This is a genomic window from Fictibacillus aquaticus (genome assembly GCF_002245695.1).
In the GTDB taxonomy this organism is placed as follows: Bacteria; Bacillota; Bacilli; order Bacillales; family Fictibacillaceae; genus Fictibacillus; species Fictibacillus aquaticus.
Genome location: NZ_NOII01000003.1, coordinates 576,717 through 634,387 on the forward strand (window position 1 = coordinate 576,717; position 57,671 = coordinate 634,387).

The 57,671-nt window shown below is 41.8% G+C and carries 59 protein-coding genes (1 of these 59 only partly in view); 33 read left to right on the top strand and 26 right to left on the bottom strand.

Features of this window, described 5'->3' with window-relative positions:
- Positions 1-59: 59 nt before the first annotated feature.
- Entirely contained in the window at positions 60-512 is a 453-nt protein-coding gene (locus CGZ90_RS13265; RefSeq protein WP_240515433.1) for a hypothetical protein, read from the bottom strand.
- A 177-nt stretch (positions 513-689) separates the two neighbouring features.
- Here CGZ90_RS13265 and CGZ90_RS13270 point away from each other — a divergent pair, with 177 nt between their 5' ends.
- From CGZ90_RS13270 to CGZ90_RS13300, 7 genes are all read left to right on the top strand, one after another.
- Positions 690-1,265, top strand: a complete 576-nt coding sequence (locus CGZ90_RS13270; RefSeq protein WP_094252978.1) for a hypothetical protein — start codon at positions 690-692, stop codon at positions 1,263-1,265.
- 298 nt (positions 1,266-1,563) lie between these two features.
- A complete protein-coding gene (locus CGZ90_RS13275) occupies positions 1,564-6,468 on the top strand; it encodes an Ig-like domain-containing protein (RefSeq protein ID WP_094252979.1) in 4,905 nt (1,634 codons plus the stop codon).
- Between the two features lie 534 nt (positions 6,469-7,002).
- Positions 7,003-7,773, top strand: a complete 771-nt coding sequence (locus tag CGZ90_RS13280; RefSeq protein WP_094252980.1) for a hypothetical protein — start codon at positions 7,003-7,005, stop codon at positions 7,771-7,773.
- 282 nt (positions 7,774-8,055) lie between these two features.
- Positions 8,056-8,580 carry a hypothetical protein gene (locus tag CGZ90_RS13285; protein WP_133063590.1) on the top strand — a complete coding sequence of 175 codons (525 nt, stop codon included), beginning with the start codon at positions 8,056-8,058 and terminating at the stop codon, positions 8,578-8,580.
- A gap of 119 nt (positions 8,581-8,699) precedes the next feature.
- A complete protein-coding gene (locus CGZ90_RS13290) occupies positions 8,700-9,263 on the top strand; it encodes a hypothetical protein (protein WP_094252982.1) in 564 nt (187 codons plus the stop codon).
- Between the two features lie 37 nt (positions 9,264-9,300).
- Positions 9,301-9,525: a hypothetical protein gene (locus tag CGZ90_RS13295; protein ID WP_094252983.1), complete on the top strand. Its 225-nt coding sequence runs from the start codon at positions 9,301-9,303 to the stop codon at positions 9,523-9,525.
- A 30-nt stretch (positions 9,526-9,555) separates the two neighbouring features.
- A complete protein-coding gene (locus CGZ90_RS13300) occupies positions 9,556-10,440 on the top strand; it encodes an ADP-ribosylglycohydrolase family protein (protein WP_094252984.1) in 885 nt (294 codons plus the stop codon).
- 69 nt (positions 10,441-10,509) lie between these two features.
- Here CGZ90_RS13300 and CGZ90_RS13305 read toward each other — a convergent pair whose 3' ends face one another.
- Complete coding sequence (locus CGZ90_RS13305; protein ID WP_094252985.1) at positions 10,510-11,235, bottom strand: Fic family protein; 726 nt, start codon at positions 11,233-11,235, stop codon at positions 10,510-10,512.
- A gap of 339 nt (positions 11,236-11,574) precedes the next feature.
- Complete coding sequence (locus CGZ90_RS13310) at positions 11,575-11,913, bottom strand: hypothetical protein (protein WP_094252986.1); 339 nt, start codon at positions 11,911-11,913, stop codon at positions 11,575-11,577.
- Between the two features lie 157 nt (positions 11,914-12,070).
- Here CGZ90_RS13310 and CGZ90_RS13315 point away from each other — a divergent pair, with 157 nt between their 5' ends.
- On the top strand, positions 12,071-12,895 hold the full coding sequence (locus CGZ90_RS13315; RefSeq protein WP_240515434.1) for a cupin domain-containing protein: 825 nt from the start codon (positions 12,071-12,073) through the stop codon (positions 12,893-12,895).
- A gap of 74 nt (positions 12,896-12,969) precedes the next feature.
- Here CGZ90_RS13315 and CGZ90_RS13320 read toward each other — a convergent pair whose 3' ends face one another.
- On the bottom strand, positions 12,970-14,109 hold the full coding sequence (locus CGZ90_RS13320; protein WP_094252987.1) for a S8 family peptidase: 1,140 nt from the start codon (positions 14,107-14,109) through the stop codon (positions 12,970-12,972).
- Between the two features lie 389 nt (positions 14,110-14,498).
- Between CGZ90_RS13320 and CGZ90_RS20770 the strand changes: the two genes are divergently transcribed.
- Positions 14,499-14,669: a hypothetical protein gene (locus CGZ90_RS20770; RefSeq protein ID WP_165766850.1), complete on the top strand. Its 171-nt coding sequence runs from the start codon at positions 14,499-14,501 to the stop codon at positions 14,667-14,669.
- Positions 14,670-14,782: 113 nt separating this feature from the next.
- Here CGZ90_RS20770 and CGZ90_RS13325 read toward each other — a convergent pair whose 3' ends face one another.
- On the bottom strand, positions 14,783-15,559 hold the full coding sequence (locus tag CGZ90_RS13325) for a hypothetical protein (RefSeq protein ID WP_094252988.1): 777 nt from the start codon (positions 15,557-15,559) through the stop codon (positions 14,783-14,785).
- Between the two features lie 136 nt (positions 15,560-15,695).
- On the opposite strand from CGZ90_RS13325, the gene CGZ90_RS13330 reads away from it, so the two are divergent.
- From CGZ90_RS13330 to CGZ90_RS13385, 12 genes are all read left to right on the top strand, one after another.
- Entirely contained in the window at positions 15,696-17,999 is a 2,304-nt protein-coding gene (locus CGZ90_RS13330) for an Ig-like domain-containing protein (protein WP_094252989.1), read from the top strand.
- 310 nt (positions 18,000-18,309) lie between these two features.
- On the top strand, positions 18,310-18,591 hold the full coding sequence (locus CGZ90_RS13335) for a hypothetical protein (protein ID WP_094252990.1): 282 nt from the start codon (positions 18,310-18,312) through the stop codon (positions 18,589-18,591).
- An 82-nt stretch (positions 18,592-18,673) separates the two neighbouring features.
- Positions 18,674-19,144 carry a DinB family protein gene (locus CGZ90_RS13340; RefSeq protein WP_094252991.1) on the top strand — a complete coding sequence of 157 codons (471 nt, stop codon included), beginning with the start codon at positions 18,674-18,676 and terminating at the stop codon, positions 19,142-19,144.
- Positions 19,145-19,837: 693 nt separating this feature from the next.
- On the top strand, positions 19,838-21,415 hold the full coding sequence (locus CGZ90_RS13345; protein ID WP_165766851.1) for a spore germination protein: 1,578 nt from the start codon (positions 19,838-19,840) through the stop codon (positions 21,413-21,415).
- A gap of 15 nt (positions 21,416-21,430) precedes the next feature.
- On the top strand, positions 21,431-22,630 hold the full coding sequence (locus tag CGZ90_RS13350; protein WP_094252993.1) for a Ger(x)C family spore germination protein: 1,200 nt from the start codon (positions 21,431-21,433) through the stop codon (positions 22,628-22,630).
- A gap of 4 nt (positions 22,631-22,634) precedes the next feature.
- Entirely contained in the window at positions 22,635-22,853 is a 219-nt protein-coding gene (locus tag CGZ90_RS13355; RefSeq protein ID WP_094252994.1) for a hypothetical protein, read from the top strand.
- Between the two features lie 19 nt (positions 22,854-22,872).
- Positions 22,873-23,997, top strand: a complete 1,125-nt coding sequence (locus tag CGZ90_RS13360; protein WP_165766852.1) for a GerAB/ArcD/ProY family transporter — start codon at positions 22,873-22,875, stop codon at positions 23,995-23,997.
- 153 nt (positions 23,998-24,150) lie between these two features.
- Positions 24,151-25,371 (top strand): ROK family transcriptional regulator, encoded by a 1,221-nt coding sequence (locus CGZ90_RS13365; protein ID WP_094252996.1) that lies wholly within the window; start codon positions 24,151-24,153, stop codon positions 25,369-25,371.
- A 12-nt stretch (positions 25,372-25,383) separates the two neighbouring features.
- A complete protein-coding gene (locus tag CGZ90_RS13370) occupies positions 25,384-26,268 on the top strand; it encodes a carbohydrate ABC transporter permease (protein ID WP_094252997.1) in 885 nt (294 codons plus the stop codon).
- Entirely contained in the window at positions 26,258-27,136 is an 879-nt protein-coding gene (locus CGZ90_RS13375; protein ID WP_094252998.1) for a carbohydrate ABC transporter permease, read from the top strand. Before CGZ90_RS13370 ends, CGZ90_RS13375 begins: the two co-directional genes overlap by 11 nt.
- An 18-nt stretch (positions 27,137-27,154) precedes the next feature.
- The gene (locus CGZ90_RS13380) at positions 27,155-28,420 is read left to right on the top strand and encodes an ABC transporter substrate-binding protein (protein ID WP_094252999.1); all 1,266 of its coding nucleotides are present in this window, start codon (positions 27,155-27,157) and stop codon (positions 28,418-28,420) included.
- A gap of 60 nt (positions 28,421-28,480) precedes the next feature.
- Entirely contained in the window at positions 28,481-31,969 is a 3,489-nt protein-coding gene (locus CGZ90_RS13385; RefSeq protein ID WP_094253000.1) for a TIM-barrel domain-containing protein, read from the top strand.
- Between the two features lie 80 nt (positions 31,970-32,049).
- Here the strand turns inward: CGZ90_RS13385 and CGZ90_RS13390 are convergent, their stop codons facing one another.
- The 10 genes from CGZ90_RS13390 to CGZ90_RS13430 form a co-directional block, all read right to left on the bottom strand.
- Positions 32,050-32,850, bottom strand: coding sequence for a YhfC family intramembrane metalloprotease (locus CGZ90_RS13390; protein ID WP_094253001.1), 801 nt, complete (start codon positions 32,848-32,850; stop codon positions 32,050-32,052).
- A gap of 12 nt (positions 32,851-32,862) precedes the next feature.
- Complete coding sequence (locus CGZ90_RS13395; protein ID WP_094253002.1) at positions 32,863-33,249, bottom strand: thiol-disulfide oxidoreductase DCC family protein; 387 nt, start codon at positions 33,247-33,249, stop codon at positions 32,863-32,865.
- Positions 33,250-33,261: 12 nt separating this feature from the next.
- A complete protein-coding gene (locus CGZ90_RS13400; RefSeq protein ID WP_094253003.1) occupies positions 33,262-33,546 on the bottom strand; it encodes a DUF3784 domain-containing protein in 285 nt (94 codons plus the stop codon).
- A gap of 22 nt (positions 33,547-33,568) precedes the next feature.
- Positions 33,569-34,174 carry a hypothetical protein gene (locus tag CGZ90_RS13405; RefSeq protein ID WP_094253004.1) on the bottom strand — a complete coding sequence of 202 codons (606 nt, stop codon included), beginning with the start codon at positions 34,172-34,174 and terminating at the stop codon, positions 33,569-33,571.
- Entirely contained in the window at positions 34,175-34,519 is a 345-nt protein-coding gene (locus CGZ90_RS13410; RefSeq protein ID WP_094253005.1) for a PadR family transcriptional regulator, read from the bottom strand.
- 407 nt (positions 34,520-34,926) lie between these two features.
- Positions 34,927-35,499 carry a sporulation delaying protein family toxin gene (locus CGZ90_RS13415; RefSeq protein ID WP_165766853.1) on the bottom strand — a complete coding sequence of 191 codons (573 nt, stop codon included), beginning with the start codon at positions 35,497-35,499 and terminating at the stop codon, positions 34,927-34,929.
- Positions 35,496-36,416, bottom strand: a complete 921-nt coding sequence (locus CGZ90_RS13420; protein ID WP_094253007.1) for a sporulation-delaying protein SdpB family protein — start codon at positions 36,414-36,416, stop codon at positions 35,496-35,498. Before CGZ90_RS13420 ends, CGZ90_RS13415 begins: the two co-directional genes overlap by 4 nt.
- Positions 36,401-36,940, bottom strand: a complete 540-nt coding sequence (locus tag CGZ90_RS13425) for an SdpA family antimicrobial peptide system protein (RefSeq protein WP_094253008.1) — start codon at positions 36,938-36,940, stop codon at positions 36,401-36,403. Before CGZ90_RS13425 ends, CGZ90_RS13420 begins: the two co-directional genes overlap by 16 nt.
- A gap of 179 nt (positions 36,941-37,119) precedes the next feature.
- A complete protein-coding gene (locus CGZ90_RS21225) occupies positions 37,120-37,245 on the bottom strand; it encodes a hypothetical protein (RefSeq protein ID WP_276206767.1) in 126 nt (41 codons plus the stop codon).
- A gap of 15 nt (positions 37,246-37,260) precedes the next feature.
- Positions 37,261-38,496: a helix-turn-helix domain-containing protein gene (locus CGZ90_RS13430; protein ID WP_165766854.1), complete on the bottom strand. Its 1,236-nt coding sequence runs from the start codon at positions 38,494-38,496 to the stop codon at positions 37,261-37,263.
- A gap of 609 nt (positions 38,497-39,105) precedes the next feature.
- Here CGZ90_RS13430 and CGZ90_RS13435 point away from each other — a divergent pair.
- Positions 39,106-39,864 carry a hypothetical protein gene (locus CGZ90_RS13435; protein WP_094253010.1) on the top strand — a complete coding sequence of 253 codons (759 nt, stop codon included), beginning with the start codon at positions 39,106-39,108 and terminating at the stop codon, positions 39,862-39,864.
- 51 nt (positions 39,865-39,915) lie between these two features.
- On the opposite strand, the gene CGZ90_RS13440 is transcribed toward CGZ90_RS13435, so the two are convergent.
- On the bottom strand, positions 39,916-40,761 hold the full coding sequence (locus CGZ90_RS13440) for a hypothetical protein (protein ID WP_094253011.1): 846 nt from the start codon (positions 40,759-40,761) through the stop codon (positions 39,916-39,918).
- Between the two features lie 169 nt (positions 40,762-40,930).
- Positions 40,931-41,347 (bottom strand): HIT family protein, encoded by a 417-nt coding sequence (locus tag CGZ90_RS13445; RefSeq protein ID WP_094253012.1) that lies wholly within the window; start codon positions 41,345-41,347, stop codon positions 40,931-40,933.
- A 283-nt stretch (positions 41,348-41,630) separates the two neighbouring features.
- Here CGZ90_RS13445 and CGZ90_RS13450 point away from each other — a divergent pair, with 283 nt between their 5' ends.
- Positions 41,631-42,047: a DUF3139 domain-containing protein gene (locus CGZ90_RS13450; RefSeq protein ID WP_165766855.1), complete on the top strand. Its 417-nt coding sequence runs from the start codon at positions 41,631-41,633 to the stop codon at positions 42,045-42,047.
- A gap of 95 nt (positions 42,048-42,142) precedes the next feature.
- Here the strand turns inward: CGZ90_RS13450 and CGZ90_RS13455 are convergent, their stop codons facing one another.
- Complete coding sequence (locus CGZ90_RS13455) at positions 42,143-42,862, bottom strand: alpha/beta fold hydrolase (RefSeq protein ID WP_094253014.1); 720 nt, start codon at positions 42,860-42,862, stop codon at positions 42,143-42,145.
- 214 nt (positions 42,863-43,076) lie between these two features.
- Between CGZ90_RS13455 and CGZ90_RS13460 the strand changes: the two genes are divergently transcribed.
- Complete coding sequence (locus tag CGZ90_RS13460) at positions 43,077-44,255, top strand: glycoside hydrolase family protein (RefSeq protein ID WP_133063591.1); 1,179 nt, start codon at positions 43,077-43,079, stop codon at positions 44,253-44,255.
- Positions 44,256-44,479: 224 nt separating this feature from the next.
- On the opposite strand, the gene CGZ90_RS13465 is transcribed toward CGZ90_RS13460, so the two are convergent.
- Complete coding sequence (locus tag CGZ90_RS13465; protein ID WP_094253016.1) at positions 44,480-44,947, bottom strand: hypothetical protein; 468 nt, start codon at positions 44,945-44,947, stop codon at positions 44,480-44,482.
- Positions 44,948-45,038: 91 nt separating this feature from the next.
- On the opposite strand from CGZ90_RS13465, the gene CGZ90_RS13470 reads away from it, so the two are divergent.
- From CGZ90_RS13470 to CGZ90_RS13480, 3 genes are read left to right on the top strand one after another with little or no spacing between them, the layout of a single operon-like run.
- Complete coding sequence (locus CGZ90_RS13470; RefSeq protein ID WP_094253017.1) at positions 45,039-45,473, top strand: S-Ena type endospore appendage; 435 nt, start codon at positions 45,039-45,041, stop codon at positions 45,471-45,473.
- Between the two features lie 20 nt (positions 45,474-45,493).
- A complete protein-coding gene (locus tag CGZ90_RS13475; protein ID WP_094253018.1) occupies positions 45,494-45,811 on the top strand; it encodes an S-Ena type endospore appendage in 318 nt (105 codons plus the stop codon).
- A 47-nt stretch (positions 45,812-45,858) separates the two neighbouring features.
- Positions 45,859-46,452, top strand: a complete 594-nt coding sequence (locus CGZ90_RS13480) for a hypothetical protein (protein ID WP_094253019.1) — start codon at positions 45,859-45,861, stop codon at positions 46,450-46,452.
- A 47-nt stretch (positions 46,453-46,499) separates the two neighbouring features.
- Here the strand turns inward: CGZ90_RS13480 and CGZ90_RS13485 are convergent, their stop codons facing one another.
- Positions 46,500-47,051, bottom strand: coding sequence for a hypothetical protein (locus CGZ90_RS13485; RefSeq protein ID WP_094253020.1), 552 nt, complete (start codon positions 47,049-47,051; stop codon positions 46,500-46,502).
- 12 nt (positions 47,052-47,063) lie between these two features.
- Positions 47,064-47,597 carry a hypothetical protein gene (locus CGZ90_RS13490; protein WP_094253021.1) on the bottom strand — a complete coding sequence of 178 codons (534 nt, stop codon included), beginning with the start codon at positions 47,595-47,597 and terminating at the stop codon, positions 47,064-47,066.
- A 295-nt stretch (positions 47,598-47,892) separates the two neighbouring features.
- Between CGZ90_RS13490 and CGZ90_RS13495 the strand changes: the two genes are divergently transcribed.
- The 3 genes from CGZ90_RS13495 to CGZ90_RS13505 are packed head-to-tail and all read left to right on the top strand — an operon-like array spanning position 47,893 to position 49,129.
- The gene (locus CGZ90_RS13495; protein ID WP_094253022.1) at positions 47,893-48,387 is read left to right on the top strand and encodes a sigma-70 family RNA polymerase sigma factor; all 495 of its coding nucleotides are present in this window, start codon (positions 47,893-47,895) and stop codon (positions 48,385-48,387) included.
- Between the two features lie 55 nt (positions 48,388-48,442).
- Complete coding sequence (locus CGZ90_RS13500) at positions 48,443-48,943, top strand: GNAT family N-acetyltransferase (protein WP_094253023.1); 501 nt, start codon at positions 48,443-48,445, stop codon at positions 48,941-48,943.
- Positions 48,944-48,964: 21 nt separating this feature from the next.
- Positions 48,965-49,129 (top strand): hypothetical protein, encoded by a 165-nt coding sequence (locus tag CGZ90_RS13505; protein WP_240515435.1) that lies wholly within the window; start codon positions 48,965-48,967, stop codon positions 49,127-49,129.
- Between the two features lie 43 nt (positions 49,130-49,172).
- On the opposite strand, the gene CGZ90_RS20775 is transcribed toward CGZ90_RS13505, so the two are convergent.
- The 3 genes from CGZ90_RS20775 to CGZ90_RS13515 all read right to left on the bottom strand — a co-directional run bounded on the left by CGZ90_RS20775 (position 49,173) and on the right by CGZ90_RS13515 (position 51,302).
- A complete protein-coding gene (locus tag CGZ90_RS20775; protein WP_165766856.1) occupies positions 49,173-49,313 on the bottom strand; it encodes a hypothetical protein in 141 nt (46 codons plus the stop codon).
- Positions 49,314-49,373: 60 nt separating this feature from the next.
- A complete protein-coding gene (locus CGZ90_RS13510; RefSeq protein ID WP_094253025.1) occupies positions 49,374-49,751 on the bottom strand; it encodes a DUF5412 family protein in 378 nt (125 codons plus the stop codon).
- 183 nt (positions 49,752-49,934) lie between these two features.
- Positions 49,935-51,302 carry a short-chain fatty acid transporter gene (locus CGZ90_RS13515; protein ID WP_205727399.1) on the bottom strand — a complete coding sequence of 456 codons (1,368 nt, stop codon included), beginning with the start codon at positions 51,300-51,302 and terminating at the stop codon, positions 49,935-49,937.
- A 312-nt stretch (positions 51,303-51,614) separates the two neighbouring features.
- Between CGZ90_RS13515 and CGZ90_RS13520 the strand changes: the two genes are divergently transcribed.
- Together CGZ90_RS13520 and CGZ90_RS13525 are read left to right on the top strand one after the other, a co-directional pair.
- Positions 51,615-52,256, top strand: coding sequence for a hypothetical protein (locus CGZ90_RS13520; protein WP_094253026.1), 642 nt, complete (start codon positions 51,615-51,617; stop codon positions 52,254-52,256).
- Positions 52,257-52,651: 395 nt separating this feature from the next.
- Positions 52,652-53,356 (top strand): nuclease-related domain-containing protein, encoded by a 705-nt coding sequence (locus CGZ90_RS13525; protein WP_094253027.1) that lies wholly within the window; start codon positions 52,652-52,654, stop codon positions 53,354-53,356.
- Between the two features lie 71 nt (positions 53,357-53,427).
- Here the strand turns inward: CGZ90_RS13525 and CGZ90_RS13530 are convergent, their stop codons facing one another.
- Positions 53,428-55,071 carry an ABC transporter substrate-binding protein gene (locus CGZ90_RS13530; RefSeq protein ID WP_094253028.1) on the bottom strand — a complete coding sequence of 548 codons (1,644 nt, stop codon included), beginning with the start codon at positions 55,069-55,071 and terminating at the stop codon, positions 53,428-53,430.
- Positions 55,072-55,171: 100 nt separating this feature from the next.
- On the opposite strand from CGZ90_RS13530, the gene CGZ90_RS13535 reads away from it, so the two are divergent.
- Positions 55,172-56,428: an MDR family MFS transporter gene (locus CGZ90_RS13535; RefSeq protein ID WP_094253029.1), complete on the top strand. Its 1,257-nt coding sequence runs from the start codon at positions 55,172-55,174 to the stop codon at positions 56,426-56,428.
- 593 nt (positions 56,429-57,021) lie between these two features.
- On the opposite strand, the gene CGZ90_RS13545 is transcribed toward CGZ90_RS13535, so the two are convergent.
- On the bottom strand, positions 57,022-57,671 hold the 3' portion of the coding sequence (locus CGZ90_RS13545) for a nucleotidyltransferase domain-containing protein (protein WP_094253031.1). It continues 46 nt past the right edge of the window; 650 of the gene's 696 nt are visible here — the last part of the coding sequence; its start codon lies off the right edge, out of view; its stop codon occupies positions 57,022-57,024.

Here is a 57,671-nt window from a genome sequence, read left to right on the forward strand (position 1 = left end):
GGTGGGTTTCACAATATAAAAACACTGTGAAATTATAGTTGTATTGACGAAGATGGAATCTACATACTGATTAATCGAAGTCTATAAGCTTCGTCGATGAAGGGTTTTATCTGTGCTAACTCCTCTACCCACTCGAGTCTGATATAGACTTCACCTTGAGTGAGCTTGGTGTTATCAGTAGATTGGTAGTTATGTTTAAGAAGTTCATCAATTTCTTTTTGCATTTGAATGGCTCGTTCAGTATGGAATTTATTTCCAAGATGGAGAACAAAGCATACTTTTCTGGCCACTGTGATTGTAGCGAATTTATAATTTCCTATTTTACTTATGTAGCCGATACAATCCGTCCTTTGTCCATTCTTATACCGCTCATGATAATCTTCAACTTCATTTTGATAAGGACTTTCAAAATAAAGATAATCATTTATTTCTCGCGCTAGTTCTCTTGCTTTTGAGGTTTTAAACAGCTGGTAAAAGAACTCGTTGGATTTTTTAGCATTCTTTGTTATCAAGAAGAATCCCCCTCTTTTTTATAGTGATTATACCAATTATTTACTTTGATTGTACCCTATAGAATTTTTCCGAACGGTTGTTTCCTCGCTTGGGAAGATTGGGAGTATAAGTACTTCATGAATAAAGTGTTATGGGACATTCTCCTTCTTGAATAGCTTTTAATGGGAGGGATGCTCATGAAAGAAACATTTGATTTGGACGTTGTTGAAGCAAGTGGGAAAGGATCAGAGGAATTAGTTAAGAAAACTAGTGAGCTTGCTAATGATATTAAGTCTCGAATTCAGAACGCTGATACGAAGGCAGTTTTGGTGGGCAGACTTGTAATGTTTGACACTCGTGGAAAAGTTAATACTCATTCTAGGATTAAGGTAATTAATCCAAAAAAACTTAATGATTATGTTCAAAGTATTCGACAGCCCATAATTCGAAAAAGGATACGTGGATTAGCTAAAGAGAAGTCTCTTAAGCAATCTGAAGTTAAAAAAATAACAAAACAGTATATAAAATTAAGAAGCCAAGCTAGCAAAGATGTAAATGAAATTAAGTTGGTTGAAGAAATAACTGAAAATGTGCATCAAGAAACTTTACTTGCAGATATGCTTTATAAATACGATAAACATCTTAAGCAATTATTCGATACTTTAAAAACAATGCAATGTTATGAAGAGATTTTTACAACCGAAAACCTCCGACATATTAGTAAGAATAACCGTTTGTTAGCTCGAGAATTAGAAAAATGGATTAATGATTGATGGCTGTAGAATCTCCCTTATTAGGGGGATTTTTTGATTTCAGCTAACCTGTGCTGGATGAAATGTAAAAATAGCATTTGGTTGTTTTTAACTGGATGATTTCTATTTTTGATAAATTTTTAATTTGCAAGTGATCTCTTGGACAATAAAAGCTGATGTACTCTTAATAAAATCCCTTTACATAAAATTAATTTTTTTACAATTTTTACTGTTTTTTTAGAAGAGATATATTAAACTTATTAAGGTTTCTTAGAATAAACAGACAGAAAAAGTTTGTGCATAGGGGAGTCATAATTATATGAAGTGGTTAAGGCTAATAGTTTTATTTTGTTTAGTATTGTCTCAATTACCGATTGCAACTGTGTTTGCGGGAGTTGATATCACTAATCCAGTGTTTGACAGTATAAGTCTAGACAAGAGAGAAGTTAAAGTTGGAGATACAATTAATTTCACAATAAAAGCAACCGATAGTGAATCCGGGTTGAAAGATAGTGGTTTTTTGTATTATAAAACTCCATTAACTGAAAAAAATCATTACATCAATATCAACTACAATACTGCAACGGGTAACTATGAAGGCTCATTAACCATGACAGAAGCTATGGAATCTGGGGAATGGAAAGTATCTTGGATTACAATTTATGATAATACTGAAAATCATACAACTGTTTATGGACCTTTGGAAAATAGTAACTTTACATTGTCAGAAACTACAACAGATACGAATAGACCTGTATTTAATGGAATTAATATAGATAAGACAGATGTACGTGTTGGAGATACTATTAATTTCATTATAAAAGCAACAGATATTGAATCTGGGCTAAAAAGTAGTGGCTACTTGTATTATAAAACACCTCTAACAGGCAAAAATCATTACATTAATATTAATTATAATGCTGGAACTGGTAACTATGAAGGTTCATTAACCATGACAGAAGCCATGGAATCTGGGGAATGGAAAGTATCTTGGATTACAATATACGATAATCTTGATAATATCACTACCATTTATGGACCAATTGATGGAGGGAATTTTAATTTAACAGGAACAAGTGCGGATATTAATAAACCTACTATTGAAAGTATAAGTCTCGACAAACAACATTTAAAAGTAGGTGATACCGTTCATTTTTCCATAAAAGCAATGGATAATGAATCTGGACTGAAAAGCTCAGGTTACTTATATTATGAGACTCCTTTAACAGGAAAGAAGCAATATATCAATATTAGCTATAATGCTACAACCGGAGCTTATGAAGGTTCTTTAAAAATGACAGAAACAATGGAACCAGGTATATGGGAAGTAGCTTGGATTACTATATATGATCATACAGAAAATAACACCACAGTTTATGGTCCTTTTGAAGGAACTAGCTTCACTCTAGAAGATTACACTAAAGATTTTATCAGCCCTTCTTTCAATGGAATGCATGTTGACAAAAAACTCTATGAAACTAACGCTTATGCAAAACTAACCGTTAATGCTATGGATAACACGATGGTTAAGAGTGTTCAAGTGAATTATTTGAAACCTATTACAGGTGAAACAGAGTCTATTATTTTATTAAAAGATGCAGATGAAACATTCACAGCAAATTATTACATACCCACTGATGCAGAATACGGAGAATGGAAGGTCTCTTCAGTAGAAGTAATAGATCTTAACAATAATACAACAACGATAACAAGCGGCTTAGAAACGGGAGATTTTACTGTCCTAAAACCTATTGCATCTCTAGGACACAAGTTTGTTATGAGTAACGAAACCTGGTCCTACCAAACGATTAACGGAGATGTATATATTGGACCTGAGGCTATATTAACAATTGATCAAAATGTAACAATTAATGGAAATGTTTATGTTCTAGGTGCGTTAAGAAGTTACGGAGGACTAACGGTAAATGGCGCCCTGAATGCTAGAAGTATTTCAATGGGCTACAAATTTTATTATTACAATGGTGATGCTACCTTCAGTGGCTCTAATTACGTAAATACAATGAGTGCCACATATTATCCATTAACTGAAGTACCAATGGAATTGTATGAAACGCCATTAATTAAAGAAGATGGAAGAATTGACATTTTGGGAGCAACGATACCAGTTGTTGATGTTTATCTGGATAATCAGAAGCTGAACGTAAAAAGTGATGGAACGTTTAGATTCACGGATTATTATATTGGTGATCGTAAGGAAATTACCTTTATGTTTGTTGATGTATTTGGAAAAACAACATATAAAAGCTACAAAGTCTATTCCAATGACAAGCCGGTTGTTTCGATTGATAAATCAGATGGCATTTATTTAGGAAACCAATACATTGAACTCTCGCTTTCTAAAGACGGAACCATTTACTATACGCTTGACGGAAGCGAACCTACAGCAAGCAGCACCGTCTATAGCAGCCCTATCACGTTAAATGATTCAACGGTTTTAAAATATATGGCTGAAGACGAAATTGGCAATAAGTCCGAAATCTATTCTAAGAATTTTGATTTGTTCTTTGTTAATGAAGTGACAAATGCGAGCAATACAGTTACGGGTAAAGGGCAGCCAGGATTAACTGTTAATTTTACCGTTAATGAACAGACGTACTCAGCAGTCATTAATGATTCAGGAACATTTAGGGTTGAGATTCCTAATCTTGAAGAAGTTAAGGATATCTCTGTTTCTGCTAGTGATGAACTAGGTAATGTAAGCAGCCCTTACGAAATTGGAGTCAAAGATGTTATAGCTCCAAAGGTTAGTGGAATTGAGCAAGCTGGAATTTATAACAACGACAAAATCATAACGTTCAATGAAGGAATTGCTACATTAAATAGTGCAGCAATAAATAGCGGTGATTCTGTTAAATACGATGGTAATTATATTCTTGTGGTAACAGACGATTCAGGAAATGAGACGACAGTTAATTTCACAATTGATAAAACAGCACCTGTTGTAAGTGGTGTTAAAAATGATGATGTTTATAACCAAGATGTAACTATCAACTTTAATGAAGGCAGTGCAAAAATAAATGGCGAAACGTTCACTAATGGAACAGTTGTTAAAGATGAAGGAGACTATTCTCTAGAAGTTACTGATCTCGCCGGCAACATTACCAATGTGAGCTTTACAATTGATAAAACTGCACCAGTTATTACTGGGGTGGAAAATAATAAATCCTATAATCAGGATGTATCTGTTCAATTTAACGAAGGTATAGCAACTCTAAATGGTATACCTTTTACTGAATCAATGATAACAGCAGAGGGAGATTATACGTTAAATGTAACCGATGCTGGAGGAAATAAAACAGAGGTAAGATTCGAGATTGATAAAACAGCTCCAAAGGTAAGTGGCGTTGAACATGGCGGTTTGTACAATAAAGATGTATCTATCTCTGTAAATGAAGGAACAGCTCATTTAAATGGAGCAACGTTTACTTCTGGAACAAAGGTTGATGAGGAAGGTACTTACACGCTGATAGTTACGGATAAAGCTGGAAACCAAACTACAGTAGAATTTACTATCGATAAAACTTCACCAATTGTGAGTGGTGTCAAAAACAATGAATCTTATAATAAAGAGGTTGTGATAACGTTTGAAGAAGGTACTGCTACACTTGATAGTGAAGTGTTCCTTTCTGAATCATCTGTGGAAGCCGAGGGCATTCATACTCTGGTAGTGATTGATGCAGCAGGTAACCAGACATCAGTAAGTTTTACTATCGATAAGACTGCACCTCAAGTAAGTGGTGTAGAAAATGAAGCTATGTACAATAAGGCTATTAGTCTTTCATTTAATGAAGGCACTGCTAAGCTGAATGGTGAAGTTGTTCTGTCTGGAACGGTCGTTCAAGCTGATGGATCTTATACCCTAGAGGTTATTGATGAGGCCGGAAATAAAACGGTTCTGACATTTATCATTGACCAAACGTCGCCTGTTGTGAGTGGAGTAATCGATAATGGAGTTTACAATCACAACGTTAAGATTACCTTTAACGAAGGTACTGCACTTTTAAATGGATTGCCGTATTTAAGCGGAACAGAGATTGATAGTGAAGGTGCTTATAAATTTGAAGTAACCGATCAAATTGGAAACAAATACGCTGCAGATTTTGTCATCGATAAAACACCTCCAGTTGTTAACGGAGTAGAAGATAATGCAGTTTATAACCAAGCAGTCGTTCTTACCTTTAATGAAGGAACTGCAACTTTAAATGCAGAGCCTTTTAAGAGCGAAACAAAGGTTGAAGCTGAAGGAACATATACACTAATTGTCATTGATCCTGCAGGGAATCAAGTATCGAATAGCTTCACGATTGATAAGACCGCACCAAACGTAATGGGTGCAGCGGATAATGGATTATATAATAAAGATGTCACGATTACTTTTAATGAAGGCACTGCAGAATTAAATGGAGCATTAATCTCAAGTGGGACTATAGTGAAAGGAGAAGGAACACACAAGTTAGTAGTGAGCGATAAGGCCGGGAACAAAACGGCGATACAATTCACTATAGATAAAACAGCTCCAGCAATAAGTGGAGTAGTTAATGGTAGTACTTATAATAAAGATGTGATGGCTGCATTTAGTGAAGGAACAGCTGTACTTAATGGGCGTACCTATAAAAGTGGTACTATCGTTAATGTGGCAGGTGTGTATACACTAGTTGTAACGGATGCATCAGGGAATAAAGCAACAGTAAAGTTTACGATTGATAAGAAAGCTCCAAATGTACCGGTGATTAACACGGTGTCAGATCAATCTACTGCTGTAAGCGGGAAAGCGGAAGCTAATTCAACAGTAAAGCTTTATATCTTCGGCAGATACCAAAAAAGTGTAACGGCAGATCGCTATGGTAATTATAAATTTGCAATTACAAAGCAAAAAGCAGGAACTTCTATTAAAGTAACTGCGACAGATAAAGCAGGTAACATCAGCAGTCCAAAAGAGGTAAAAGTTTTAGATAAAACACCGCCTGCTATCCCTACAGTCAATAAAGTCACCTATAAAACTACTACTATCACAGGCAAGGCCGAAAAAAGTGCCACCATCTATGTGTATAGAGGGACGACTTATTTAGGGAAAGCTATTGCGGATTCTAAGGGCGCTTTTAAGGTGAAAATTAAAGCGCAAAAGAAAGGCACATCGTTATCGGTTTATGCTAAAGATGCAGCTGGGAATAAGAGCGGGAAGCGGGCTGTGAAGGTTTATTAAATTCATCTTAAGAAAAGTGAAAAACCCTCAAGCTTAAACGGCTTGTGGGTTTTTTCGATTAGTATAGTGAGCATTTTAAGTATATCTGCTACAGCAATTTACCTAAGGGGAGCACGTGTTCAGTTTTATTTCAATGTGAGTAATGGTAGTGATAATGTCATCAATGACTTTGCGTTTACAACTAGAACGTATGGTACGGAAATATTCATTTACGATAAAGTCTCAACGACTATAGACTATGCCCAGGAACCAAATTATGAGGTATAGTCGATTGGATGTGATGAATAATGAATCTATAGTAACCCTAATCTAAGGTGTAGTTTTCTTAAATCGGGATTTCTTTTTTTGCTTTTAACAGTACTTTTTGTTCCGTTTTTTAAACAACTGTTTAAAAAAAGAACCTAAGAAATGATAATATAAAGTTATGTAAAATATCACCATAATTCAGATCCGATGAATTGTCTCTCAATCCAACTAGTAGATTGATTAAAAGGCAACTTTAGAGATAATAGAGCAGGAAAGCAAGGGGTTAACATGAAAGAAATATTCGGTGGCAGAAAGCTAATTGCTACGTTTTTTTCTAGTCTTATTTTTTCAATGTATGGAGGGTTTGCTTCTGCTTGGAACAACGGACATCCTGGATATAGTTTCTTAGCATTTACGTTTATGATTATCATGTATGCGGGAGCGATTATCTTTGTTTATGGCAATCTTGCTTCATTAGTTGTAGAGGTGTTACTGATATTTTGGGAAAAGAAAAACAAGTTACGAGTCGCAGTATATATTCTGCTGCACGGGGTTTTCGGCGCATTACCGGCCTTATATGTTAAAAATGCAGGGTTTATTTTACTCGGAGTACCCGTGGCTATTCTATACGCGGTCATCGATTTATGGGTAAAGGACCGGTTTGATAAAGGAAAAAGAATTGTTCTGTTGCCGGCGATCGTATTTGGTTCTTTTGCTTTGATCACGCTGACTCTTGGTCTTTTTGGAAATGCAATTAACAATGCAATAGACCCTTTTACAGCAGAAGACGCGATTGAATATGTAATTTATGAACCTGACAACACTTTGGGGAGTTTCCCGAAAGAGGATAAAGTTGTAACAGAAAATGTATCCGGATATGTTATCACAAGAGAAACCTCTATTAAAAAAACGGGAGATTATTCATATATCATCACTTTAAAAGAGAACTGGACAAAAGGTGAACTGAGCGGCTCATGGACAGCAAAGTATGATGTAGAAAGAGGCTCTTCATGGGTAATACATAGAGATCTACACGAGCCGTTGTTCTCGAAAGAATAGTTAACATAATCGGGGTACGGTACCTTTTCCTGAGGTAACGTACTGATTGGATGATTTATCCAAAATCCTCGGCTGGAAAGAGGGAATCCTTCCAGTAGGGATTTTTATGTACTTACTCATAATTTTGTGTCAGCAAACGATGCCAGTTTTTAATGCGAAAAAAAATTTATAATTTTTGTTTCCTAACTCGCTCGCCATTCGTCTAATAAGTAAATAGAACGCTGCGGCATATCCGGAATGCTGACGGCGATTATTCACAAAAAAGGCGGAGGCAATTTTAAAATGAAAAAAGGTTTTTTGTTTTTCCTAAGTATGGTCATGGCATTTTCAATCTGGGGAGCGTTTGGCGCAAGTGCGGCAAATGCAGCGGCGAAAACGAAAGAGCAGGTTTATCTGGAAAGGGCGCGCGATTTGCAGAGGAGTACGTTTGCCGGCATAAAAACAAAAGCACAGGCTTATGCGTTGATGGAAAAAGGATTTACTACTGAATTCACTCGTAAGTTCGTCAATTATTATTATAAAAGTAAAGGGTTTAACGCAAAAGGGGAGCTGATTTACTCTGTTCCGCCAAGTGATGACATGAGTTACGCTCAAACCGGGTTCTGCTGGAACAAAAAATGCCTAAAAGGAAAGACAAAATACCCTTCTGTCAAATATACAACTAGAGGTGGCAATCTGTTCGTAACCATATCGCAGTATCAGTACAACGAGCTATCTGGCAATCACGTCTACACGGTTAAGATGACCAAGACAAAGGATTCCAAAGAACCGTTAAGAGTTCACTCTATCCAGCGAAAATACGATTGAAATAGGAAAGGAAGTGCGTAGCCCGCGCTTTCTTTTTTATATGTACAGGTCATCTTATCATTGGAATTTATGGTAATATTTAGTTATTGCTCATAAAAGTAAAGGCAGGTTAACGCAAAATGAAAAAGAATTTGTTGTTCTTTTTACCCTTTGTTTTCCTTATAAGTCTTGGAATCTATTATTCTTCTTATCCTTTATTAAAAGAGGAAAGTAAGGAAGAAATCATCCGGTCCATAGAAGAATTTCATAATAACGATGAGGAGCCAGAAGTTACAATCCATCATATTATTAACGATCTTTCCTTCGGCAGTTCAAATAGGATAATTTTATATGAGACGAATAACGAAACAACGGGATATGCCTATTTGGATCGGAACTTATTTGGCCGTTATAAAATCAATTATGTGACTTTAGGCACTTCGGAATTTAGCTATGAACATCTAGAAACGAGTGAAGGACCGTTTTTTCTTTTTTACGGAGAAAACAAAAACAACGTAGAGGCAGTAAACTTACCGATTAGTTACAACATTGAGGATGAAAATACTACTTATAAACTGGAAAAGATGATAACTCTATCAAAAGGAAAGTATTTTTCCTCAGTTAGTACTTTGCCAGAAAAAGTGAAGGATTCTTTCATGGATTCTAATGATTTTCATAACTCAAATTTGGCATTTTTTGAATAGATGCAGAACAGATGCAAACAAGTGCTAGGAGGTTTATATGAGTAGAAAAAAATTGGGGATCACTTTGCTTATAGCAGGTTTATTAATGATTGTATTCAGTCCTGATTTGGCCCTGGAGTGGACATCTTATATTGATTATAGAAGTGATGAAAGATATTTGCTTGATTATGTTATAAGATCCTTTATTTTCATTTCGATTGGATTTACAGGTTTAATCGTAGGTTCTTTTTTACTTATTTTTAAGGGGAACAATAGGAATTGACAAGTAACAAGGGGAGCGAGGTGGACGGCGATGCTAAATAAAATACAAGGTTCCTTGCTTGGCTTTGCGATTGGAGATGCATGGGGAGGCGTTACCGAGTTCATGACGCCGAGTGAAATTAGGGAGAAGTATGGGAGCGTGGATGATTATACATTCGGCGGAGGGGTGTGGAATTTAGCACCTGGAGAGACGACCGATGATACCGCCATGACCATCGCTGTGGCGAAAGGGATTCTGGCTTGCCCTGAAGATCCGCTTGAAGAGATCGGCAAGGAATTCTTGTTATGGAGAGATTCAAGACCAAAGGATATTGGGAATATCATTCAAACCGCGTTCGATTGTTATGAAGGCGATTGGTTCGATGCTGCCCTCAAAACACATGAATATTTGAATGGAAGAAGTGCAGGCAACGGAACTCTTATGCGATGTCTGCCGATCGCGCTATACTATTCTGATCCCGATAAAATGACAGAGATTACGATACAGCAATCCAAAATGACACACTATGACGATACGGCGTCAGAGGCTTGCGTCATCTATAACCAAATTGCGCGCAGGCTGCTTGAAGGGGAAGAGCTAAAAGAATCCATTGCAGCTGAGGTACAGGGCACAAGATATGAAGGCATATTTGAAGAAGAGCCAGACTGCCCGGCAGATGGCTATGTCGTTCATACGCTGAAATGGGTCCTGCATTACCTGTGGCGGTATGATTCCTACAAAAAAATGATGACAGCTGCCGCAAACAAAGGCGGAGACAGTGACACGATTGCCGCAATTGCAGGCGGGCTAAAGGGAATTCATGTTGGATTAGAAGGACTAGGTGTGGACACTTCGAGATTACTGGGTGAAAAAGAGCTAATGACATTAGGAGAGAGAATTTATCGTAGTAGATTAGAAGTTAAGCATGCTAAGTAGTAAGGGTTCTCTCGTCGAATGTTTAATAATTACAAAAAAGCCTTCTCTTTATAAAGAGAAAGCTTTTTGTTATAAAACGCTGAGATATAGATCGAGTGAGGCTTCAGTTTCTAAAGCGATTAGGTGGATGAAGTCATCATAGTTTTTGGTTGTGTGGGCTTTGTCTAGTGCTTCGTAGTAAGCAAGGCGATTTTGTATTTTAATGATAATTGGAGGGAAGCCTGCCTTCAGTAATTCAAGATTCATTAAGAGGCGGGAGGTTCGTCCGTTTCCGTCTATGAAAGGATGGATACCTACGAAAATGGCATGTAGTTTAGCGGCCCGTTCTATTGGATGCAGTTTTTGTGCGTCGCAGTTAAACCAATTCATCATCTCTTCCATTTCTTCTTGAATTCGAAAATGAGGCGGTGGTGTATGCTGAGCGCCTGCAATGAGGACTTGTTGATCTCGGTAAACACCTGCATAGTCATCATGAATTCCTTTGAGCACCAGGCGATTAAGGTTTTTTATCTGCCATTCAGAAAATGGTTCGTTCTTCTGTACAATGTCTTCTACATAAAGAATAGCGTCACGATGATTAATGACTTCTAAATGTTCCCTCATCGTTTTGCCACCAACAGTAATCCCCTCAAGAACAACCTTTGTTTCATTCATTGTGAGCGTATTGCCCTCGATTGCATTAGAATGATAGGTCCATTCCAATAACATCTTTTCCCTCAAACTATTCAAAGTGTGCTTAGGTAGTGGTCTTTTTAAATCGAGCTGCATCTTCTTTTCGTCAATAGAAGTAAACATGATGACATCCGCCTCCTTTCATTTTCAAATGGACAGTTGATAAATGTCTAAGAATCTCGGCTACCGTATCTCGAAATCAAATGAATCTATTTACCTTACAAAATCCTTTTGTTTTAAGGTTAATGGTTATATTTAATTATATATAATTACACTATTTATGTACACGAGGAAGCGGAGGCGGATGGTTCCTGGGCTTCATTTTAATAGGGTATGACAATGGTAACAGCGAGTTTGACGATTAAAGTGAATTAAATTTACAGAAACTAAAACCCCGATTCAAAATGTTGAATCAGGGTTTCATTTTCTTTGGCTAATTTTAAACAACTGTTTAAAAATCCATTATTTCTTCATCCCATTCCCCAAAACCTCATTCGTGTTTTTATCAATAAATACTGTAATCTCTTCATCATGGGTTTTAAACGAGACGATGACTAATTCCTTACCTTGTACATTCACATATTTGTCTGTTTTATTGTTCTTTATTTCTGTATCTCCAGTAGGTGTATAGCTCGTGACCTGTGCCAGCTTCCAATTCTTTATCGTTTTTTGAGAACGGGGATGTACATAATCGTATGCTATTTTTATTTCCTTAGAGTAAATGATCGAGTCGCCAAACCAGATGTAAGAGAGTATCAAAACGGGTATTAACAGTGTGATGATTAATTGTATTTTCCTCATATTAGCCCCCTTGGTTATCGGCGTAGTGTTTGTTTTCATAATTTTACCATTTATAGGCATTTTCACGCTACGCAAATATATCAGCAGTCTTTTTTTAGGCACTTTCTCAAGTCCTGGGCATATGATGATGGCAATAAGTCTTAAGGGAGTGGGTACTGTGCATGATACAGCGAATACACAGCCACAGGGTTTGGAATTCATTCTTGCTGGAATTCAAAGAGAACGTTCGCTATTGGAATGCTATAACCGTTTAGCACATGCGGCACCAGATCAGAATCACAGGAACGCTATTTTTTATGCTTTAGAGTCGAAAAAAAATCATTTGAGGTATTTTACAGAACTGTACACCACATTAACAGGAAAACAGCCTGAGTATGAAAGACGTCATGTGGAGTTTCAAAGTTACGAAGAGGGACTGCAAAAAGCGTATCAGATAGAGGAAGAGGGCTGCCAGTTCTATCAAAGCAACTATTATCGCTGTTATCATCCTTATGTTCAGCAAGCGTTATTACAAGCGGCTTACCAAAAAAGAGCAAGTGCTGAGCGTCTTGGATGGTTAAAAAAGCGTATTCCTATTGAATTGAGAGATTATGGCGGCAAACCGTTTGTTGTTAACATTGACGAAGCTTCAAAACAAAATAAAACGTACCGAACGGCTTTATGGACAGGAGACAAATTGCAAGTGACGCTTATGAGCATAGGGGTAGGGGAAGACATCGGTTTAGAAGTTCATCCTACGACCGATCAATTTTTGCGTATAGAAGAAGGTCAAGGACTTGTACAGATGGGTGACAGTCCCAATAACTTAGATTATCAAGTCCAAGCTTATGATGACTTCGCAATTATGATACCCGCTGGAAAATGGCACAACCTGACCAATACCGGAAGAAAACCAATTAAACTGTATGCGATATACGCCCCGCCTGAGCACCCGTTTGGTACTGTTCATGAAACGAAGGCTATTGCGATAGCAGCGGAATGAATAGGGAAGCACGGAAAATCACAAAAAATCCGAGTAAAGACTTTAAACAAAGTCCATACTCGGATACTTTTTTATTATCTAGTCGCAGCGTACACATCGATGACTCCGTTTCCATAATAGAACGAATCACCAAGTGGTACAGCTGTATCATTTAGCTTCTGACGTACTTGGACGTTGGAGAGTCCTGGGTTGCCTGCCATGATGAGGGCGGCAGCTCCTGCAACATGAGGTGAAGCCATTGAGGTTCCATTATAGCTGCTGTATCCGTTTCCTGGAACCGTACTAAGAATGCTCACACCTGGGGCCATAACCTCGAGCTCAGTACCTACGCTAGAGAATGAAGCGCGGTTGTTGCTGGAATCGACAGCGCCGACTGCCATTACTGATGTATATTTAGCAGGATATCCGATCGTATTCTGCTTACCTTTCGTTCCGGAATTACCAGCAGCCGCAACGACTAGCACACCTGAGTTATAGGCGTTGTCACATGCTGCTTTAAGCGCTGTTGAGCCAGAGCTTCCGCCTAAGCTCATGTTGATGACATCCATATTGTTGGCAACAGCCCATTCAATTCCTTGAATGATGCCGCTGTAAGTTCCGCTTCCAGAACTGTCGAGAACTTTTACGGCATAAATGTCAGCTGAATAAGCTACACCAAGTACACCTGTTGTATTATTTAATGCCGCAACAGTACCAGCCACGTGCGTACCATGACTGTTGCCGTCTGTCAGCGCATTCGGCTCACCCGCAACAAAGCTCGCACCGCCGCGGACGTTCAAATCCTCATGCGAAGCGTCAATTCCTGTATCCAAAACAGCAACCTTTACACCAGATCCAGTATTTCCAGTTGCATGCACTTGATTCGCTTTAATATGAGGAATTCCCCATGGCGTTGATTGACCGATCGCATATGCCATCTGATCTTCTTCCACATAGGCCACGTTCGGGTTCTTCTTTAGTGCTTCAGCCGCAGCTTCAGGCATTGAAACAAGCATCGTATTCATGAATTTATACTGATGCTTAACCTGCCCACCTAAATTTTTCACATTGTTTATTTGAGCTGTTTGTATATCTGATTTAAAACCAACGAGGAAGTTTTTCGGACCTTTGTCTGCTGGAGCAGCCGATGCGGAGAAATGCAGATGACCCGCAAATAAGGATAGAACAAATAATAAGCTGAGTACAGCACTAAATGATCGTAAGACAGCTTTCATTTCTTTTCCCCCAATCATGATTTTATAACAATCAAACCATGTGCTCTTGGTGGTCAGGTCCCGGGCCCGTATGTATATTTCAGAAAAGTTTGACTATTACTCGGTAATCGTAACATAAACAATTTAATTACCATATCGGGAAAATAATGGTTGTAAATAGAGTGTAAAGAGCTAAAGAACGGCTTCTTTTTCCCAATAAACAAACCACCACCAATAGTGTTATAATAAAAGTTTTTAACTTTCATTGAGAAACTATTTAGGTGCTTAAATTCTGCATTAGTCGACAAAACTAGAGCGGTTTTTTATTGAAATGTCTTAAAAGATAGATAGAGAGTAACGATAAATAGGATAGAGAAAGAAAATGGAGTAAGCAGTAAGGAGAGGGAACAGTGAAAGAGAAGATAGAACAAGCACTAGATCAAGCAAAAGCGTCCATCGAGTTGGAAAACATAGAGATCACGCCGGAACATACTGAACTTGTGAGAGCTCGATTAATGGATGAAATATCGGAGGAGGAGTTCCAGCGGAGGGTTTTGGAGTTGGTCTTAGACAAGAAATAGGAAAACATCCTGCTGCTAGTACAGGATGCTTTCGCGATTAATCTCTGTTTTGAAATAATTCAGCATCAATCAAGGCATTGGCGGATGTGGATAGGTTCACTTACCATCACAAATTATTGTTTAGTAAGCTTAATGGTGGTCTTGTCTATCGTAAGTGTGATCGTATTATTACTGTTTTTTACAGCAGTAAAAGGTTGCTGCTCCCATTCCTTGTTAGACGTACCGGTAATATCGCCTTTGATGCTGTCCGCTGTGTATCCACTCACACCGACGGCAACATCCTCACCACTGTCCAGGTTCTTAATTCCCATAAACCCGCCTTCCATGATGTAGAAGGTTATGTTTGTTTTGCCAGTATCGGATTTCCATTGATTCTGGGCGAATGTTTTGTTCACGAACTCAACGTACTTGTTGTAGTCCAATACTTTTTCTTCTTTTTCAGCGATCATTCCTTCGTATGTTTTTTCCGTGCGGGTCAGTTCACTGAAGTCTGATATTTCGCCGTATTTATCATGAATTTGAACGTTTATCCCGTTTTCCGTTAAAAAACTAAACGTTGCTTTCTTACCGATTAGGATGGCACCCTCCTGATCTGCAGCTGATTGGTAGTCTGTCACTTCAGCGGTTACGACGTCGGCGTTTTTCTTGCTTCCCGTCCTTTTAAATGTAAAGATGTAGTCCTTTTTCTTATTATGTAATGTAAAGGTGTTGCCGTTCTCACGAATTGTAAAAAATCCTCCGCTATCGTTGGTCAAAATGCCGTCACTATTTAGCCAGCTGCCGGAGAGAGCATAGTTTTTCTGCTCGCGGTTTTTCGCTTTTTCCTCGCCACAGCCAGCAAATCCCCCTAGAATAAGCAGACCTATCCACAATAACATTAGTTGCCTCATATATATCCCCCTTACATCTTAACTATTACACAAAAGGTTAATTTTGGATATAATGATTGTGGCAGTAATAGATTGATAGATTTCGCCGTGTTTGAAAGACTAACAGAATAATACATACAGAAAGAGAGCGTTGATTTTGTTTAAAAACCTTAAATTGCTTATCAGCACAATTATTGCAGGATCCCTGCTATGGAGTCCTTTTGAAGCTTCGGCGGCAGAGTTGCTGAAGCCGATGTCAGGACCGGCTAAAACAGATATTATTCAGAAGTGGGAGACTACGGACAAGAACCGTTATACTTCGGCAAATCCTTTTACAGTTAAGCCGTCTATTAAAAGCCCTTATTTAGCAGGGGCGCTATCTCCTGAATACATCACACAAGGGGAAAATACGGCAAACTTTTACCGTTATTTATCAGGTTTGCCTATGAATCTGAAAAGTTTAAATGAGTTAAACGATCTGTCTCAGCATGGATCGGTGCTGTTGGCAAAGCACGGTTATTTAAGCCATTTTCCATCGAAGCCGTCTGATATGTCGTCTGATTTTTATTACAAAGGCTATCATTCTGCATCGACCAGTAACATTGCCATGCTGAGCTATGACATGAGCCGTAATATGCTGTCACGTACGGTGGATATGTACATGGAGGATTCAAGTCCTTCTAACATGGAAACGGTCGGCCACCGGATGTGGATCCTTTCTCCTTATGTTTCTTCCATTGGATTCGGATTAGCGGCAGATGATTATTATGCTTACTCTGCCATGAACGTATTTGCTCAAGCTGCTGACACGCCGTATTTTCCGTTCTCGTACGTTGCGTACCCTGGCAATGGTGTGTACCCTAAGGAATATTTTAAGACTAACTACCCTTGGTCGATTGGAATAGATTCCAAGATTACGCCTCAGGACAATGTCAAGGTAACGTTGACTCGTAAATCAGACGGCAAGAAGTGGACATTCTCCAATGCTGGTTCGGACGGCTTCTTCTCAGTCTCATTAGAAGGCTATGGCAATGTGAATGGAATCATATTCAAACCAGATAATCTGGATTACATACAGGATGGGGAAGTGTTCAGCGTTCAGGTGACAGGTTTAAAGGATTCTTTCGGCAAAGAATGGTCCATCGCCCATGAGACGGAATTCTTTGACCTGTTAAAAGATAAAACATACGGCAAAGTGATTGAAGAAGGAAGTAAGAGCCCGATCGCTGATGCGGATGTAAGTTTTTTTCGCATCATAAACGGTGAGAGAGTGTTTTATAAAACAATCAAAACCAATGAAGACGGTGAGTTCGAATACACGGGCTTTCCGGTTGGAGAGTATGAGGTTGTTTTCGAGAAAAGCGGGTACAGCCGATCAACGCTTGGCGGTTTTTATATCGAAAACGATGAGAACCGCTACAGCGATTATTTAGGTGAATTTGAACTTTCGCCTGAGTATGATTATGAGCCACCAGCTGCTCCAACTGTCAACGAAGTGAGCGATCAGTCTGTGGCTGTGACGGGTAATGCTGAACCGGCGTCTGTTGTTACTGTTGAAACAGGGACACTCGTAGTTGGAAAAGCAACAGCTGATGAAGATGGCAAGTTTTCCATCGCGATTCCTAAACAAAAAGCAGGTTCACGACTTAAGGTGTATGCGACCGACGCCACAGGAAACATAAGTCCTGCTGTCTACTTAACGGTAAGTGATGCAACAGCTCCGCCGGCTCCATCCGTGAATGCTGTCGATGACAACGATACTGTGGTAACGGGTAGAGCGGAAGCAGGAGCAGCAATCAGCGTGAAGTCAGGGGATCGAGTCATCGGAACTGCAACAGCTGTTGGGGGCGTGTTTTCTGTTAAAGTGAGCAAACAGAAAGCGGGAACGAAGCTTACTTTAGTTGCGGAAGATCAGGCTGGCAACGTCAGTAAATCTGCGAGCGTGACAGTTGTGGATAAAACTGCGCCAGGTGTACCTGTTGTAAATGCGGTCGATGATAATGATTTGAAAGTGACTGGCAAAACTGAATCCGGTGCAACGGTTGTAGTGAAATACGGTACGCGTGTCATCGGTCAGACGGTTGCCGCGAGTACAGGTTCTTTTACCATTAAGGTAGCTAAGCAAAAAGCCGGGACGAAGCTGAGCGTTACGGCTGCGGATAAAGCGAAGAACATTAGTGGGGCGAAAACGGTCATTGTATTGGATAAGACTCCTCCAAAAGCTCCAACTGTTAACCGAGTAGACAGTAATGATACTCGCGTAACCGGAAAAGCTGAAGCAGGAGCGTCGATTGTAATCAAATCGGGGTCGAAGGTTATCGGCAGAGGAACTGCGAATTCAAAGGGCTCTTTCACTATCAAGATCAGCAAGCAAAAAGCAGGTGTTAAGCTTGGTGTGACGGCTGCTGATAAAGCGAAGAATACGAGTGCTGCTGCTGTTGTTAAGGTTGTGAAAGCGTAGTAAAAAATGATTAATAGACTCCATCGGCCAACTTATCGAGCTGGGGAGTCTGTTTTATTGTAGAGCTGGATTTCACGGAGGTTAGCTTTTGTTAAAGGGAAGTCATGTCAGTAGTTTACTATAAAAGTGTGAATAGAAAAGGAAGATACTATTAAGATGTGACTAGTTTTATAACAACAAACTATTCGATTTCACTAGGAACTTAGAACCTGAAATTGTTGAGAATATCCCCATTTTTCGTTAAATATACCCGTTTCAAACACTCGCAGCAGCGGAAAACAATAACATCATGACTCAGGCGGGTGATAACGTGATAATTCGTACTGGCAAGGTGTATGACAACAGCAATGGGTATTTCTTTTATCCGGCAGTGTGGAGAGACGAGTTTGGTATCAAAGTGGGTGATACTGTGGGGATTGATAGCTTACAAGGCGAAGTGGTCATCGATAAGCGTGAGAGAAAATATAAACGGAAGATTTTAGATAGAGGGAAGGTAAACATTCCATTAGAACTTAGAGTCCAATTACAGGATGTTTGCTATGAAATACTTATAGAACAAGATAAAGAGAGAGTTATTTTGACGCCGAAATAAATACCCAGGGATACACCAGTCTGTGCTCTAAGTAGAACGTCTATTCGTGTATAATGAAGACAAATTCTTAAAGGGGGCACTTATGAACGCAATCGATTTGATCATCCTAAATTTTAAAGAGGTTAGAAGAAGGAGCATAAAGGTTTGGACTTCAATTCCAGCAGAAAAACTTCATTGGAAGCCAGATAATGAAGCGATGACTTGTTTAGAGATGGTTAGACATGTATTAGAAAGTGAACATTACTATCACTTGGCCATCCAAAACAGAGGAAGCCTCTCTGCGTTTGACTCTCCATTTGAAAGCCCTCCTTACACTACCGTGGAAGCAGAGTTAGATTTTGCAGACAAATATAGAGTAAAGTTTTTAGATACAGTAAGATCGTTTTCGGAAGATGATTTGAATTCTATCAAAATTAATCGTTCAGAATCAGGATACATAAGAGATCTAGGAGATATGCTGCTGCGAATCGCTTATCATGAATCGGTACATACTGGGCAGCTATTAGACTATTTAAGGACAGCAGACATTCCTAGAGTTAAAATTTGGGATTGATGTGCTAGTGCTTTGTGTGTTTCATTGGGTCTCTATTTTTGTGGCGTGGGTGAGGGGGCGAGCGGCGGGGGTTTTGCTTTGTGTGGCGCGAGTAGAAGCTGAAGTGGCGCAGGAAGAAGGAATCGGCGCAAGATAAGTGGATTGTGGCGCAGGAGCAAGTTCGCGCCGCTTAAGAGTAAGGGTAAGTGGCGAGGGCAGTAAGTGAAGCGGCGCAGGAGAACTAAAAATAGTCCTCTTTAGGCAAGTTAAAAGCCCCTTGGATAGTCACCGGCGCAAGATGTTGTTAAACCCGCGTGAGTTTAGACTCAACCAGCGTGAGATAGCCCGAAAAACCTCCTAAACGGCGCAAGAAGGAAGGCAGACTGCGGTCTGCCTTCTTTTTTTATGAGAGGGAACTAACTAGTCGGTAGCCGGGGTACGGTACGCAGAAGGGAGTGCGCAATCTAGCTTGTCTAGCCTCGCCAGACCCGCAAATCAAGATTTAGACCCGTAAATTTTAATTCCGACCCGAGAATTCCCCACTTCGACCCGCAAATTCCAGATTAGACCCGCAAATGCTCTCACAGCGATTTCCCACCCTCTGAACCTGCCCGCACTCCGGCATCTCCACCCCATTAAACGTTTAAATCCCAACTAATTTAGAAATAATGGCTAATATATTTGTTTTGAGCCTTGATGCGGGGAGTTTTGTTGATGTTTAGAAAACGGCCGAATAAAAAGTTGAATAACGATCAAGCTCAGCTTACCCAAGAGAACAGTACAGCGCAGGCGGAACTGGCACAGCAAGGGGAAGCGTTCACTCCTGAACTTCTGGAGAATCTCCGCCGGATAAAGGAGATACTTGGGGGAAGCTCTGATCTAGTGATGACTGACTTTATCCTTGGGGGGCACGAGGCGGCTTTGCTGTATATGGACGGGATGGTCGATAAGGTGGCGATCAACCACTTTTTTGAGCACATTAACCGTACGCCTGAAATGATGAAGTATTCTAATTTCCTTTCACAAGAAGAGGAAGGGACGGCTGACTTTTTTAAGCTGCTTTCTACACCTGTTAATCGGTTAGATGAAATCCGTTTTTTTCGGGAAGCGATAAGAGCGATTCTTGCCGGCAATGCTGTTTTGCTTGTTAACTCTGTTACACATGGTCTTGTGATCGATTCGAAAGGACATAAAGGCCGGGCTGTGACCGAGTCGTCTACCGAAAATGTGGTGCGCGGGCCAAAAGAGGCGTTCAACGAAAACGGGCTGATAAATACAACTCTTATCAGAAGAAAAATTAAAGACCCGAGGCTGCGAGTTGAGAGAAAAGTGATCGGTAATGTCACGCAAACCTCTGTTGCGGTCATTCACATACACGGGATCGCGAACGACAAACTTGTAAAAGAGGTACACGCGCGGCTCGATAAAATTGATATCGATGGTATTCTTGAGAGCAATTATATAGAAGAATTTATTCAAGATGAGGTGTACACGCCGTTTCCAACGGTATTTAACACGGAACGGCCGGATGTCGTTGCGGCTGCATTATTAGAGGGGCGGATCGCGATTGTCATCGACGGAACGCCGTTCGTTTTGCTCGTGCCGGCGCTGTTCACGCACTTTTTCCAGGCAGCAGAGGACTATTATCAGCGGTGGGATATCGCGACATTGCTAAGGCTGCTGAGGATATCAGCTTTTTTTATCTCGATGCTCGGCCCTGCGGTCTATATCGCCGTCATCAACTTTCATCAGGAAATGCTGCCGACACCGCTGCTTATCAGTCTGGCGGCACAGCGGGAGGGGGTTCCTTTTCCGGCTATTGTTGAGGCGCTGATCATGGAGGTCACACTCGAAATTCTGCGTGAAGCAGGATTGCGTCTGCCAAAAGCCATCGGTCAGACCGTTTCGATCGTCGGAGCACTCGTTATCGGCCAGGCGGCGGTTGAGGCGGGGATTATCTCGGCGGCGATGGTTATTGTCGTGGCGATTACGGCGATCTCCAACTTTATTTTGCCGGCATATAACATGGGCATCTCGATTCGAATTATTCGCTTCGTGTTCATGTTCCTGGCCGGGACGTTCGGCCTTTACGGCATTGCGGCAGGATTGTTCGCTCTGGCGCTTCATCTGTGCAGCATTCGTTCGTTCGGAATTCCGTATATGGATCCATTGGCACCTTTTGTTCCGGATGACATGAAGGATACGTTTTGGCGAAAACCGATATTCCGCCTCATCACACGTCCGCGGCTGATCAGCCAGAAGAATAATCAAAGGCAATCCAAATCCAAGTAGAAAGGAGCAGGCAAGATGAAACGAATCGTGTTACTTCCACTATGTGCGCTCGTCCTTTTTCTTGCCGGCTGCTGGAACAACCGTGAACTTGAAACACTTGGGATTGCGGTGGCGATGGGGATTGATAAGATTGATCATGAATATGTTGTGACAGTACAGCTTGTGAATCCATCAGCAGTTTCGGCAAGACAAAGTGATACATCAAGAGCCCCGATCGTCACTTATCAGGAAAAAGGAAAGACCATTTTTGAAGCGATTCGCCGGGTGACAAAGGTTGCACCCCGCAAAACGTATTACCCTCACCTGAAAATTTTAGTGATCGGTGAGGAGCTGGCGAAGGACGGATTTGCCGAAGCACTCGATTTGCTCTCCCGCGATCCAGAGTTCCGTAACGATTTTTATGTGGTCGTGGCAAAAGACCATCCGGCTGATGATGTGCTGAACGTTCTTGTGCCGGTTGAAAAAATTGCGGCGCAGAACATGTTCACAAAGCTGCAGACATCAGCCGATGTATTCGCCCCAACGCTTGCTCTGACGTTTGGTGAACTGATCAAGGATTTGACGAGTCACGGCAAACATGCGGTTATAACCGGGATCCAGCTGACCGGAGACGCGAAAGAGGGCGAGAAGATGGAGAACCTGCAGACGTCGAATCCAAAGGTCAGGCTTAAGTATACGGGTATTGCGGTTTTTAAAGATGATAAGCTGAAGGGCTGGCTGAACGAAAAGGAAAGCAAGGGCTACAACTATATCGTGGATAACGTAAAAAGTACGATTGTTGCTGTTCCGTGTATAGACGATAAGAAACGATTTTTATCAGTAGAGCTGATTGATGCCGATACGAAGCTGAAGTTGAATACGATGAAACCGAAGCCTGAAATGAGCGTGACGGTAAAAGCTGATGCGAACATTGCAGAAGTAGGCTGTGCCATTGACTTGACGAAGCAGGCAACGGTGGATCAGATTGAAGAATTGGCAGAAAAGGATATTAACGCGAAAATCCGTTCCGCGATAAAAGCTGCTCAGGATGAATTTAAGTTTGATTTCCTAGGGTTCGGCGAAGTGATGCATCGTGCAGAACCGGGCTACTGGAAAAAGGTTGAAAAGAAGTGGGACAAAGAGTTTGTCGATATTACGATTAAGAGCAAGGTAACGGTGGATATTGAGAAGCTTGGAAAGCGAAGCAATTCTTTCATTAACGAGATGGGGGATTAAGAGTATGGGATATACGCTCATTACCTTGCTTATAGCGGGTCTCGTCCTGCTCATTGACCGCCGCAAGTTAAAGCAGTATAAGCGGAAACGGGAGAATCGTGTGTATTTCTCGATCTTTATGATTGGCCTTGTCATGCTGCTGATTAAAAGTGCAGGAATTGAGATGCCATCGCCGCTTAACGGGATTTCGTATGTGTTGAAGCCGCTGACTAAAATGATGTAAAAATGGGGAGGTGTGGATTGTGCTTGAAAAAGGAAAGATTAGTGTGCGTCAGTTTACAATATTAGTCGCTCTATATACGATAGGCACAGCCATCCTCATCATCCCATCGATACTCGCCGCAAAAGCGAAGCAGGATGCATGGATCAGCGGCTTACTGGGACTTGCGATCGGTGTGGCAATGGTCATCTTTTATTGGAAACTGTCTGAGAGATTTCAGTATGTAAACTTAATTGAGATTTTAGAAAAGTGTTTTGGGAAGTGGATCGGAAAATCGGTTGGGTTCTTGTTTTTTGTGTGCTACGTTCTGCTGCTCGCGACGTTCGTGCTGCGCGATATCGGCGATTTTATGACGACCGTTATGATGGTCGAAACACCGATCGAAGCGATTCATATCATTTTTCTGATCATCGTCCTTTATGGCGTAAAGCTTGGGCTCGAGGTGTTCACACGGACAATGGAGCTGTTTATCCCTTGGATCGTGCTTCTGCTCGTCGCCCTGTTCCTCACGCTGCTGCCGCAAATTGAAGTAACGAACATTCTGCCTGTTTTTGAAAATGGCATGAAGCCAATCGTGCAGTCGTCGTTTTCATTCTTAGTCTTTCCTTTTCTTGAAATGGTCGTCTTTCTCATGATTATCCCATACGTTAACCGGCCGCAGGATACGAAGAAAGCGTTCATGCTTGGCACGATAATGGGCGGCGGATTGCTCATATTCATATCAGTGCTGACGATTTTAGTCGTCGGTCCGACCGAAACGGCGAGGTCGATCTATCCGACGTACGATCTAACAAAAACGATCAATATCCGCGAATTCTTCCAGCGCGTTGAAGCGTTGATGGCGCTGATCTGGTTCATCACCGTATTCGTGAAGCTCCTCGTCCTGACGTATGTGAGCTGCCTCGGCATTGCACAGGTTTTTGAGTTGAAGGAATATCGAATCATTGTACTGCCGATCGGTCTGGTGTTGTACGTGCTTTCACTGTCCATCTTCCCAAGCATATCCTTCCTGATCGAATTCACACCGGTGTATGATTTGTACGCTTTTCTGTGGTGCGCGGTCTTTCCATTCGTTGTGTGGCTGGTGTCGCTTGTGCGGGGGGGAGAGAGAAATAAATCTGGAACGGCGCGTACAGAGTCAGGGTAGACATAGTAATAAAGAGTGCGATTTCAATCGTGCTCTTTTTTGTGTTGTAAGTACTACAACAAATAAAATGTTAGAATTGTCAGAAAAATATACTTGCTTCACTGAATAAAGGAAGTTATAATCATAATTAGAAAATAAAGGAAAGGTATGAATATGGATAAATTACGAATAGGGAACAGAGATTTAATTAAAGACATTAATCGTGCTCTTGTCATTGAATACATACGGGTGAACGGTCCAATCAGCCGGACAGACGTATCCAAGAAAGTAAAGTTAAGTCTCTCCACCGTATCAAATATTGTAGATGATTTAATTAGCAACAATCTGGTGTATGAAGTCGGCACCACAACATCGACTGGCGGAAGAAGACCGATTCTGCTGGAACTGAATCAAAACTTCGGGTATACGGTCGGAATTAAGATTGAAGAAAAGCAAGTGATCATCGCGCTTACGAACCTCAAGTCTACAATTCTTTTAAAGAAGCATTTTGCATTCTTAAGAGGCAGCGAACCTGAAATCGCCATGAACCTCATCCATCATGGGATTAAAGACGTCATAACTGAGTATGGCATCGCGAACGAGGATATCTTGGGGATTGGCATTGCCTCATCTGGACTTGTCAGCGGAAAAGATGGCAAGATTGTACGATCAACGCTTTTGAATTGGGAAAATGTTAACGTTTGTGAGCAGCTGAAAAAATACTATCAAGTGCCTATTTTTATTGACAATGATGTAAACGCTTACACGTTAGCTGAGTTTTGGCTTGGGATTGGAAGGACGCACAAGAACTTCATCTGTTTATCGGTAGGAGCTGGGATAGGTACTGGCATTGTCATTAATAACCAACTTTATTACGGAGAGCATGGCGGGGCCGGTGAGTTTGGCCACATCATCGTGAACATTGATGGCTATCAATGTCATTGCGGCCAGCAGGGATGCCTTGAAATGTACGCTTCAGAACCGTACTTGAATATTGAAGGCATTTATTTAAAACCTCATTATCCGGATACTGTTTTAGACGATGACTATTCGTTTCCGAGAGTACATGATGCAGCAGCTAAAGGTGATGAGCTCGCGATCGAACTGTTAAAACGGATCGGCAAAAACATAGGAGTCGGCATGGTCAGCGCGATTAATAGCTTTAATCCTTCAATGGTCGTTCTGGTCGGTGAGGGGATGATTGCAAAAGACTATTTCCTTCCATACGCCTTGAAAATGGCGAACCAAAATTTCTTTTCCAACGCAAACTGCAAGACAAAAATTTCGTTATCGGAGTTAGGGAATGACGCATGGGTTCAAGGTGCAGCGCTTCTGGCGATCAACCAGTTGTTTCAAGTGCCGCTGTATGAACAGTCTGAACTTTTAATCAAGTAGAGGGGGTTGAACATGGTAGGAGATAAGGGTTGGAAAAAGTGGCTCGTCATCTGTGCTTTTCTGCTGCCAAACTTTATCGGTTTTCTATTCTTTATTGGAATCCCCATTCTTGCATCGCTCGGCTTGAGTTTTACGAAATGGGATCTGTTAACATCTCCTGAATTTATTGGAGTGGAAAATTATAAGGCGATATGGCACGACGCTGAATTCTGGGCAGCATTGAAAAATACACTATTGTTCATCATTTTATATTTGCCAACGGTCCTTGTTGTTGCACTTGGTATCGCCATGCTGCTCAACAAGAAAATGAAAGGCAGAACCTTTTTCCGAGCGGCGTACTTTATTCCGGTTATTTCTTCCTGGGTCGCTGTTTCACTGATCTGGAAGTGGCTGTTCAATCCGGCATACGGACTCGTCAATTATTTCTTAAGCTGGTTTGGGATCAACGGTCCTGACTGGCTGCAGGATCCGAACTGGGCAATGATTGCTATTGTACTTACAAGCGTATGGAAAGACACAGGTTTTGTTATGGTCCTATTCCTTGCTGGTTTGCAAAACATTTCTGAAACATACTACGAAGCTGCAGATATTGATGGAGCGACACCATTTAAGAAGTTTCTTCACATCACGATTCCTCTCCTTACACCTACGACATTCTTCATTCTCATTATTTCATTAATCAATTCCTTTCAAGTGTTTGATCAAGTCATGATCATGACAGAAGGCGGCCCAGCAGGCTCGACCACCGTTCTTGTCCAAAAAATCTATAACCATGCGTTCCGCTATTTTGAAATGGGATATGCTTCTGCCGTCTCATGGGTGCTGTTTCTCATCATTTTCATTGTCACGTTAGTACAGAACAGGCTTCAGAAAAGGTGGGTGGATTATGAGCAGTGAGATCAAGTTAGCTGCAAAAAAACAACAGAAAGCAGTCTTCACAATTGGAAAACGCAAAGTGCTGCGAAAACTGCTTTTTTACACAACACTAGGGTTAGGTGCCCTAATCATGATCATTCCATTTTTGTGGATGCTATCGACTTCGTTAAAAGAGCAGGGCGCGACGATGACATTGCCGCCGCAGTTCATACCAGAGAACATCACGCTCTCAAATTACTCTCAAGTCGCCGAATCCTTTCCGATTTGGAAGTTCTTATTTAATAGTTTATTCGTAGCTGTATCTTCAACACTCGGCCAGCTTTTATTATGTTCAATGGCCGCTTACGCATTTTCAAGACTTCATTTTAAAGGCAGAGATACTCTTTTCCTGATCTATCTCGCTACACTCATGGTTCCATTGCAAGTGACGATGACACCGCAGTTCATTTTGATGAAGTACCTAGGGTGGCTTGATACATATCAAGGACTGATCCTGCCAGGTTTGTTTAACGCTTTTGGAACCTTCCTGCTGCGGCAGTTTTTCCTGACCACTCCTAAATCGTTAGAAGAAGCCGCCTTTATCGATGGAGCCAGTCATTTCAGGGTGTTCTTTCAGATTATCCTGCCTCTGGCAAAACCTGCTCTGGCAACACTAGCGATCTTTTCATTCATGCAGTCGTGGAACAACTTTCTATGGCCGCTCATTATCGTGAGCAATCAGGATTTAATGACGCTGCCGCTTGGACTTTCAAATCTGCAAGGGAGGTGGGCAACGGATTGGAATCTGTTAATGGCAGGCGTTGTAATTAGTGTTATTCCGATCTTAGCTGTCTATTTATTCGCACAAAAGTACTTTATCAAAGGCATCACATTAAGCGGAATTAAATAAATGAAGAGGGGTATTGGGATGAAAAAAACAGGTATCTTCGCCATTATTCTATTATTGCTAATCGGCATCGTTGCTGGCTGTTCAGGTGAATCTTCAACAGGGAAAAGCAAGGATGGAGTTGTCACATTAAAGTATTTCGCCTTCTCGCCAGGTGAAGCGCACGAAAAAGATTTGAAAGCCATGATCGCCGCATTTGAAAAGCAAAATCCAAAGATTAAGGTAGATTACGAGCTGGCCTCATTTGAGGATTATTTTACAAAGCTGCAAACGCAAATTGCCGGAAGCAACGCTCCGGATGTGTTTGAGCTAAACTATGAAAACTTTGTAAGCTATGCCGCAAAAGGTGCATTGCTAGAACTTGATCCTCTCATCAAGAAAGATAAAGAGTTCAATCCAGACAGCATCAATAAAAAAGCGTACGAGGCTTTTCAATACGACGGAAAGCAGTACGGAATGGTTGAAAGCTTTTCGAACGTTGTCCTTTTTTACAACAAAGACTTATTTGATCAAGCTGGTGTAGAATATCCGTCTGAAAGCTGGACTTGGAAAGAAGAGCTAGAAGCGGCTGAGAAATTAACAAATAATAAGGGCGTTTGGGGAACGTATGCCCCAGTTCAGTTCTGGGAGTTCTATAAGACGATTGCACAAAATGGTGGATCGATCTTTAATGAAGATAAAACAGAAGTAACAGTAAACAGTCCGGAAAACGTGGAAACACTCACATGGATGATGGACAAAATGAATAAATACCATGTAACACCGACGGAAAAAGAAATGTCTGGTCAGGCGAACGAAGATCTGTTCAAAGCTGGAAAGATTGCGATGCTAAGAACAGGAATCTGGATGTTTGATGGATTTAAAGACGTTCCTTTCAAATGGGACATCGCGCTAGAGCCTGGCAACACGCAAAAAGCACATCATTTCTTCGCGAACGGATTAGCGGTATCCAAGAAAACGAAAAATGCAGAATCGGCTTGGAAGTGGGCACAATTCATGAGCAGCAGCGAGGAAGCAGCGAAGATCCGCATCGACAGCTCATGGGAACTTCCAGCAGTAACGGACGAAGCATTAGTAAAAGGATATCTGGAAAAATCACCGCCGGAGAGCCGTGAAGTTGTCTTTAAAGCACTTGATTCACTTGTTGTCCCTCCAGTCATCGAAGAGTGGAGCAAGTTAACCGATATGTTCGGCAAAGAGCTGGATAAAGTGAAACTCGGTCAAGAAACACCGGAAAACGCGTTAAAGAATGTTGAAAAAGAGCTGCAGACTCTTATTAAAAAATAATCAAACAGATACAGCCAAGATCGAATTCTTGGCTGTATCTTTGTAACAGGAGAGATAAACATGATCTTACAGGAAGTCAACAAGCCTTTCATCGCCTTTTCTTCTATCCTTAAAGCTCATTCCTTACAGCTGAAACAAGATTTCCTCACTTCAAAGAAACTTTTAATAGACTACATGCCGAATGAGAACGAGCAGACCCTTTATTATATTGCCAGCTGGGTTTGGTCAGCTATTCAGCATGACAAGAGGAGTGGAGAGAAGGACCTTACAGTAGAGCACTCTTCTCATATGGATGTGTTAATTAAAAGAATTTGCAGATCATGGGAGATTCCGCAGATCAATATTTGGGAGAGTATGTGTGAAAAAGACATCTATTTCTCTAATCTCGGTATCTCTTATGCAGCACTGTTAGCGGCGAAACAGTTTCTTAGGAAAAACGAACTTCAGTCGACGCTTACTGAGATTCGTGATTATCTGTTTGAAAATGGCCTTAAAGGCGGGATGCTAATCAGCTCACCTAGCCGTAAAACGGTATCAACTGATTTGCTCGCTGCGGTCATGCCGTTTGGGTTGTTTTCACCAGAAGACTTGGTGATGGTTGAAGCGGTAAAAGAAATAGAAAACAGGCTGGTTTCGAATGAAGGCGTCTACCGAACTGCCGGTGAAAATGCAGCTTCACCCGCCAGTACCGCGTGGTTAGCGTTATATTTTACAGAAAAGGGAGATTTAAAGAAAGCGAGGCATTATTATCAGCAATCCTTACAGAAGCCAGCTGAAGCAAAGGAAAAAGTACTCACTGAAAGTTTAATAGAAATGGTGAGCTTTTATTTAGAAGAACATAGAGAAGACATCCAGACGTATCAAATCATGCACAATCCGTTTGGGCATGATAATCATTATGAACCGCAGGCAACAGAACGATTTCCGAAGCATCCGCTTGAAGGTCAGGATGTTACGGTGTATGCCGAGATCTGGCCAGATTCAGCAGATGAACTAACGGTAAAAGTAAGAAGCGGTGACATGGTGAAAGAAGTCAGTTGCTCCAGAGAAAAGGGATCAATATGGAAAGCAAACATTGGCTCGTTTGAGGACACGGAGGCGGAATATATTTTCTTTGCCCGCAAGAATGGAGACGTAGTTGCGGAAAGTGACCGTTATTCGTTTTCGCCATTAAAGCTGAATGCGGTGAAGAGTGTGGCCTTTTACGGCCGCCAGGATGCTATGTATTGGTTTGAGGGGGAGGACCTGCTAAATCTTTCACCTGTATACATTGGAATTCATACAGCAGAAGGACTCTCTTCATCATTTACTGTGCAGTTTGAAGAGCCCTTTGTTGCAGAAAAAACATCTTCATCTCTCATGCTAGATAAAAGTGAAGTATTTGTTTTGTATTTAAAAGAATACTGCTACAAGCTGAAGAAGGAACCTTTATCTCTTCAAGTAACCGATTACTCGGGAAAAATTTTGCTTGAAAGCTGTACGAAAACGCATCATCCAATCAGCTGGTTAATAGATAGCAAGATTGAAAAGAAGAAGCTGCAGTTTAATTTTGCAATAAGTGAGGATGAGAAGTTTTATGGATTTGGAGAAAGATACAACTCATTAGATCAAAGAGGGAATGTACTGGATTGCTACGTTTATAATCAGTACCGCGACCAGGGAACACGTACTTATATGCCGGTTCCGTACTACATCAGCTCTAAAGGATACGGTATGTGGATCAATACACTGCGGCTGAGCTCCTTCGATCTAGGGCATCAATTAAACGATCTCCTTCAAGTGGAATGTGAAGTAACTGATTCTGATTCAAGTATACAGATTCACTTCTTTTATGGAGAACCGAAACAGGTTTGTGAGCAGTTCACGTTACAAACGGGAAAGCCAATATTACCTCCTGTATGGGCGTTCGGACCTTGGATGTCCAGTAATAACTGGGACCGTGATTCAGTAGTAAGAGAACAGGTGCGGTTAACGAAGGAGCTGCAGATTCCGTCAACCGTCCTTGTGCTCGAGCAATGGAGCGACGAAGCAACGTATTATATTTTTAATGATGCTGAATATGAAGTGAAGGAAAGAGAAGACTACCACCGCTATGAAGATTATCACTTTCCGGAGTGGGGTAGATGGCCGGACCCTAAGGGTTTAACTGACTATCTGCATGAGAATGGACTAAGACTCATTTTATGGCAAATCCCTATTCAAAAATACTTAAACCGGCAGCATCATCTGCAAAAAGATACGGATGAAGCGTATATGCTGGAAAAAGAGTACATGGTAAAAAACAGTGACGGAACTCCTTACCGCATGCCTGAAGGATGGTTCAAGGAAAGTTTATTAATGGATTTTTCATCTGATGAAGGGAAGCAGTGGTGGTTTAATAAACGTCAATATTTGCTGGATATTGGAGTGGACGGATTTAAAACAGACGGAGGGGAATTCGTCTTCGGAAAGCAGCTGCAGTTTGCGGACGGACGCAATGGGGACGAAATGCGTAATCAGTATCCAAACGATTATATACAAGCTTATTATGATTTCGCTGCGAATCATAAAAAAGGCGATGCGATGACGTTCAGCCGGGCAGGATACACAGGTGCACAAAAGTTTCCGGCTCATTGGGCTGGAGATGAGAGGTCAACGTTTGAAGCGTTTCAGCGGTCTTTAATAGCAGGTTTGTCCTCAGGTTTATCAGGCATTCCGTTTTGGGGCTGGGATTTAGGCGGTTTCAACGGGGATATTCCAAGTGCTGAGCTGTTCATCCGATCCGCACAGATGGCTGCGTTCTGTCCGATCATGCAGTATCATGCCGAAAGCAAGGCGGAGTTCAATCAAGACCGGACGCCTTGGAACATTGCGGAAAGAACAGGAAATCCATATGCAATTGAAGGCTATCGCTTTTTCGCGAATGTGAGGATGAACTTGCTGCCTTACATCTATCACCAAGCTCGAATTTCAAGTGAAACGGGAGTTCCTTTGATGAGACCGCTATGCCTTGAGTTTCCTGAAGATAGCAGTGTTAAAACCATTTTTGATGAATACATGTTTGGTGAAAGCCTTCTGGTTGCGCCTGTTATTGAAGAAGGCAGTACAGAGAGAAATGTTTATTTCCCTGACGGTACTTGGTACAGCTTATGGACAGAGGAAGTGGTCGTCGGACCGGCTTACAGAAGAGTTAAAGCTCCACTAAACACGATTCCGGTATTTGTGAAGCGGGGTACGGTACTCTTGATGAATACGGATGAAACCCTTCAATTAGGCTCTTGGGTAGGGAATGAGATTGACTCTTATAAAACGCCTGTTGCCAGGATCTATTTAGAAGATGGATTAAATGTGGAGATAACGGACCATCTTAATCAGGTGTTGAGTGTTGAGGCTAAGATTGTTGATGAGGAATGGAGTGTAGAAATTAGCACGACAATAGGAGGCCTGAAGCTGCTGTTCTTGGAATCGCAGCTCAGTGCTAACCAGACTCTCACGATCAATCACAAAAAAGTGAATGTAAGTGATTTAGAAAGATTAGATGGCGGATGGGTGAGCTGCAAGAAGATTTAAATGGCATGGTTATTACAAGCAAAAGGAAAGCATCTGGTTATGGATGCTTTCCTTTATTTATGAGGGGAAATAATATTAGACTATGGAGTAATTGTGTTTTGATCCTTGTTAATAGAATACCCATCAAACATCCTCTTCGAACGTTTAATGAAAACAAACGCCGCAATAGCTACTATGAGCAGCAGTCCCTCTGGAACGAATATGCTCCACTCCAGTTCTTTAGCAAGCAATGCCACGAAATCGATAGCCGCGTGAATGAAAATGGCCAGAAACAGATAAATCGCTTTTCTATTTTTAACAGCATAAAGGACTAGAATTGATAAGGCGATCTGCAGCACGAACGCCGCGATTCTTTCAAATCCTCCCATTAAAAACATGTAGCTTGGCGCGCTGATAAGCTGTTCACGCACGTTCTCAAGCAAAGCAGGATCTCCGTTCGCGGCTTTAATGACTTGGTCGAAGCTGCCGGAGTTGATCATCGTCGACATGGAGATGTTTTGAATACCTGCGATCACTCCGATCAGGATGGCTTCTATTCCGCCATGACCTATTCCGTAAGCTACGCCGTCTTTCCACTTTCGGTACTTTTTCAGCAAATAAATAAACCCGACGAGTCGGCCGACTTCTTCAAATACGCCTGCAGCCGTACCGCCGTAAAGAGCATACAGGTAGGGATTATCCGTCCAGCTGCCAGATTTTAATACAAACAAGTTTAGCAAACCTTCGAGAACTTGGGAAAAGAGGATGAAGATCAGAACACCGATCAGGACAGGCTTCCAGGAGATGTTCTTCTTCTTGCAATAGATGAGCGCGCCGATCGGAACGGCGAGTGATAGAAAAGCGGATATTGCCATGAAAAGGATGGATGTTTGGCTGACCATAGGCTTCCTCCGTTATCGTTGAATTTTACAAGACGTGTCACATTTATTGACGGGTACGATCGAGCGGTTCTGTGCGATATAATCATAGACTTTGTGGCCGATTCCTAATGCGGAAGATAGCTTTAAGAAAGGGTAGAAAGCCATCCAGACTGGAATACGGAGTGAGATCGCAGTAAACGCTGATAAGCCCGAAACGATCTGTCCGTTATGCTGGATGATGGCGTACATTTTCTTTTCCAGATCTGCGAGTGGAACTCCGATTCTTTCAGGTGCTTGATCTTCACGGATGCCGACAAACTCAATCGCATGTAACCAGTCTAGTTTCTCAATTTTTTCTTTTATTCCAGTGCACATCGGGCACCAATTGTCATAGAAAACGGTCATGTTCTTTCGGTTCATAGTGGCAGCCTGCTATTCTGCCATTTTCGTGTTCACGTAATAAATGATTATCACGCCATAGGCGACACTGACGGCTGGCAGGATTTTATCATCGTAGGGGTATTGAACAAACGCGTGTATGAGCAGGAGTACGGCTAGTGGCAGGAACAAATAGAAGCCGGCAATCCGGGCGAGCTTATCTTTGTCCTTCACTCGTTTTTCATTAAACCCGGCAAGCAGCCATGTTTGCTTCATTACACCAACGAAAATCGCGACAGCGAAAAATACGACACTTAAAACGATAAGGTTTTGATCCATGGTAATTCCTCCGTTCTAAAAGTTATCTTGCAAGCATGCGGTTGATATAGAAGAAAAAGCTGAGAGAGATGAAAACAATGACAGATAGGAAAATAAGATTTTCGTTCGTCATCGTGACGAACTGGCCGATGATAAAGACCATGCCAAGCAGGAACAAGTAGATGCTGCCGAGCTGGGAAACTTTCTCGTGGTGCTTGACCCGGCCAGGATTTTTGCGGACAGCGGCAAAGCCCCAGGTCATTTTTTTTGTGACGACAAGATAGGAGTAAATAAAAAGCATTAAAGCTATCAGTAGCTCTTGGTGGTCAGGGAAGGCGAAGATGCCGAGCGAGCCGGCGATGAGCGGGAGTATGAGTGTGTAGTTCTTTTTCATCCGGTGATGAAGGCTGTTCTTAGGTGAGCTGCTCATAATTCCTTCAGCAAGTTCGTCCATAGAGAGAAATTCCTGCTGAATCTTCTCCTCGATCTCAGCGTCAGTCAGGCCTTGGCTTTTGTAATCTTGGACAAAGGAATACAGATGGTCTTTCACTTCTTCTACAACATTTTCCCGGTGAACTTTTTGAATCCGTGCGAGCCGTTCTTCCAGCTCGGCTGTGTAGTTGGAAATGATGGTCTCTAATTGATCCATTTAAACACCGCCTTTACCTAAAAGTATGAGGGCATCGTATATATCTTTATATTTCTTGATACGGTCTTCTAAAATTAAGCTCCCTTCCTTTGTGATCTGGTAATACTTCCTGCGCGGACCCTCGAATGAGTCCTCCCAATAAAATTCAATCCATTCTTTTTCTGTCATGCGCTTCAGAATGGGGTAGATCGCTCCTTCTGAAATGGAGAAAACAGGGGAATCCTTTAGTGCGGACGAGATCTCATAACCATACATGGCACGGTCACGGACGAGTGAGAGGATGGCCAGCTCAAACGTTCCTTTGCGTAATTGCACAATCCAACTATCCATATTTTTACTATTCATACCCCCACTATATATGATTCATAGCTATATATCAATGATACTTAGGTCACAAAAAAATATGCCCCTATTTTTTACGATGCTTAGGAGAATTATCCAGCTACAGAGTCTAGTTTATCGAAGGCGTCTCCCTTCATCAGTTGCAAAGGCTAACAATGCTGATTTCATTTCCTTTTGTGAAAGTGTCTTGTGTCTTTTGCAATAGCATCATTGATAGAGTTGATTGTAGTGTAAGGCGCCGACTCCGGCGGGATCAGTGGGACAGGTGAGACCCTTTAGGGCGCGTAGCGGCAAAGGGGCTCACCGCCCGCCCCGCGGAAAGCGTGCGCCTGTAACGGAAATCAACAGCTTGCTAAAAGCATTTATATGTAAAAAGTGCGGAGAGGGAAGGCTCCGCACTTTTCCTTGCATTAATTTACTGTTTCGATCAGCGAGCGAATCGCCATTTCGCGGTTCGTGTCGTCTTTCTTCGCGATTGGTGTGATGTCGATCGCGAACAATACAAGCACGATACCAGCAGCTGCAGCAGCTACATAGTAGTAATAGTAGTACCAAGAAACAGATACAGAAGCAGCAGCGCCGACAACGCCATCGTTCTTCGCCATTTCCTGCTGCATTTCAGCTACATCGCTCTCGATGATAGAACCAGCATGCTTTAGAAGCTCATCTACCTTAGCAGGATTCTTAGAATACGCAGCGTCTTGAAGCTTGTTGAAGAACTGCGCGTCGTCCTTCTTAATTTCTTTGATTACTCTATCGGCAAACTTTTTAGATTCCTTCGTGTTTAGCTTTTTAGCTGTAGATTTAGAGAATACGTCACCCATTTTTGCACCAAGCTCCCCTTGTGCAAAGACAAATCCTTTAAAAAGCTCTTCCCCCGAATACTGTTTCTTCGCCGCCTGAGCGGAGTTGCTTGAGCTAGTGGAAAAGCTGATTCCAAAAGCCAAAGCGAGTGTGAGTACTGATAAAATAAATTTCTTCAACTTACTGCCTCCTCTAATTTTTTGTTTTTATTTCTAGCAAATAGTTTGCTAAAAACCGAGTCAATTGGTACGAGGTAGAGAATTAGAATGCCTCCCATTATGATGGAGAAGCTGATCAGCCCGAGCATGAGAGCGAAGATTTCATGCATTGTCACGGCAACGATAAAAATCGTTTTCCAGTACTTTTTCGGAGCGAACAGCGCGCAGAAGATGACAATCTGAACGAGCAGGGTTCCCCAGGTTGGGATGACAACCATTGGACTTGCCAGAATCGAGTGCGTGATATCGTCAAAGAAGGCGTTGAAACCAACCGTCTTTTCACGTGAGTAATAGTAAACAGCTGTGCCGTCAATCCATTCCTTGTTTTTCAGCTTGGCGACTGTGGAATGGAAGTAGATAATGGCTACTTGTAGCCGGATGAAAAAGAAGGATAGATAAGCGATAATTTTTGAATGAATGCCAGGATTGAAACGGTCTTCACTGATCTGCCAATGCCATTTTCGGCTGTCGGTCAGTGTTACCGGAATTAATAGAAACGCAATAACGGAAGCGGCCTGTTCTCCGCCGTCAATAACGACGAGTGAAGCCTGCATGCTGTAAGCGACATACCAATGGAGGATGCCAGTGACCCTTGGCCGCCAGCCAATCACGACGAGTGCTAGGATCAGGACACAAACCCACCGGATGATATTCAGATAAAAGTAATCATTTTGTGCAAAGCAGAAGGCGCTGTAGCCTGTTTCACAGATCGGAAAGTTCGTTGAAGCCGATGATGGCTTGAACAGCAGCTCTGGTTTGTTGACGATGAGCGTCAGCATGCTTGAGAAGGCGATGATGCTTCGCGCCAGGCCGTACACGTTCGTCCACGGATTCTTCTTTTTCCACGAATTTGTCAGGTGCTCTATCGATTTGAACATTTGATATCCGCCCTCACTACTTCTTTGACTTCAGAACCTGAATCACTGTATTTGTAATAGCTCCAAGGGACGATTTCTTCCTGTGTGAAATAATATTCTCCGCACAATAACGGTTCAGGTGTCTTGTTCTCAATCGTGATCTCATTTGCGGAAGCTTCACATTCTTCAAGACTCTTACCGTCACATTTCGTCCAGTCTTCTTTTTTAATATGCATCGATAACCCGCCCATCTCGACCCCTTGTGATCGTCCTTTTCTGTACAAGCCGAGCGCGTTTTCAAAACGCATCGTAGGGAAGAGGACCTTCAAACTTTCTTCATTTGCTTCATGCATGCCCAAAAGTGTGTCGCGCGGACTTTTACTGAAAAATCCCCAGCCTTGCGGAAGCAGTGACGAGTAGAGGATCTTGGAGTCTTTGCTCATGCCTAAGGGAGTCGTGCCTAAGCTCGCTGCAACTGAGGATGAGAAGATAAATCCCCATATGGCCGAAAATACAAGAAAGGTGAACATTACTTTCTTACTCAAGCGAATCCTCCTCACGTTGTGTTGGTATACATTAAAGGTAACAGGGATTGGATGATATTGGTATTGAGAAAAAGGGTTGATTTGACGGGCATAAATGAGGTGAGGAAGGGGAGTTTTATCAACCTGTAAACAAAAAAAAACGGCCCCGGGGACGGACCGTTTTCTATCGCAATATCATATTAAGGCTTGATAACAATGTCGTTTCCGATCTTGATGACAACTGGATCTGGGAGTTCTTCGTGGGCATAAATTGGACCAGCAATAAGTACGCTCAGTAGACTAATACCTAACAGATGTTTTTTCATTATAGAAACACTCCTTTAATAGTAGGTGTTTTTTAATTGATTCGCCTTTACATAACATTCACTGGACTTCTTATAATGATGACGCGCATCATAATACTTGCCGAGCCATTCGTAGCAATTGCAAATATTACTGACATCTTTCTTATCTAAAAAGTGAGGCAGTGCTTCGGTCTCAATAAACGCCTTGTATCCCTCAGTGTCATCTTCCGTTTCGACTTGGTATTGAAGTTCTCGTAACAGATAGTATGTACTATTTTTCTCTGTTAAAAGTGACATCCCTTTGTGAATCCAAGTCCCGCATTCTTCCCATTTGCCCATATTTAATAGTTCCTTGGCAAGTAGGTAGATTGTGAGCTCTCGTCCCTGCATTTCGGGTGATTCATGAATGGATTGCAAAAAATAGTCAACGGCTTCATCCGATTTCTTTTCGGTCTGAGCAACAAAGCCAAGATTATGATAGATAACTTTTTTAAAATAGTCGGCATCCTTCAAGCTCTTGCTTCCTCTTAATGCCAGTTGGAGATACGACTTTGCTGTTTCGCACTCATGGATGCGATTATAGTTCACTGCCAGAAGAATGTAACAGTCAATCACCTTGTAAAATAATATATTCTTATTAAACTCAACTAAAGCTTTCTCTGTAGAAGTGATGGCCATGGATATTTTGTTCAGCTTCGTATAGATGAGTGCGAGCTGGTAATAATACTCTGGCTCGTTCACAGCTCCTTGAACTTTCAAATAATATTCCAGTGCTTTGTCGTAGCTGCCATTTAAATACTCGTACAGACCTAGAAAATAGTAATAATAGCTTTTCGTCTCCCCAGAAATATAATGAAGATATGTAGACGCTGTCTCGAGGTGGCTTTGCGCCCTCTCGAATTCATTCGTCAGCATAAAATGCCTCGAACTCATTACATGAAAGAGTGCTAGAATTTCAATGTCTTGTATTCCGATCATGTTTTCTTGCATCTGTTGGTAGATATGATCGGAATTATCTTTGTTCCTGAACTTGATTTCTTCATACCACTCTTTCAGTGAATTCACTATGGCTTCCGTACTTAGGGAAGGTGTCAGCTCCTCATACTTCAGGTTTAGCCGGTTACATAGCAGCTCTAATATTTCATCTGAGGGCTGGAGCAGGTTATTCTCTACTTTGCTGAGATAAGGAATCGAACAGATCCCATCTGTCAGCTCTTTTTGAGTGAGATTATTCTTTTCGCGATAATATTTTATCTTTTCCCCACGTATCAAAATGCCCGCCTCCTTTATCCTATATTTAGGGAAATTATAGATAAAATGTAACATTTTGTATATCATAACATATTATTTTGAGTTTTTATGACTGTTTTACTATCTAAATATTGATAAAATCACGGGCTGGAGAGCGGTTTAAGTACAGATATGAGGGTGATTTTCTCAACAGGGAAGAATTTCATGGAGAGAAGGTAGCAGGTGGAACTGGACTGAGGTGGGGCAGATGTTGTGGGCGGGAGGACCGTAAATATTAGTACAAGTGGCGCAAGTTGAGAGGTATGCGGCGCATAATGAAGAATGATTGGAGCAAGATAGGGAAAACGGCGCAAGCAAAGGGAATTGCGGCGCAAGAGAGCTCATAATCAGCGCAAGTGCTTGACTGCATGGCGTAAGTTGGCATTTGAATGGCGTAAGCTGAGAAAAACAAAGATATTAACTAGTTAAAGTGCCTTTTTAAATTCAAAGCAGCGCCAGTTATCCCGTAACCGGCGTAAGATTCACTCCATATGGCTCAAGAGAACGGAAAAAATTAATTTACTGGCGCAAGTTGCCAGGTTCTTCTATTAATATAAGGAAGATATAATTAAAGCAAATAGGTGGATGCATATGGAGAAAAAGATTCAAAGAGATGTTATGAACGATTTTTATCAAGGCAAGCTGACTGGTGTTCACGAAACTGAAACAGAGATTGTGCTCTCGATAGACATGTCAGAATTCAAGCAATACTATTATTCTTCTATTTTTTATTGTGAACTGGTGAATTGCAGCCTTTTGCAACTTGCGTTTAAGAATGAAAGATTGGATTTGAAGGACTTACATAAATATGTTGTAGAGCTGGGGGACACTGATATAGATGATGATCGATTGGTTATCAGTTGCACATTAAATGATAAAATACGGGCCACCCTTACAATCGAAACGGAAACAATCAAAATTTATGATGAGTCAAAAAAGGAAATCGATCTCTTGGACCTCGCCATTTTCGGCGGTTTATGCAGCTCTGATGCCGGTATAGATTTTACTATTGGAAAAACGAAGAAGGATGTTGAGACATCAGATGAATCGGTGAAATTTAACGAAGGTATAGCCGGTTATCTGGCAAAGCAAGAGCAATACGCTAAGCGATATAGAGAGAAGGGACCAAGAGAGGCTTTTGATTTGCTGTTAGACTTGGATCCTTATGGAGAAAAGATATTCTCAAAGTCTGAAATCATAGAGTTGATTTCAATTTGTGAAGGTATCGTAGCAAAATATAATACAGATCATCTAAACCATCGAAAGTTAAGTTACTTCGCTGGCAGGTTAAAAGAGCTTTGCTTAAAATCATTAGAAGATAATCTGATGCTAGTCGCTGTTGGCGATTAAGCGGAAATAATAAATCCGCCTCTAGGTTGAGGCGGATTTACTTATAAGGATCTATTCTTCTATATATTCAGCCCTAAGGCTTTCTTCAAGGTTTTCCATGCTGTTTTTAGCATCCTCGAAGTCTGAATACGCATTGTTGATTAGATCTTCAGGAGACTGTCCATCATCAACAAACACAGGCAAGAAACGCTGCAGAATGTTATATTGCGTTTTTACAGAAGAATCAGCGTGCTCAACGGCTGAGCGCAGTTCTTCTAAATCTTCTCCTTCAAAGTTTGCTTCGAATTTCTTCAAGTTAGCTTGCAGCTTGCTAGCAAGGTATTGCTCACTCTCAAAAAGAAGAAGGCTTGATTCTGCTTCTTCATAAACCTTGTTCGTATCTAACCCATCCGCATTTGAAAGAAAGCTACCCACTTTGTTCTCAATTGAATCGGTAGGATCCAGACGGTTCATTAATGAGTGGAAATCCTCCATAAACACAGCTTCATAAACGTTTTTTGCGGAGTTCATGTTTTCTTTTACTTTTACCGCTTTTTCATTTGGCAAGCCTTCGATCTTTTTCTTAAGCTTGCTCATATTTTTCTCTATTTCGTCGTTAGCGTTCATAGTCAGCATAGTAGAAGAATCGATCGCTTGAGCCAATAGATTATAGTCTGTGCTCAAAGAACTATATACATCTTCTTCTAAGTAACCTTCTGGCTGATTATCTTTAAACTGTTTATAAAATCCATCTGCCTGAGCTGTGAGTTCCTTTTTAATCTCTTGTCCCTCTTTTTCTAACTCTGCATTCGGCTTTTCTGCTGTCTCTTGCTGTTTGCCAGCTGTCTCGTCGGTTCCGCAGCCGGTTAATGACAAAACGAGAATCAAAGCCAGCAGCATGTATCTCTGTAATTTCATAACTTCCCCCTATGTGCTTTTTCATGATGTAATATTACTTTAATATAGTATCATAACCATTGGGAGATATAAGGATATTTTTCTAGTAATTTACTATGATGCGTGGAATTAAACAGATGTTTAAATATGTGGTTAGAAAAAGCATCCTTTTAACACAGGATGCTTTTCCTCATTTATTAGAATGAAGCTTCTCGCGTTTGTTCTCCGGCTGCTTCAGCCAGTACCGTACCCCCTTGCCGGCAAGAGGTTCATCCGCATACCTCGGGATGACATGTAAATGGCTGTGGAGGATAGATTGATTGGATACTTCACCAACATTCCAGCCTAGTGTGTAGCCATCCGGCGAAAACTTCTCATCCAGATATTCCTTTGCTTTTTGCAGCAGCTCGTATGTATCGTTCCATTCTTCAGGTGTTAATGCAAACGCATCGCTATGGTGTTTCTTTGGAACTATCAAGCCGCAGCCCTCTAACACATCCTGCTGTTTATTGTGCTGCAGGAAATAACATGTTTCATTCTCAAATAGAATGTTTTGATCTGGATCCTGATGCGGGTTGCAGAAAGGGCAGTTTTTGTTATATGTCATGGAATAAGCCTCCTTGTTCCTACAGTTTATCAGAACATTCACGTTAGGAATATATTGTAAACCGGTAGTGGCGGGTGTAATATTACACTATAAGTAAAAACAGTTAGAAGAAGTGATGGCTGATTTTGGCTTTTATGCTGTTTGCTCGTTTCTTTTTTGTTAGGAATGGGGGGAAAGGATCTCGAGGAGTCCATTTCTAACTTAGATCCGTAGCTTAAAAAATGTAACGTGTTTGATCTGGTTATTGTCAGACCATCATTAATTTAAGAAATGGGTGAAGAGGTTGAAGAAAGTAATTGTGTTCTTGCTTATTAGCACTGCTTTTATTTTTACAATTGCATTTGGAACTAAATATTATTTCACTCAATATGAAAAGCAGACAGATGAACGGATTGAAAAAGTGATAGAGTTTCAAGGGGCAACTAGGGAAAATATAGAACGGGAATATGTGAACTATAACAAAACGAGTGATTTCTTAGGCAAGACGGTCTACTTTAAAGATGACCCAGGAATTGAGTATCAATATTTGGTTAGAAGAGGTCAAAACAGAGTGCTGGTTTCTGCCAAGCAAGACGGAGTACCATTAGAAAATATAAAGAAAAGAGCAAAGTTTCCTACTCACACTGTTGAATTTGATGAGAACAACGAGATTGTAAAAGTAACTGATTGGCGTACGAATAAGGTGTTATATAAAAAGTAGATAAAAAGATAATTTTAGCCTATTGGGCTGCTAACAAGAAAACCAATAACAAATGAAACGTAAAAGACACTGCGGAGAATGCAGTGTCTTTTACGTTAAATTGATTTGTTGATTAAACCCTTAATCTCTCTTAATACCAACTCCGGCTCATCATGCTGCACATAATGTGCACTGTTCTCCGCCAGCACAAATGTCCCTTCAGTTGATAGCGATAGCAGTTCTCTTTGCATCTCATTCCAAAGTTCTTGGGACGCTTTCGAATAATGTGATTTCTTACCGGCACAGATAACGGTTAACGGAATAGGTAAAGTTGATCTTAAGTCGTTTACTTGTCTTAGGCTTTCTATAAACTCATCGTAATTGCCTTCGTGAATGAATTGACTGTTATATGCTTTTTGAAAATCGTCTGACATCGTCGGAAGGAACCGCTCGACATAGTCTTCCGGTGTGGAATCAATGAGTATGAGTCCGCATATTTCTTCTGGATAGGTTGATGCATACAAGCGCATGTTCACTCCGCCGAAAGAGTGGCCGACTAAGATGTATGGAATCTTCAGTTCTAATGCATCAAGCAATTCATGCAGTTCTTTTACCATTTCACGGCTCGTCCTAGGGTTCGTACTCGTCTCGCTTCTGCCTAATCCAGCCCGGTCATAGACAAGCACTTGAGTTTCGCGGGCGAGATCAGGCACGATTAAATCCCATGTCTTTGAGTAATCACCATAACCCGCATCCATGATAACAGCAGGCTTGTTTGATGGTTCTCCCAACACTTTAACGAAGAGATTCACTCCATTTACTTTTACAAATCCCATAAAACATCTCCAATCGCAAGGTTCATGTATATTTTACCAATAAATGCAAAGTGGTGCTTTAATAAGCTTGTGCAGCTTCATGTTAAGCAATAGTCCAAGTCTGAACTCATATAAATCAATAGATGCTCCCATAACATGATGGTGAGGTGAGTGGATGAATACCGGAAATAATTCTTGTATATGTGACTTTTTCAAAAAGCTTAAGCGGGGAGAGGTGGTTACTGTATCACTGTGGGACTCCTCTCAATTCATCTCCTTTTCGTTTATACAGCTGAATAAGCATTGTATTACGGGTGAACTGGATGATGGAAGTCTTATTACATTTGATTGTAAAGATGTCTGTTTTGTTGGGTGTGGCATAATTTCTCCCCCTCAGCCATGCGGCACGCTGGATTGCACGTGGATTGAAGACCCGAACAATCCGATTTATGATCCGCCGGTTACAAGCGCGTACTATCAAACGGTCAGGTACAGCAGCGACGGATTCGCTCCGAACGGCCCTTTTTCTTACTATAAGATGTGGTACGATATCGCGAGCGCTGGCGGGATTGCGGTCGCCAACTCACCTGATGGGATCAACTGGACGTTCGACAGCAATCTGACCGGCCTGACAGGAACGGCACGCCACTCGAGAATTTTATATGATCCGGCGGGATTCGGTATTGGTGCTCCGTACCGTATTTGGTATTGGGACTCGCCGAACCCTTACATGACCGATCCAATCGTCCTGAACATGATTCGGACGGCGACATCACTTGATGGCATCAACTGGACCAATGATATGAACATCAGCCAAAGTGCGGCTAATCCATTGTTAGTCCCGATTCCGACAACAGATTTTAACAGAGGAAGCTATGGTCCGGCTGATATTTTGTATTACCCAGCGAATCCAGCTGTTCTTGATCTAGCAAATCCATTCAATAACCGATATGTGATGTATTACGATATTACAGACGGCGCGACGGAACAGATTGCGCTGGCAGTATCTGTAGATGGCATCACCTGGAGCAAGGTCGGTCCATTTGCCGTCATTCCAAAAGGTCCGCCTGGATCGTGGGATCAAAATTATGTGGCTGAGCATGCGGTTGTTATTCAGCTTGGACCAAATGATTTCAGAGCTTGGTATAGCGGAGGGGTCACCAGCTCGAGTGAAGGAATCGGATGTGCGACCTCAACAGATGGGGTGAACTGGACGAAGTTTGCCGGAAACCCGATATTCAGCATCAATGACGGTGTGGCCTGGCGCGCAGGAAGAACATACAATCCATGGGTGCTGTTCGACCCGCAGCGGTTCAACGGTCACGGTGATTCGCTTTGCTATAAGTTCTGGATGACGGGCGGCACGTCGGGTTCAAACCTGAATATCGGCTATGCGACGAATTCGGGTGGATGATAGAGAAGAAAAACCCCTTTGCGGAGGGGTTTTTCTTATGCGTGTGTGATTTGTTTGCGGATCTTAGAGGTTTATTTGCAAATCTGGGATGTTTATTTGCGAATCTCGAACATTTATTTGCAGATCTGAAAATTTGTTTGTACGGCGATTTTTAGTTTGCAGGAGAACCGTTTTATTTGCACACTGCTCCGTTTATTTGCAACTTTAAGTTCGTCGCTCACTCTTCAAATGGCAAACACCACCGCATTTAACGCCCGCGATTGCACGGCCGTTGAGACCGACGCGCTCGACCGCTGGGAGAATTCTAGCGTGACAGTATAGGTGTTCGTCCCGAAGAGCGCGCCGTTATCTACATAGGTGAGCGGGATGCCGGTAATCTGTGTAAAGGCCAAGGAGAGGGAGAGTGCGGCGCCTTGTGTCAGTGTTTTCGTGGTCAAAAGAGTTCCGTTTCGGTACAGCCTCATAAGTACGGTGTATTGATACGATGTTAAACCGAGCGAGATCGTAGCAGCCACTTGTACTGTGCCATCAATTTTAACCGGCTGAAGGCTCTGCTCGTTCACCACTGGCAATGTGAGCACTGTTGTCTCGCTGTTAAAGGTTAGAGCTGTACTGTCCTCTGTTTGGATGAAAAATAATTTTTGGTTTCCATTTGATGCGGATCCGCCACAATTTTGACAGTCTAAGCACACACGCCGTCACTCCAACATAGTTTGTGTATTATCTTATGAATGCCTTTTGAAATGGACAGGGCTATAGCATGAAAAGCAAAGGGGTTGTTTTATGAAACAGCGTGCGAGACCTAACTTATGCCCCGCCAGCTCTCCGCCAGAAAGCTGCTCATGCATCTATCCACGGAATAAGGAGCCGTTCTTTCCCGTTCCTCCATCTCAGCCTGAGGTTATCACAGATGAGATTTCAGGAACGATTCAGCAGCCGAGTGACGGCCGTCCTGTTCAGTATTGGAGGTGGCTTGATCGTGAGAACCTGCCAGCCGCCTCATTAACGATTACGAGCCAATGTTTATCGGTTATGGATGTGTATGTGGATACAACGGGCAATGGGCAAAGCGATATGCTGGTATTTACAATCTCTCAATATGGCCAATCGCGCTCAGCGACATTGCCGTGTATTGCAGCTCTTGAAATTGTCTGCTCTGGTCACACAGAATTGTGCAGCGGCCGTTATGGTTTAAGCATTCATTATATAAAAAGATAGTTTTATAGGAGGAATGAACCATGTGTGCAACTGATCCGCAAGCTCAATACTTTCAAGAGAAGATTTCGGGGAATTTTAATGGAGGTGCAGCACCTATTACCGTCTGGTCGGCTCCAGCCGGCAGCTATTTTTCCGGAACGTTCCAAGTATTTAACTCTGCCGCAAGCCCTGCGACTGTAACGGCAACGACTGACTCCACACCCGCGGGGGCATTGAGTGCTGCACCCGGAAACACTGCATCACAGTCTGTCAACCAGCCGACTGAGTTCACGATTACGGCTGCAGCAGGGGACAGCGGGACATACTGTATCATTCTATATAAGAAAGTATTGGCTTAATGAATTATCAATGTATAATAAGGTTATCCGTACTTTAGGAGGATAACATGAATCAGATTGGTGCTTATGTCCTGTCCATTGTCCTGCTCTTCGTACTCATTATTCCGAGTGTACTCAGCAGACAGGAAGCACAAAGTGTAGAGAAGAGTGCGGACAAGTTCGCGTTCACGCTGCCGGTTAACGTGGAAAGCGTGGAATCGTTAATGGAAAAAAAGAACCCGCTAGTTCAAAATAATTTGAAAGCGTTTACATCTGAATATAAGAATTGGAAGCTGCAGTTTGATATTGATTTAGAAGAAGATAAGAAAATCAAGCAGCAGGGATTTACTTATTTTCCGGAGGCGAAAATAAGCGGCTACATGCAAAATGGCAATGAGAAGCTGAACTTAACAGGGAGCGGCTATGTGAATCGCTTCTCTTTTGAAGGCCGGCAGCTGTATGTCGGCTACATGGTGGCCGCGATTCCCGGCCTGACTGCTTCTCCAAATCATAAAGTATCTTTTCGATTTGATAATGAATCTGGAGAAATCGATGTATCGCTCATGACTGGTACACAGCCCGACACAGCCTTTCTCCCATTCGGCAAGATCTTCTTATTTGATATGGATTACAACGCAATAGGGAAGAGGATGCTGGAGTAGGGTTTTAGGAAATTGAAAATCTCTTAAACTCGCTTAGGGAAGCGAATTTAAGAGATTCGTCGAGAATTTTTTCTTTGTTTGTTTTCTTGTTTCTGGAGCCAATTCGTTCCGGCGATATCGATAATTGCTAATACGCCTGCAAGAAAAAAACAATATAAAAGTGATCGCGGCTCAGTATAAGGAAATATACTGAACGTCCAGTAAATAATTCCTGTCGTTAACAAGATCCGGATTGGTGTAGCAAGGTATGCTCGCCATTTTTCTTGGAGCATTAGATTAATGATGTTTTGTACAGGCTTATTAAAGAGGCTAAGGATTAAAAAAGTAATTGCTAAGTGAAGACCGAGTGCCAGCGTGCTGTCCCAGCTACCTGAAAACTGACCCCCAAATACGAAGTTCGTCCCTTTAATTGCTGTTACATAGACGATTCCAATAATGGATATAGGGATAAAAATCATGGCTGTAATGAATAGTGAAACCCCAATTATGCCTTTAGTGCTCAGCTTCTTCTTGCTTCGGTTCGAATCTTTCCATATGAATAGATGAATTAGTGTGTAGCCTGATAGGTAAATAAAGATGATGTAGAGCCAGTCCGGCATGGACGTCCTCCTTTATGATCCCGAGCTCGTGCTCCCCGAACCGAATCCTGAGCTCTTTTTGGTTGTGGATTTCGTTGTAGTAGTAGTCGTTGGCTTCGTGGTTGGTTTAGTGAACTTAATTTTACTCGATGGCTTTGTTTTCGTTGTGTTCGCCAATAAGAAAATCCACCAAGGAAACGCATTTTCGTCCGCATAATAGTTATCGTAAACGGTTGTTTCGCCGTTTTCCTGAAGGTCATCCAGAAACGCGATGAGCTCTTCTTCGTTGTATTCCAGGCCGTTTTCTTCTAAGTAATCCTCCATAGCCTCAAGATCTAAGTCAGGATAATAGGATTGCAGGTGGTCTAGCTCGATCTCTCCATAGCCCTCGTCATCTTCAGGATAGTAGCTCGTGTCGCTGCTATAGTCGTTTTCAAAATCAGGTTCAGTGTAGACTTCTTCGTCATAAATTTCTTCATCATAGCTCTCCGTGTATGAAGTGCTGCACCCGCTTAACATGACAGCTGCCGAAAGCAGTCCTCCGAGCATTTTCTTTGTATTAGTCATCACATTTATCCCCTTATGCCTGTTTTTACCATATGTATACATTTACTATTACATAAAGTTTCGTTTTTGGATATATCTTCATTTTTTTCGTTGTTTTATAAATAAAGCCTAAACTCACCTCTTGCCTGGAGCAAAACACAATAAGTACCCTCGAAGTCGATTGCTTCAAGGGTACTTATGCGTTTTTCGAGATTCTTTAGAGTCTTTTTCGTTTCTGAAAGTTTTTTTTGAAAACCGTACAGTGGAGTTACCGGCGGAATACAGTAAAGTGCGCGCTTTTATAAGGAAGATTGTGTTGAGAGATTTGCCTTTTGAGAAAGTGGCAAAGATGTTTGATCCATTGATTAAGAGCAGGCTGAAGGTATTGGGTTTGACGGGTGAGCGGTTTGAAATGTTTTATCAGGCGGGGCTTATCGGCTTATGGAAAGCTTGGAGTGAATTCGACGAGACAAAGGGCTCATTTCCATCATTAGCAAATCTCCGCATATCGGGTGGCATTATGGATGAACTGCGGAAAGAATCAAATAGAGAGAAGCGAATAATGCCGATGGTGCCTGAAATTTATGAAAATATTTTATCAAAAGCGGTGTATGACACCATTCCATTGCTTGAGAAGGAAGCTATCGCATATTACTTAGAAAAGCTGACTAAACTCGAACAGCGCTGGGTGGTCGAGCGGATCTGTAACCAAAAACGCGAGGTGGATATTGCTGCGGAGTATGGTGTGAGTGTAGGTGCGGTGAAGAGCTGGCGGAAGCGGGTGGTGAAGAAGCTTAGGACGTTGCGTTGAGAAGGGATTTTTATCCAAAAAGAGAAAGAGTATAGAGAGAAGATAAGGGGTGATCATGGTGATTACAAATCAAATGATTCAGATTCATAAATGGCAGGATAAGGACCTCGAGCTGCTGTTTGACCTAAATTCTGCTGTGATGACGGAGCATTTAGGCGGACCTGAAAGTGAAGAGAAGATTTTGCAGCGCCATAAGCGTTATCTTGAACTTGGCGAAAGAGGGCAGATGTTCATCGTAACTTTGGATTCTGTTGCTGCTGGGTCAGTTGGATACTGGCAAACATCCTGGAAAGGTGAGGATGTGTACGAGACGGGCTGGAGCGTTCTGCCAACATTTCAGGGTAAAGGAATCGCGGGAGCTGCCGCCAAGCTGGCGGTTGAAGCAGCGAGGGCAGAGAATAAGCATGCGTCTATTCACGCCTTTCCTTCCATTAGTAATACAGCATCCAATGCGATCTGCCGTAAGCTAGGCTTTGAATTGCTTGGAAAATGTGAGCTGGAGTATCCGCCGGGAAGTATTATGCAATGCAACGATTGGCGGCTGGGATTAAAGTAAATGCTGAAGGGGAGTAATGGGATGGAAAAGCCGGTTTATTTTGATGGCAGTGTAATGCCGAAGTGTGATGAAACAGTGGTGAAATGTGAAAGTGTAATAACGGATGAAGTGCGCAAAAGTATTAGCGGGAATCCGTTTGTTCTGGAATTGAAGGAAGAAGTGCGTGAGCGGTGTGTAATGCTTTAAAAGGGGAAGAAAAAAGAAGCGACGTGGGTCTGTCGCTTCTTTTTTATTGCTTTGGTTTAAGTCTTTTGGATAAAGAACTAGGCTTCTTTTCTAATTTGTTTATGCTTTGCTGTTCTTCTTTTTTTATCTTTTCAAAAGCATCTTGCATTGATATGCCGTTCAATGGTGTTTTTAAGCCATCCATACATATCACGCTCCTTGTTTCTTACCTTATGTGTGCCATTAATAAATATTTCTACTTCGTTTAGTATTTTCCTCTGTTTTTTTCCCAATCCGGATCATCTTTCCAGTGATACGTCTCGTCGTATATGTTTAAGATGTGCCCATTTATCTCGATTGTTTCTTTATCAAGCCATTTTATGTTTACTGAGCTTTCGTCATAATTCCAATATATCGTTTCAGCTTCACTTCCGTCGCCAACTTCAACTCTTATAGAAGCTCTTACTGTAGCCCCGCCATCATCTATTAAATAAGCCTTGGCTACATTGTCGTTAAAAGGAGAGCTATGTTCTGACAGGAATTTACCTTTAGGCAATTCATCAAGTTTAACGTTAGTGACATCAAAAAGGATGATGCCGAAAACAATTAAAACACCTAGCAAAATGTAGCGTTTCTTCTTCACATGGTTTCTCCTTTTAGAGCATAGATGATTTTGTATGAGTTAAATCATGTCGACACAAGTTGTCAAATTCCCCGGGAAATTGACGAGTGGTGGAGTTTACATAATGGGGGTACGGTACCATTTTCTGCTTAGGGCGTGAACACCCGGGCGGTTGAAAATGGTACCGTACCCCATGAACTTCATTTAGTACAGGAACAGCATGAGTACGCTTGTTACAAGGCCGACCCAGATGCAGAGGATGAAGCAGTAGCCCATAATGTCTTTGATTTTAAGTCCGAGAACACCTAACAATGGAAGTGCCCAGAATGGCTGGATCAGGTTGGTCCAAGCATCGCCCCAGCCAACAGCCATTGCGATGGTAGCAGGGTCGACGCCAAGCTCCATACCGGCTGGGACTTGAAGCGGTCCTTGCAGTGCCCATTGTCCTCCGCCTGACGGAGCGAGCAGGTTTACAAGTCCTGCTGACCAGTATGTGAAGATATCAAAGGTTGATTTTGATGAGATGGACGTCATCCATTCAATGATGTTTGCTCCCATTCCAGAGCTAGCTAGCACAGCAATAATTCCTGCATAGAACGGGAATTGCAGGATAATCGGCGATATGGATTGCGTCGCTTCTTTAAATCCTTGTGAAAAATTGTTCAGCGAGCCGTGCAGCAGCAAGCCAAGCGATAGGAAGAAGATATTTATAATGTTCAGATCAAGACTGCGACCGTTCGTGAATTCATATCCGCAATACACGACGCCAATCGCACCGAGGACGATGCCTAAAAATGGCGTCCATTCTAATTTTTCTGCAAAGGTAAGATTCTTTTTGTCTGGTTTTACTGTGACTGTTTGTACGGTTTCGGTGTTTTGATAGCTGATTATATTCTTTTTAGGAGCCATGAGCAGTATCACTATTGGCATCGTTATAAGCAGAGCTAAGAAAATAGTGACAGTGGAGAAGCTGAAAATGGTTTCTGATGTTGGGATTACACCCATCACGCTGGCAAGGAAGTGATCTTCTGTTGCAATGGTTAGACCGATCGAGCTGGAAAGCCCGGCGCTGTATAGCGCTGTTGGCGCATAAGCCGCAGCGACAAGGAGAGGGAAATGTGCTTTTGCGTTCTTGGATGCGACCTCTTTTGCCATGATTGCACCGACAACAACGGCCAGTCCCCAGTTGATGTAGTAGGCGAGTGCACTGATCAGGAACGTTAGGACGTATGCTTTTTGCGGTGTGTTCGCAAGACGTGCCACGACCTGAAGGCCCTTATTGATGAAAGGTACACTCGCTAAGGTCATACCCGTGACCATGAGGAGCACCATTTGCATAGTGAACGCTAAATACGTCCAGAAGCCGTCACCCCATGATTTAAGGATCGGCATCGGTTCAGAAGGATTCATAAAAAAGGCCACAATAAATACAAATAGGGTGAGCAATACCGCGATAACAAATGCATCAGGCACATACTTGTTCGACCATCTCGACAGCACATTCGCTGTCCTTGTTAACAGAGATTCTTTTCCGCTTTTTTCTTGCACAACATCTACACCTGGCTGGCTCATTCAGACATCAATCTCCTTCCGCAAGTAAAATTTTGTCAATCTATGATAACTTCTTTAAAAGAAGGCGATACCCTTTCTAAAAGATCACTATTTTAAACAAATGTTTAATTACTGCATGTATATGCTTGATGGCGAAAGACAGAACAAGCTGCTGGTTAACATAATTGGGGTACGGTACCATTCTCTCACTGCGGGTAGAACACCCGGATGAGGAGAAATGGTACCGTACCCCGTTCTTTGAATTAACCCTGTTTTGTAAATATTTTCATGTTGGCATATAGTAGAATAAAAGTCATTTTTGGGAGTATACAAGTGAAAAAGAGAGCAATGATATTCGGGGTAATCTGCAATTCTATTATTTTCTTGGTGCTGTTTAACAGCTGCGAAATCTTTCTGGGGAACAAGACGAAAGCAGAACGAGAGGCAGCGGCGCATTTAAAGGAGAAATACGGTAAGGAGTTTGTAATTGCTGATGTAAAATATCAATTTGGAAATAACACCACTTACATTGAGGCTTATCCGAAAGGTCATCCGGAAGAACGGTTTAGAATGGAAGGAATTAATGATTATTATGGAGTCGTGCGCCTGGTTTCTCCCGAGCTTGTTCAACTGAGGGAAATGCCTGTGATATTTAGTTGCACTCCACATAGTAAATCGGGAAAGATGGATAATAAAAGATACGACCAGATGGGTTTTAGCTTATTTGTGGCGGTGGTAGATGAGAAAGCCGAGCAAAAGGTCATAGCAGAACTCGTTCGTATTCGAGAGAAGTTCAATCATTTTGGCAGTGTAAAGTTTGAAGTGGCTGTAAAGAAATTGGATGTAAAAACAGAGGCAAATGACTATCATCAACTGATGGAAGATCACAAGAGCGCTTTTGAACTGTATTGCAGCGACTCAATTGAAGGAGAGTTGCAGAATAAGCCTAGATGCAGTGATGTGATTGTTAAGTGATGAGGAACGTTATTTTATTGGGTAGTCTCTGTTGATTGGATAAGTATTGCTCGTTTCTTTAGAAAGTTTATAAGAAACTGGAGTAAGAAGAAAAAGCTATTGATAGCTGTGGCGCTGTTTAGCGAGCGAGCCGCTGGATGTGTGGTCTAGTTGGTTTTATTTAGAAATACTATTCTAGTCCTTAAACACTTGTTTAAATTATTTTTATTTTTAGCTCGTAGAATGGTGAAGCCGACCTGTTTCTGTTATCACTTTCCTATACTATAACTTGAAATTCACTACTATTCCTTACTCTGTATTATCTTCCAATACATAATAATCTCCATTTGAAAATTTTTATTTTCGCCGATATTAAGAGATATCGACATAAAGGTAAGGAGAGGGAGTCACTAAGTATGCTGAATTTTTTTCTTCGTAAAAAAGCAGATCAATTTTTAAAAACTGTCGAGGAAACTATAATCCCCAATAATAAGCAAGCAGTACGTAAAGGGGAGCTAGGTGAATACAAAATTGATTTACAACTCAGCCAGTTCCCAAAAAATTATCGTTATTTAAGTGACTTGTTAATTAAAAACCCAAAATCATTTACTGGGTATTCTCAAATTGATAATGTCCTCATTAGCCCATTTGGAATTTTTGTCATTGAATCAAAGAATTATCAAGGTACAGTTTATGGTGGAAAAACCAGAAAAACATGGAGTGTCAACGGGAAATTTAACGTTGGTAATCCGCTGGCTCAAAATTACGGACATATAAGGGCACTTGCAGCTTGTTTAGATGAAAAATATGAAAATTTGTTCATCTCAATTATTGCTTTTACGAAAAGATCCCGTGTGAAGGTAGAGCCTGAACTAAGAAAAATAACGTCCAATGAACTTGTAATTTACGATATTGAGCTCACAGAGTTTATTAAACGAAAAGAAGCTTCTAATAAATCAGAAAGCAAATTACCTTTGCTGTACGATAATGAAATTGAAGAGGCGTTTAGAAGTTTTACAGAAGCGAATATTGTAGATTTAGAGATCAAAGGAAAGCATGTGAGTGAAATAGCTAAGAAAAAAAGCAACTCAGTAACACGGTTTGGCTCAAGACAGTTTTAGTGTAATGATAGGCAGGAATGCGCCTGCCTATTGATTTTATGTCTTTTTGGTTTGGATATTGTGAACTGTTTTTAATTAACTACCGGCCTCACCCAAAGCTTTGAAAAGTCCACATACCCAAAGTGCTTGATCTGGACGTTCATGAGTTCAGAGGAGAAAGGAATCTGGCGTTTTTCTGAGTAGATCGGAATCATGATGGATTCCTGAGCCAGGAGTTTCTCAAGCTCGGCATTCAATGCGGGCCAAGCTTCAAAGGGCGTTGTGGTATAGGAATCTAGTATTTTTCCGATGGATTGCTCTGAATTTACAATCATCTTCAACGGAGAGTATCCATTTTTAACAAAATTATAGAAAGAAAACTCCTCGTTCAGCTCAAAAATCTCCCCATGAATAAATAGGTCTGCCTGCAGGTTCGCGCCTCTTCTTGTCAGTGATTCTCTAAACGTCAGCGACAGCACTTCTACTGGAACGCCTTCCTTTTCCAAGCACTCTATCAGCCAATCGGTTGTACTCTTTGTATGCTCGGTTGTCCTGATAACAATCGGTTTTGTGAAAATAGGCCGGGTTACTTCAGGCAGGGAGCAAGGTTCGCTGTTGCGGCAGATACGGTCGCTTGCCGAAGCACGCGGTTCAAAGGTGCCGATCGTATGCCTGTTTTTTGCAATAATAGCGTGAATATAATCGCGGATCTCCTTTCGCTGAATGTCGGAATCACGGAAGATGTTCATGATGACAACTCCAAAACCTGAGCTGCTTTCGACCTGGAAAGTAGAGTGCTTCTCCTCCTCGAGAGCAGAATGATAGATCATGTCAAACGTTTCAGGCACTTGGACAAACTCCACGGCATCGAGCAGTGGGCGCTCCTGAAAATAGTCGCTAAAGGCGGTAAGAGTGGTTTTCTTCTCATTATTTTCACTGATGTGAAAAGCACCTGTCCCAAGCAGCTGGCCGTTATTTTCCTTATAGATGCTGCAGTTAAACGAACCGAGTATGTGGAGGCAATAGCTGCAGCCGCTAGGGAAATGAATGTCCACGACAAGTGGGGCAGGGGCTGTGATTGCCTCCACCGGTGACCAGATATCACGATAAAAATGGTGAACACGAAGTTTTTCTAAGCAATTAACGACGTCATTTGAAGTCAAAATGGAGCCATCGTGGAATGCGATGTCCTTTTTCAAATATAGCCGCAAACGGGTTGGTGTCACTTCCCAGCTATGAGCAATTTCTGGCAAAATAGCATCAGTCTCTGTCATTGTAATGAGCCGGTTGTAAACATTCGCCACAATACGGGCGCTGTGCGCATCGGTCGCTTCAACCGGGTGAGTTGTGATGAACGGACGGCGGCGCGGGACGATCAGCCGGTCATCGCTTTGCTGGATATAACCGAATTTCGTGTGAAACTTATTCATCAAGCGCAGACGGCATGCATCTGACCAGTCGTAGAGCAGGTACTTGCTCGCGTGTTCGACCGGCTCTTCATCGAGCATCTTCAGCATCTGCTCCTCATAAATTTGTTCGACTTCTTTATGCCATTCCAATTGTGAGGCATTGCCCCGTCCCCGGCCGGCGGTATATTTTAGCCAGCCTTCAGCAGACCACCGCTGTAAGTGGCGGGTCGTCTGTTTTGTGCTCAGCTCGAGCGTTTCTGCGGCTGTCTCAATTTTGATGCTCCCAGATGGAAAGTGGCGCCATAGTGCCAACAGATTTTTATCCATTACATATCTCTCCTGATAAGTGGACATTTTTTATGAAACTGTCTATTTTTAACTATCTTAGTCTAGTTTAACATAAAGGAAGAAAAAGGGAGGGAACAACATGGGATGGAGAGAATATCCGCAAAACATTAAGGTCCGCCTGATCACGGCGTTCTTTAACCGTGCTGTTTCGTCGGCTGTTATGCCGTTTATGGCACTATTCTTCGCACAAGAAAAGGGGAAAATCTGGGCCGGGACATTTCTGATCCTGACCGTGGCTGTAGGGTTTGTCGTCAACTTGATCGGCGGCTATATTTCTGACCGTTTTCACCGTAAAAAAGTACTTATGATGACTTCAGTGTTAAGTGCGATGATGTTCTTAACGATGACAATCAGCTTGCTGCCTGAAGATAACCTGATCTGGCTGTTCGCCTTCGCGTACACGTCGTTTATCGTAACGAGCAGCTTAGGCCGGCCGGCGATGCATGCGATTATCATGGATTCCACAACACCAGAAAATCGAAAAGAAGTATACACACTTGATTATTGGATGACGAATCTTTCTATGGCCATTGGTACTGCGCTTGGGGGATTGCTGTATCAGAGCCATCAGGTTGAGCTGTTTATGATGCTTTCGGTGACATCCCTATCAGTTCCGATCGCGTACTACATCTGGCTGAAGGAAGAATCTCACTTCATTTTGCAGCAAAAGCATCAAAACGTCGTGATGGACATGATTCAAAACTACAGAATCGCATTCCGTGACAGTGCGTTTGTAAAAGTGGTGCTCGGTTCGACGTTTATCTTTTCCGCTGAATTCACATTGAACAGTTACATCGGCATCCGGCTGGCGGAAACATTTCAGACAGTTAATCTAGGAGATTTTGAGATTAGCGGTGTGAGGATGCTGAGTATGATGAACGTCCAGAACATGCTGTTTGTAGTATGCTTCACGTTTTTGATTAACCGAATCACTGATAAATTTGATAAAAGAAAAATGTTCATCTTTGGACTGCTGCTGTATGGAATTGGATATTCTACGGTTACATCAGCTAACGTCTGGTATGTGCTCGTCATGTTTAATGTGATCGCGACGCTCGGCGAACTGATTTATTCACCGATAAAAGAAAGCGAAAAAGCGAACATGATTCCAGACGACAAGCGAGGTTCCTATTCTGCATTCGCGAACCTGTCGTTCAGCGGAGCCGATCTGCTGGCAAGGTCGAGCATCATAATCGGAACATTCCTCGTACCAACGATGATGTCGGTTTACATGGGAATTATCATTTTCACAGGAGCAGTGTTCATCTATTCCGGGTTCTTTTTAAGAGAGCGGGTGAGGGCAGGGGCAGCTGCAGCTGCAGAGAAGGCGATTTAGTTAACATAATGGGGGTACGGTACCTTTAGTACCGTACCCCAATCGGCTTTTATTTCCATAAAATCACACGTTTTCGGGGGACGGTTTTAAGTGAAAAAATTTATCTTTTGGAGCTGGATATTATTATCTTTAACAATATCTACGTTCGTTTGTTTATCGAGTAAGCCAATTCGAGATGAATACTTTCCTAGCCTGCTTGATTACATAAACAGTGCTTTCTTTCTCGCTGGTGGAGCAGTAATGATCAGTTCTCTTTCTTGTATCATTTTTATTTGTTTTAAAAACAAAAGAATTAAAGTGGCTTTGATCAGTGTCTTAGTAATAATTATGGCATTCTACTTTGTGCATGTTTTCCAATCAATGTTTTCGCTTTATATATTGATAGTAGAAGCAAGTTTCATTTTATTTACTGTGAGCTCAGTTCATTTTTTTCTTACCTATTTTATAGGGAAAACAACTTTGAAAATATCTCTTATTAAAGAATAGCAAAAGAACTATCAATATAAGATTTGGAAATAACATTGAAAATGACCAGATGTTTGTCTGGTCGTTTTTTATTATATCTTTATACAATTATAAGTTTGCTTTACCATCTATAGTTTGAATCCATCGAACAACGGACCGCCTAACGGAGCGTATATTTCATGGACTAAGTCGACGAATGGTTGTTTATTTCGATTTTGATAATACTCATTTAATGTGCTGAAGTACCGTGCAGACAATGCTTCATCATACATTTTAAGCGTTCTAACTAATCCTTTTCCGCGGCCGATCCACTGATGGTTGTAACGAAGAATGAATTCAGCAACCTGAATGGACAGCAGATTAAGGGTAATCATAGCTTCATCCTCATTTTTCGAATCTGCAAAATCATCAAGCAAATCAAAGACAAAATAACGTGACGACTGAATAAATTCAGGTGTTAACGCTTTTGGTCCTTCATTTAAATAATCTCTGGCATGCTGTTTAATGGAGTCAATGACAGGGTGTTCTTTCAAAACAAGTCCGTCTCTGATCATATTGGCTAAAACAGGTCGTCCGCTTTGTTTTTCTTTCGCAAAGTACTCTATGTAAGAAGAATGGTTATGAACAAACGATTCAATTTTCCAATCATATCGTTCATAGCTTTCTCGTGTATTAGGTCGATCTTCGTAAAAGACGATAATATCCAAATCGGAACTCGCTGTTGCTAATCCCTTTGATACACTGCCAGCTAATAAGGCAAACTGACAATCTTCATGGA

Coding starts and splice junctions, on each gene's coding strand:
- CGZ90_RS13270 (WP_094252978.1), top strand. CDS start 690: ATGAAAGAAACATTTGATTTGGACGTTGTTGAAGCAAGTGGGAAAGGA.
- CGZ90_RS13275 (WP_094252979.1), top strand. CDS start 1,564: ATGAAGTGGTTAAGGCTAATAGTTTTATTTTGTTTAGTATTGTCTCAA.
- CGZ90_RS13280 (WP_094252980.1), top strand. CDS start 7,003: ATGAAAGAAATATTCGGTGGCAGAAAGCTAATTGCTACGTTTTTTTCT.
- CGZ90_RS13285 (WP_133063590.1), top strand. CDS start 8,056: ATGAAAAAAGGTTTTTTGTTTTTCCTAAGTATGGTCATGGCATTTTCA.
- CGZ90_RS13290 (WP_094252982.1), top strand. CDS start 8,700: ATGAAAAAGAATTTGTTGTTCTTTTTACCCTTTGTTTTCCTTATAAGT.
- CGZ90_RS13295 (WP_094252983.1), top strand. CDS start 9,301: ATGAGTAGAAAAAAATTGGGGATCACTTTGCTTATAGCAGGTTTATTA.
- CGZ90_RS13300 (WP_094252984.1), top strand. CDS start 9,556: ATGCTAAATAAAATACAAGGTTCCTTGCTTGGCTTTGCGATTGGAGAT.
- CGZ90_RS13305 (WP_094252985.1), bottom strand. CDS start 11,235: ATGTTTACTTCTATTGACGAAAAGAAGATGCAGCTCGATTTAAAAAGA.
- CGZ90_RS13310 (WP_094252986.1), bottom strand. CDS start 11,913: ATGAGGAAAATACAATTAATCATCACACTGTTAATACCCGTTTTGATA.
- CGZ90_RS13320 (WP_094252987.1), bottom strand. CDS start 14,109: ATGAAAGCTGTCTTACGATCATTTAGTGCTGTACTCAGCTTATTATTT.
- CGZ90_RS13325 (WP_094252988.1), bottom strand. CDS start 15,559: ATGAGGCAACTAATGTTATTGTGGATAGGTCTGCTTATTCTAGGGGGA.
- CGZ90_RS13340 (WP_094252991.1), top strand. CDS start 18,674: ATGAACGCAATCGATTTGATCATCCTAAATTTTAAAGAGGTTAGAAGA.
- CGZ90_RS13345 (WP_165766851.1), top strand. CDS start 19,838: ATGTTTAGAAAACGGCCGAATAAAAAGTTGAATAACGATCAAGCTCAG.
- CGZ90_RS13350 (WP_094252993.1), top strand. CDS start 21,431: ATGAAACGAATCGTGTTACTTCCACTATGTGCGCTCGTCCTTTTTCTT.
- CGZ90_RS13355 (WP_094252994.1), top strand. CDS start 22,635: ATGGGATATACGCTCATTACCTTGCTTATAGCGGGTCTCGTCCTGCTC.
- CGZ90_RS13365 (WP_094252996.1), top strand. CDS start 24,151: ATGGATAAATTACGAATAGGGAACAGAGATTTAATTAAAGACATTAAT.
- CGZ90_RS13370 (WP_094252997.1), top strand. CDS start 25,384: ATGGTAGGAGATAAGGGTTGGAAAAAGTGGCTCGTCATCTGTGCTTTT.
- CGZ90_RS13375 (WP_094252998.1), top strand. CDS start 26,258: ATGAGCAGTGAGATCAAGTTAGCTGCAAAAAAACAACAGAAAGCAGTC.
- CGZ90_RS13380 (WP_094252999.1), top strand. CDS start 27,155: ATGAAAAAAACAGGTATCTTCGCCATTATTCTATTATTGCTAATCGGC.
- CGZ90_RS13385 (WP_094253000.1), top strand. CDS start 28,481: ATGATCTTACAGGAAGTCAACAAGCCTTTCATCGCCTTTTCTTCTATC.
- CGZ90_RS13390 (WP_094253001.1), bottom strand. CDS start 32,850: ATGGTCAGCCAAACATCCATCCTTTTCATGGCAATATCCGCTTTTCTA.
- CGZ90_RS13395 (WP_094253002.1), bottom strand. CDS start 33,249: ATGAACCGAAAGAACATGACCGTTTTCTATGACAATTGGTGCCCGATG.
- CGZ90_RS13400 (WP_094253003.1), bottom strand. CDS start 33,546: ATGGATCAAAACCTTATCGTTTTAAGTGTCGTATTTTTCGCTGTCGCG.
- CGZ90_RS13405 (WP_094253004.1), bottom strand. CDS start 34,174: ATGGATCAATTAGAGACCATCATTTCCAACTACACAGCCGAGCTGGAA.
- CGZ90_RS13410 (WP_094253005.1), bottom strand. CDS start 34,519: ATGAATAGTAAAAATATGGATAGTTGGATTGTGCAATTACGCAAAGGA.
- CGZ90_RS13420 (WP_094253007.1), bottom strand. CDS start 36,416: ATGTTCAAATCGATAGAGCACCTGACAAATTCGTGGAAAAAGAAGAAT.
- CGZ90_RS21225 (WP_276206767.1), bottom strand. CDS start 37,245: ATGAAAAAACATCTGTTAGGTATTAGTCTACTGAGCGTACTTATTGCT.
- CGZ90_RS13435 (WP_094253010.1), top strand. CDS start 39,106: ATGGAGAAAAAGATTCAAAGAGATGTTATGAACGATTTTTATCAAGGC.
- CGZ90_RS13440 (WP_094253011.1), bottom strand. CDS start 40,761: ATGAAATTACAGAGATACATGCTGCTGGCTTTGATTCTCGTTTTGTCA.
- CGZ90_RS13445 (WP_094253012.1), bottom strand. CDS start 41,347: ATGACATATAACAAAAACTGCCCTTTCTGCAACCCGCATCAGGATCCA.
- CGZ90_RS13455 (WP_094253014.1), bottom strand. CDS start 42,862: ATGGGATTTGTAAAAGTAAATGGAGTGAATCTCTTCGTTAAAGTGTTG.
- CGZ90_RS13470 (WP_094253017.1), top strand. CDS start 45,039: ATGAAACAGCGTGCGAGACCTAACTTATGCCCCGCCAGCTCTCCGCCA.
- CGZ90_RS13475 (WP_094253018.1), top strand. CDS start 45,494: ATGTGTGCAACTGATCCGCAAGCTCAATACTTTCAAGAGAAGATTTCG.
- CGZ90_RS13480 (WP_094253019.1), top strand. CDS start 45,859: ATGAATCAGATTGGTGCTTATGTCCTGTCCATTGTCCTGCTCTTCGTA.
- CGZ90_RS13485 (WP_094253020.1), bottom strand. CDS start 47,051: ATGCCGGACTGGCTCTACATCATCTTTATTTACCTATCAGGCTACACA.
- CGZ90_RS13490 (WP_094253021.1), bottom strand. CDS start 47,597: ATGACTAATACAAAGAAAATGCTCGGAGGACTGCTTTCGGCAGCTGTC.
- CGZ90_RS13500 (WP_094253023.1), top strand. CDS start 48,443: ATGGTGATTACAAATCAAATGATTCAGATTCATAAATGGCAGGATAAG.
- CGZ90_RS13505 (WP_240515435.1), top strand. CDS start 48,965: ATGGAAAAGCCGGTTTATTTTGATGGCAGTGTAATGCCGAAGTGTGAT.
- CGZ90_RS20775 (WP_165766856.1), bottom strand. CDS start 49,313: ATGGATGGCTTAAAAACACCATTGAACGGCATATCAATGCAAGATGCT.
- CGZ90_RS13515 (WP_205727399.1), bottom strand. CDS start 51,302: ATGAGCCAGCCAGGTGTAGATGTTGTGCAAGAAAAAAGCGGAAAAGAA.
- CGZ90_RS13525 (WP_094253027.1), top strand. CDS start 52,652: ATGCTGAATTTTTTTCTTCGTAAAAAAGCAGATCAATTTTTAAAAACT.
- CGZ90_RS13530 (WP_094253028.1), bottom strand. CDS start 55,071: ATGGATAAAAATCTGTTGGCACTATGGCGCCACTTTCCATCTGGGAGC.
- CGZ90_RS13535 (WP_094253029.1), top strand. CDS start 55,172: ATGGGATGGAGAGAATATCCGCAAAACATTAAGGTCCGCCTGATCACG.